This is a genomic window from Bacillus sp. JJ664 (assembly GCF_036962205.1).
Classification (GTDB): Bacteria; Bacillota; Bacilli; order Bacillales; family Bacillaceae_G; genus Gottfriedia.
In genome coordinates, this window is record NZ_JBALMS010000011.1 from 1 (window position 1) to 57,671 (window position 57,671).

Below are 57,671 nucleotides of genomic sequence, written 5' to 3' on the forward strand. Positions count from 1 at the left end.
GCATGCTAAAACCACGACTTCCTGTCGTAACACATGCATGATCCACATCCTGCGGGGTCTCAGTCCTCCGGCATCCTACCACAGGAGATGAGCACTTTCCGTAGTAATCAACTTCTGTCTATGATATTTTTAATTCAAAAATAACAATCTTTTGGAAAAGAGCAAAAAAAAACATCACTATCATAAAGTGATGTTTTTTTATATCAATAAATTTTCTTCTAGAAAATTGTATATATTATCAACTAGTTCCGTCGGAGTCTCCCCCGTTATAACTTCCCCTTCAACCAATGCAAAAAGTGATAAGCTACATTTTCCACAGTATCCCAGGCATCCGTATTCCAATACATCTAGATTCGGATCACGTTCAAGCTGCTCTAATGCTTTTTGGGCACCGTTTGCTAGGTTTTTAATACAAAATTCAACTAATGGTCTCAATTTTTTTCACTCCTTGCTCCTCATAAAGTTACTCTTTTTTTAAAAAAAGGTCAATCATTTTAGATTTATTAGGAACAAGGTTTATTTTACTAAGTAAGACGTTGTTATTTCATCTCAAAATATATATAATATAATTGTCGAAAATTAGAAAAATTATTTTTATTTATTGCTAATAAAACAAAAGGGGAACAACAACTATGAAAAACCTCGTATTACTAGGTGGCGGATATGGAAATGTTCGTGTTTTATCTCGATTATTAACATCAGCCTTACCTGAGGACGTTCATATCACACTAATTGATCGGAATTCTTTTCACTGCTTTAAAACTGAATACTATGCATTAGTTGCTGGTACAGTACCAGAGCAGCATATCCGAATTCCATTTCCAACTCATGAAAAATTAACTGTTGTATATGGGGATATTACAACAATTGATACATCAAACAAACAAGTGATATTAAACAATGGTAAAACAGTATCATATGATGATTTAGTGATTGGTCTAGGTTGTGAAGATAAATATCACAACGTACCAGGTGCACAAGAGCATACTTATAGTATTCAAACTATTGAAAACACAAGAATTGCTTATGAAAATGTAAATAGTCTCCCTCCTAACTCTGTAGTTGGTGTTGTTGGTGCTGGTTTAAGTGGTGTAGAAGTTGCAAGTGAATTAAGAGAAAGCAGAAGCGATTTAAAGATTTTACTATTCGATCGCGGAAGTAGAATTCTATCCATGTTTCCAGAGAAGCTTAGCCATTATGTTCAAAAATGGTTTGACGAGCACGACGTAAAAATTATTAGTAATTCAAATATTACTAAGGTTGAACAGAATACTTTATTCAACCATGATGATGAAATTCATTGTGATGCTGTTATTTGGACTGCTGGAATCCAACCAGTTGAAGTTGTTCGAAATCTAGATGTTGAAAAAGACAATAGTGGAAGAATTGTGATTACAAAATATCACCATATTCCAACAGATGAACATGTTTATGTAGTTGGAGATTGTGCAGCATTACCATATGCACCGTCTGCACAGCTTGCAGAAGCACAAGCAGAGCAAATTGTTACCATCTTACAAAAAAAATGGAATGGTGAACAACTGCCAGATGAAATGCCACAAATTAAATTAAAAGGTATTATGGGTTCTCTTGGTAAGAAACATGGTTTCGGTTTATTTAATGAACGTCCTCTATTAGGACGAGTACCAAGACTGATTAAGTCAGGTATCCTATGGTTATACAAATACCACAATGGTTGATCAACAAAAGACCCTTAGCGATTGCTAAGGGTCTTTTGTTCATTATTTATTGTTCAGTTTTATCTGAACGCATAACTTCTTTTACACTTTCGACCATACCTAAAAGTCTTGTAGCATCTGTCGGAATAACAAGTTTTGATGCAGTTCCATTTGCTACTTTTTCTAATGCTTCCATTGAACGTAATTGTACCATTTCTTTTGTAGGTGAAGCAGCTTTCCAAACATCTAATACTACTTGTTCACCGCGGGCTTTTGCTTCTGCAAGTTTTATGATTGCTTCAGCTTCCCCTTCTGCACGTAGAACTTGTGACTCTTTATCGCCTCGTGCTCTTTCAATTTGGCTTAATCGTTGTCCTTCAGCTTCAAGAATTTGAGATTGCTTTTCCCCTTCAGCTTTTAGGATTTTCGATTCCTTTTCACCTTGAGCGTTTAGTACTTTTTCACGACGAGTACGTTCTGCTTGCATTTGACGCTCCATCGCATTTTGGATATCAATCGGCGGAATAATATTACGAATCTCAACACGATTAACTTTCATTCCCCATTTATCTGTTGCTTGGTCAAGTATTGCACGTAGTTTATTATTAACCGTATCACGGCTTGTTAACGTTTCATCTAAATCTAATTCCCCAATTAAGTTACGTAATGTTGTTGCTGTTAAATTAGAGATTGCTGATAGCGGATTAGCAATTTCATACTCATGTCGAACAACGTCAGTAACTTGATAGAACACAACTGAATCCACTTGAATACTTACATTGTCTTTCGTAATCATTGATTGAGGTGGAAAATCCACAACTGTTTCACGTAATGTTTTTTTACTTGCAACTCTTTCTATAAATGGAACAACAATATGAATTCCACTCTCTAATTTACGATGGAATTTACCTAATCGTTCAACTAGATAAACTTCAGATTGACGTACAATTCTAATACTCGATAATAATAGTAATACGACGAATAAAACAATAATCCCTATAATAATTGGACCATATGGAATTTCAGACATAACCCACTTCTCCCCTGACTAAATATTTGTTACGTATAATGTTGCACCTTCTATTTTTGTTACAACAACCTTTTCACTTAATACTAATGGTTCGGTCGAGCGAATAGTCCACTCATCTCCATAAACTTTTGTAGTGCCTAATGTATCATCTGTCAATTCAATCGATGAAACAATTACTTCCTTACCAAGTAAAGAGTTCACACCATTTTCTATCGTTTTATGTTGATGTATTCTCTTAGCAAAATTCTTCGTACTTAACCAAAGAATAAGCGCACTTATTATAAAAGTAATAAAAGTTAAGATGATCGAGTCAGTTAAATAACTTACGATTGCTGCTAAAATACAAGCGATTCCAATCCATAAAAAAACAAATGTAATTGAAAACATTTCTATAATAACTAATATAACGCCAATTACAAACAAGCTAATTGCGACCATACCACCCCTCCTCACAGTCTATATATATGCCAAATTTTGTAATTTATCTTTCACTTATATTCTAACATGTAAATTAGTCCAATTTACATAGAAATCTTGAACATTATTAAAACTACATTAAAAAACCTCCTTATTTGCATAAAGAGGTAACAAAATTATTGTTCAATTGCTTGATATACGTCTTTCAGTTTTGGATTCCCTTCTCCAACCACTGTTCCATTTACCAACACGACTGGGTAGAAATATTCATCATTTCTAACTCTTTCTGCAAAATCTTCTTTTTCGTTATCATCAACATTAAAAATATCGATATATTGAAAATCAAATGCTATGTCAGGATACTTTCTTTGTAGTGCTGCTTGAAGCCATTCAAATGTTTCGATTGAAGATGGCATTCCTACACAACTTGCACAAATAACTTCAGCCCCAAAAACTTCCACTAAAATTTTATTACTCATTTTCTCCTCCTAGCATACAATAACTGTGTGTCCTAAAAATTAAAACAACACAAAGTACTCTGTAATAGATTTTTTCCTCTTAACTGATTATAATAAAATTAGTGAAAGGAGTCGATAAGTATGGACATGAAAGAACAAGTACAAGAAGTATTAGATAAATTAAGACCATTTCTTCTTCGCGATGGTGGAGACGTTGATTTAGTTGATATTGAGGATGGTATTGTTAAACTACGCCTTTTAGGTGCATGTGGAAGCTGCCCAAGTTCAACGATTACCTTAAAAGCTGGTATTGAACGTGCTCTATTAGAAGAGGTACCTGGCGTAATTGAAGTAGAGCAAGTATTCTAATTCAATTAAAAAAAGAGAAGGGATATTATCCCTTCTCTTTTTTACTTTAACCAATTAATTTCTCTAATTCCTAGTTTAGCTATTGGCAGACCTATCATTTCATAGAAGTTACCTAAAAAAGATTCAAACTCACTTGTCGTTTCTAAATAATGTACTAGCTTACGTTCATGCCTTTTTCGATCCGCATCTGTCTTAGATAAATAATAACCTTCAATCGTTTCAAAATAATGTACTGGGAACAGAAGTCTTGCATACAAAAGTCGCCAAGAAAATGTTGATAGTGGACTTTTCTTTTCATAACTATACAAAAATGATAGTATTTTTTTTCGATAATTTCCGCCACTGTTTTCTAAATACTCATCCCTAACCCACTCTGCCAAATCCCTTGAAGGATGATCATAAATCCATTCTGTAGGTATTTTTGCAAAATGTATTTCTTTCATTTTTCTCTCAGCCATTTTTTGGTGACATATCGTCGCAGAATCAACAATTTGAGGTGTGTCATCTAATTCTGTATCAACAACATACTGAATCGCATTCTCTGTCATTCCAAGATAGTACGGAAATGATTCGATGAAGGTTTGTTCAAAATAATTTTCAGGGTGACTATTCACCTTATTTTGCCAAAATCTTTCTAACTGCTCTAAGCGTTTTTCCCATAAAGACTTCCATTGGCCAATTCTTTTCAATTGCTTTAAATCCTCGCTATACTTTTTACCGCGTAAATGAAAAACTGCTAATTCTTCTCCGAAGTTCGTGCTTGTGCTTCGATCACTTTGACGAAAACTTTTAAATAAAGAATAATTACTGCCAGCAATTTTACTTACATAATACCCCTGAACATTTTGAACAAAAGTTGCAACTGTTTGATCCCCTGTTGTGCTCATAAAATCACTCAATCGTTTCATTTCCTGTAAATCATCTTCTTTTAAATTTCCAATTGGCACAAGAAAATACACTCTATTCCTCTGCCAAAACATGTAATATGACTGAACTGACAGAAGCTCAGCTGGTTGAATTTGATAATGATGAAACAAATCTTGAATGATGTTTTGATTTCTAATAAACATCATCACTCACATCCTTTAAATTACTACTTATTAATGTATATGTCACAAACCCAAAAACCTGTACCCATACTTTTCACTTTAAAACATAAACCGAATGACCCTTCACAAAAATGTGCAAATTGACGTATAAATATAGAAAGGTGGAGGCGACTGATTAGCTCCGACAAGCATAAGACGAAAACCAGTAAAGGTGCTTTTTACCTTTAATGGGGTTTGGCTTATGACCTCGAGGAGCTAGGAGCCGGAACTAGACAAATAGAAAAGTGGAAGGCGTTCGCTCAGCCCCGACAAGCATAAGACAAGGACCGGAAAGGTTGCTCTTTAACCTTTATTGGGCTTTGGCTTATGACCTCGAGGGGCTAACGCCTGGAACTAGACATACTGAAAAGGTGGAGGCGACTGGTTAGCTGCGACAAGCTTAAGACAAAAACCAGATTGTTCATCATAAATCAAGAAAACCTTTACTATCGTTTTTCGTAAAGGATTGGTAAGAACTAACATAGAAAAAAAGCTATAAAGATCCTCAAAAATTGAAAACATATCAAGAGTTAGATTCGGAAGAAACTATTCGAAATTTGTTTATTTAAGTGATTAGAAATATGGCTGGAACCCCTTAAATGTAAATTTTTTATATAAATTGAGTTCATTTTGATGATTAACATTTTTTTATAAAGGGGAATTATGTTCAATCTAGAATCATATATATTTAAACCTCTGTTTAATTAAAAAATTGGCTCTTTATCCTTGCATATTTCTAATCGTTTCAGTAGTTCATTCAATTTTAGTTACATTCCCACTAAATAAATTAATTGATAAGGAAAAGGTGATGAAATGGAATTTTTAAATCACGATCTAGAGAAGACTGCACTATCATTATTAGAAAAAAGAGGTGTAACGCTAGATGATATTGCCGATTTAGTTTATTTTTTACAGAGTAAATATCATGATGATTTATCGATGGAAGAGTGTTTACACAATGTTAAAAGGGTCTTAACAAAGCGTGAAATACAAAATGCCGTCATTACCGGTATTGAGTTAGATATATTAGGTGAGCAAAATAAATTACAGGAGCCTTTATTATCCATTATTAAGAGAGATGAAGGTTTATACGGAATAGACGAAATCATTGCCCTTTCCATTGTAAATGTTTACGGGTCGATTGGTTTTACGAATTATGGTTATATCGATAAAATGAAACCTGGCATTTTAGAAAGATTAAATGATAAATCAACTGGTATGGTTCATACGTTTCTAGATGACATTGTTGGTGCAATTGCCGCTGCAGCATCTAGCAGATTGGCTCATCGTGCAGCTCATAAAAACTCCGATGAACGTAAAGGTGATAAATAAAAAAACATAAAGCACTCGGCTAATAAGCTGAGTGCTTTTCCATTTTGAAACGGTCGTTATCAGAGCTTTTATTAAATATATTGTAACCATTCTTCTAATGAGTGAACTGAATAAGTAGGTTGCTTTTCATAATTAGCTAACATTTCTTTCGTCGTTACACCCGTATGTACAAGTAAAGTATCTATACCAGTATGAATTCCAGCCAAAATATCGGTATCGTAATAATCACCAACCATTAGCGTATCTTCTTTTGGTACTCCTAGTACTTTTAGTGCTTGTTCCATAATAATTGATTCAGGTTTACCGATAAAAATTGGTTTGACCGTCGTAGAAACTGCAATCACAGATGTTAATGATCCATTTCCAGGTAATAGTCCTCTTTCAGTTGGAAGTGCAATATCGCCATTTGTAGAAATAAATGTAGCACCATTTCTAACTGCTAGACACGCTTTCGCTAATTTCTCATAATTGATATCTCGATCTAGACCACTTACAACAAAATCTGGTTGATCATCAGTAATTCTTAGGCCAACTTCCTCCAAAGCAAATGTTAGCCCCTCTTCACCAATCATATAGACTGATGCATTTTCTTTTTGTTCTTTTATATAATTAGCTGTTGCGTTACTTGTTGTAAATACTTGTTCCTTTGTCGTAGGAATATTAAAGCGATTAAGTTTATCTGCAACTTGTTCTGGTTTACGTGTAGAATTATTTGTTACAAATAAATAAGGAATTCCTTTTTCTTTTAATGCTTCAATAAAACGACTAGCTTCTTCAATTTGTTCTTCACCACGATACATGGTACCGTCTAAGTCAATTAAATATCCTTTATACTGCTTCATGTTGACACTCCTTCAATCCTCTTAAAGAACGTTTATTTCTCTTTGTCGCTACTAAAGGCATTTACGACACCAAGCTCTTTATTTAAATAAGTATGTACTGCAATTGGAAATGCTTTGTATGCACTAATATTTTCTACAAAAGTAGACATGATAGTTTCTGTAGTTGATGTTGTATAATCTTGTAATAAATGCTTACGAATCGGTATTAGTTTTTTAATTGCCTCACCTAATTCTTTCGTAATTACTTTTTCATCCATTAATATATCAACAATGTCATCATAACTACCAGGATCCCTCATGATGAATCCGTCAATCATTGCATTACCAATATCTAAAATACTGTCGATAAAAAGTTGCGTCATTCTTTCAAATGCGAGCACCTCAGTTTGATTACTTGGTTTACTATTTGAATCATAATAATTAAGCATTGAGTTGAATACTTCTATTCGATCAATAATACTTTGACGATTAATAAAGTACATATGTACACTTCCTTCTCAATTCTATCTTCTACATTTTATGAACATATATTTATTTTATAGCTAAATTCGAAAAAAATCGACATCAATGAAAGCGTTTCTGCTCGATATTTGATATAGTAGATAGGTAAATGATTGGGACCCGACAGTTAATCTGTTGAACTTTGTAGTTAAAACAGCATCATATTATGTTTACTCAAATTGAAAATCCCATCAAAAATTTAAAAATTTTAAGAAACTATATTGAATGATAATATTGGGGGTAACGAATAATGAGTGAGCGTTTTTTCTTATACGATGATGTAACTCAAGCGAAAACAAGATTTTTAAGCTTTATGGGAGAAGAAGAAAGGCATGACCTTGCTTTAATTTATTCTGATCGTCATTACGGAAAAGTTATTGTATTAGACATACAAAGTAACCGTTTTGCAATTATTGGATCAGATGATTTAAAAGAGGAAGGTTATTTAGAATTTGCTTTTGGAATCACAGAACAAAAAGCCGCAGAGTTATTAGATTTCCTAACTGAAGTAATTTATTAATTTAGATTTTTTTTGTGGATAACCTAAAACGAATTGAAAAAGAGTGGATAACAATTAAAGTTGTCCACTCTTTTTGTGATTAAGTTCTAACTTATACACAAACTAATCTCATTCTTTATACTTATCCACATGATTTTTACTATTTAAAAAAATCTAAAAATAATTATCCACAGTCTCATAAAATAAAAAATTGATGGGTCATCCCCACCAATTAGTTTTTAATCTTTTTTAGGACAAAATATTTACATCCAAAATTGCAGTATTCATAAATATATTCACGCAATGTACTAATTTTAGAATCATATGGTACATTTTTTTGTGAGTCATCAAAAAATCCTCTTAAGCGTAATTGCTCATATCCCCAGTCGCCTACGATATAATCATACTTCGAAAGGATTTCTGCATATCTCGCTTTAAAAGCTTCTTCATTAAAGCCTTCACGATAGTCTTCAACAATTTCATAACAAATATTTTGTATGCAAACCATAATATTTCTCCTTCCTTATACTCCCATAAATATGTAATCATCTTATTTGGCATACTAATTTTACAATCCTAATAAAAGGTGGTTTTACGTATGCGCAAAATTTTAGTTTGTCTTATCACTTTATCATTTTTAGGTGGTTGTTCATTTGGTCCAAGTAAATCCAGACAATTTGAATATGAGGATACTGCTTATAAAGATGAGCAAAGAACAAATACACCTAAAAAGTTAAATACAGCACCAATGGAACTCGGTGATGTTAACAATAATGAAGAATCTTCTTACAAAGATTATGGCTTTTCTAGGCTACAAAAGCAAGAGGTTTCAGGTAGAGATGGCGAATATACTTTAAAAATCGATAAACAGGAAGTTGCAAAATTTATTTCTTATTTAGAGGTTAAACTCCCTTCAGTTGATGATGCTGCTACATTTGTAACTGATCAAGAAGTCTTTATCGCTTATAGCACACATGATGATCAGAACAAAGTTAGACATCAAGTTGAAAAAACAGCCCGCTCTGCTTTGCCTAGTTACTACCATATTTACACTTCAAACAGAGTAGAAAATTTTAATAACATTGAAGAACTTCAAAAATATGGTGATTTAACAGACGCACAATTAGAGGAAAAAATTAAATTCTTAGCAGAAGGATTCGATGTTGATAAACAAAGCTTACATTTCGATAAAATGTCTAATGATCCACATTAATATCAATTTGAAAAAGCACTAGCGCGAGCTAGTGCTTTTCAAATTTAAAGAATATAAAAATGCCTGTCTTAAAAGCATTTAGTGTTAGCTAGTGCTGCTTTTTATTGTGCCTGTTTAGCTGATTGAACTTGCTCATCAGCATGGTAAGAAGAACGAACTAATGGTCCAGATTCACAGTGTGAGAATCCTTTTCCAAGTGCAACCTCTTTAAGCGCTGCAAATTCGTCAGGCGTGTAATATTTCTTAACTGGTAAATGATTTTTCGTTGGTTGTAAATATTGTCCAAGCGTAATAATATTTACACCTGCAGCACGTAAATCATCCATTGCTTCATAAAGTTGCTCATTTGTTTCGCCTAGACCAAGCATGATACTTGATTTAGTTGGAATATCTGGATTAATTTCTTTGGCTCTACGTAAAAATTCAAGTGATCTTTCATAAGTTGCTCTTGCACGTACACGTGGTGTTAAGTCACGAACAGTTTCAATATTATGATTCATAATATCTGGCTTAGCGTCCATTAACATTTTTAGATTTTCAAATTTACCACCCATGTCAGAAGGTAATACTTCAATTGTAGTAAAAGGATTTGCTTTTCTTACTTCTTTAACGGTTTCAGCAAATACCGCTGCTCCACCATCTCTTAAATCATCACGTGCAACTGCAGTAATAACTACGTGTTTTAAATTCATTTGTGTAACTGATTCTGCAACACGTACTGGCTCTTGTAAATCCAGTTCAGTTGGTAGGCCTGTTTTAACTGCGCAGAAACGGCAAGCTCGCGTACAGATTGCTCCTAAAATCATGAATGTAGCAGTTTTTCTTACTGCCCAGCATTCGTGGATATTTGGACAACGAGCTTCTTCACATACTGTGTGAAGATTTTTAGAACGCATCATCTTTTTTAAATCAGTATACGTTTCATTGGTGTTTAATTTTATTTTTAGCCATTCAGGCTTTCTCAAATACTCTTCTTTTTTTGATGCCATTTGAAATTCCTCCAACGTTTATCGTTTACGACATATTTCAATATCAATTCCAATATTACTATATATTACTACATTTTTCACAGAGATGAAAAACTTTCGTCTATATCTCCCTATAATTTCCATCTATGAAAGTCGTTCCTTTAACCAAACTAAAGAAGAAAATCTAATTAAGGGATGATGGTTTTGAAAAAAATAATTGTACTCTTTTGTATGGTGGTTATCTTCATAACACCATCATTTGCAGGTGCTGAGGAAATTGACCAGGCAAAGTTAGACCTGGAACGAATGTCATTATATAAAAAGGGCGAAGCATTAACTTTTATTCCGTGGTACTTTTTCGCAGCAATTGATACATATGAGCGAAACGTCCGAAGTGTAAGAAATGATATTCCTAAACGTGAAAATGGCGTACTTTCAATTTATATTAAGCCTGAAGACTGGAGCGGATTAGTCAATCCAATTAAAGAAGACACTTACCTCCCAACCATTCATTTATTTGGTGGAATAGGAATGGATGGCAATAATGATGGTAAAGCCTCAATCCAAGATGACGAAGATTTATTATTTGCATTCATACATCGTTTGCATTTCTACGGACCTTCAAGGCAGTATATTAGAATGATGTTATGGGATTATTACCAAAGAGCGATTACTGTCGATATAATTGATGAATATGCACGTATATATCAATACTATGGAAAGCTTAATATTACAGGAAATGCTTTCCCACTACCAATCCGTAGTGAACATAGTTATCGAAGTACTTGGGGTGCTCCACGTAGCTTTGGTGGACGAAGAGTACATGAAGGGACAGATATTTTCGCAAACTATGGTACACCTGTAAGAGCAACCTGCTATGGCGTTATTGAAACAAAAGGTTGGAACCGTATTGGTGGGTGGAGAATTGGAATTCGTGACTTAAATAATAACTATCATTACTATGCACATTTAGGTGGATTTAATAAAGAAATACTCAAGGGCCAGGTAGTAGAGCCCGGAACAATTATTGGCTATGTGGGCAGTACTGGTTACGGTCCACCCGGAACATCAGGTAAATTCCCTCCACATTTACATTACGGAATTTACAAGGATAATGGTTACTCGGAATGGTCTTATGATCCTTTTCCAAGGCTTCGATTATGGGAAAGACAAGATCGAATAGCAAGGAAAAGTAGTTGATCAAAATAAAAAGCAGACATTGTAGTGTCTGCTTTTATTTTTTATTAGTCGTATTAGGCGTCGTTTGATTCGGAGCAAAAGGAATATAGCTTGGAACTTCCCCGTCAATAATCTCAGATGCAATCGGCACTTGAACTTTAACCTTTGTCGATTTGGACGTAAATGGAATAATGACATTCATATTTACTTCAACATTCATGATAATTTCTACGACTGAATTATCAAATCCAAATGGCTTTACCTCTTGTGATACATTCGCAACCGCATCACCTACTACTGAGAATCGAACTGGAATTGTAGGTCCAAGTTTACCTAATAATACGGTGTTTGTCATGACCCCAATAGGTACGTCAATATAAAATCCATCATTATCACTTTTCATCTTCTTTAACTCAGATTTAGATAAAGATAAAAATGAAAGATCTCCTTGTTCAACTCTTCGAATATTCTCTTCAACATTACTTGTCGTTGAACCAATTATTTTATTGATTAAATAAGTATTTGTACTAATGACTGTTTTTCCATTTTGATCAACATCACGAATAATAATATCCTGCCCTTCTAGTTCTTTTGAAGCTGATTCATAAGCTTCATTTATGACAAGATTGGCAATTCGTTTTGTTTGTTTTTCTGAATACTTTAAAATTGTAGGAGAAAAAATCTTATCAATTTTCCAAAATCCATAGCATCCAAAAATAAGTAATATCAGGATAATGACGACATACTTATTAGGTAGCTTTTTTCGAAATGATTGTAAAACTGGAACTGAATGAAAAGAATTGGATTTAAAAAAACTCTGGGATTTTCTTTTCGTAATAAATCTATTTCCTGGAACACGTTTGTATTTAAATTTTTTCATCCGGAACCATGCCCCCCTATTAAATGGGTATGCATGTCATGGCATGTTCATTCATCTTCTCTTCCAAACAAAAAAGATGTTCCATCTTTACTGGAACATCTTTTTATTGAAATACTCTTTGTTTTAAAGTTGTATCACATTCTGTAATTAATAAATGCAGGTCATCAAACAAATTCACTTCGTATGGAATACTTACTTCATATCCATTTTCCTCGATAATACGGATAATTGGACGATCAGTTGATGCTGCATTTTGTCTGGCAACAATTCCACGACGACCATCATTTAATTGAACAGTTAGTCCTGTAGGATAAATCGATAATGAATCTCTGAATAATCGGACTAATTTTGCGTCAAATAACTTATGACTACCACTGTATAAAAGCTCTAATCCTTCGTGAGGTAACATCGCTTTTCTATATACTCTGTTAGAAGTAACCGCATCAAAAACATCCGAAATTGCTATAATTTTAGAGTACAAATGCATTACTTCTCCAGATATCCCTTTTGGATAACCGCTTCCATTTATTCGTTCATGATGTTGTAGCGCACAAATCGCCACAACTGAATGAATATTAGGAACCTCTCTAAGAATTTCATATCCAGCAGTCGTATGTTTTTTAATTAATTCATACTCTTCTTCTGTTAAACGTTCTGGCTTATCTAAAATTTGATTCGGTACCACCATTTTGCCTACATCATGTAACAGTGCCCCAAGACCTAATAAATCTAATTGACTTTTATTTAACCCTAATTTCGTTCCAATTGCTAGTGAGTACATTGTTACATTTAATGAGTGCGTAAATACATACTCATCATAAGAAAATACGTCCGTTAATAGTGAAAGCATATCATTGTTATTCTTTAATTCTTTTAACAATGATTCAATTATGCCTTTTAATTCAGGAGCCGACTTTTCTAGTGAAAGCCATCTAAGATGAAGCTCTTCATTTTTAAATTTTACAAAAGCATCTTCAATTTTTTTGGTACTCTCAATTCTAAGCTCGTCTGAAATAGTAGAGTCTAATTCTAAGCCATCAGAAAGAGGATCGTGAATGAAGACATAGGATATACCTAACTTATGCAGACGATTAATCATCATCACTGTTAAAGGAACATTAGCATTAACTAAGATTTTTCCCTGATCATTATAAATTGGCTTACCTAAAAGTGTGCCTGGAACAAGAGTTGAAGTCACGACAATTCTCATAATTTTCTCCCTGATATACTTTTTATTAAATATATGGTTCCTCAGATGAGTATATTCGTGATGTCATTTCTTAATAAGAATCTAGTTGTATTTTAGCACCTGAATAGATTTTTCTACTTTTTCTGACTATATATTACTTTATTATACTATTTATAACGGTTAAATTGTGAAAAAATTAAGCCACTAAACAAAATTTAGTGGCTGATTTTATAACATTTTTAATAATGCTTCCCTTCCAATCATACCTTTTTGAATCCCGAGTCTTTCGGCTTCAACTGTAATTGATTCTAAAGGGGCATTTAATAACTCTTCAATTGTTTTGACTCCGACTGCTCGACCGGCAATAATTTTACGATCAAGAAGCCTTTCATTTAAAAGTGCGACATCTAAAGCCCCACACATGATATACCCTTTATCATTCATAACGACTAATAAAGTAGTTTTTGGAAGAAGGACAGTTACCGCATTAAATGTATGATCCTCAATCTTAATAGGTGTTAATTGAATCAAGTTCACCGCTCCTTTCTCATTCTAAAATATGAGAAGAATTTAATTAATGAACCTGTCTACCATACAAATTTACATACTTTTTACAGCCCAAAGTAACACGTCTCGAATGAATTCAGGCATATAGTATTTTTTATTTTTCGCTGCACTTATTTGAGGAAAAAACTTTCCGAAAGTAAATAAATCTAATGTACCTAACTTATAGTTTCTAGATAAATCTAACATTTCACCATTAATAAATATATCTTCACGGTAAAAATGTCGTTTTACATGCCTATTTACGATTGTGACTCCATCGTATACCATCATCCCAATCACCTTACCCCTAAATCCAAAACCCTTCATTTTTAAATGCACCAGTTCTTTTTCTTCCCCACGGTTGATTACTTCTAGTAATTCAGCACCAGTTAAATAAACTGTACATGGATTGATCGGATGTGGACAAATACGATGAATATGCCCCTTCGTCACTACGCCTCTATTTAGACCATCAAGTAAAATCCCAGCATTAATCAAACTAATATCAGCATCAGTCCACTGCTTTAAAGAATTAGCTAAAATTTTTGGGAGTAAACTTTCTTTAAACCAGTTTGTTGGTAAGTTTTTTGGAAGTAGAGCTGTAGGTTCACTAAGAATTTCTTCGCTCATTCTCATTAAATATGCTAAATAATGGCTTGTTGATTCATCTTGGTAATGTTTCGGTATATTATGTATTTCTATAACCGATGCAGTTTTATTGATTATTTGTTTCGTCTGTTTGTTTACAGTCAACAAAACTTCACCAAGATAATTACCATGTTTGCCGGTACCACATAATAATGTATTTTCTACATATTCTCCGTTCGGTAGCAGATGATGTGTATGAGCGCCAAGTATCACATCGATTCCCTGGAATTGTTTTGCCATCATTTGATCTATTTTTAACCCTAAATGTGAAAGTACGATAACTATATCCGATTGTTCAGTAACAATTGGAAGTATTTGCTCCAAACTTTCTATAGGGTCTTGAATACTCCAGCCAAGACATTCATAAAATACTGGATAAGAAATTGTTAATCCAATGACACCAATTTTCAAGCCATTTTTTTCATAAATTTCATACTGCTTACTGAATGATTTTGAATGTTCCTCTTTAATCGCTAAATTACTTACTAAAACGTCAAAACTCGCATTCTCATATAATTTGAGTAAATCCTCTTTTGCTAAAGTAATCCCTTCATTATTACCGATCGTAACTGCATCAAACTCCGCTTCATTTAATAGATTAACATTCCCTTTTCCTATAGTTGCTTCAGAAATCGGATGAAAACGGTCGACGAAGTCTCCAATATCAAAGGTTAGAGATTCTTCACGATTTACTCTAGCAAGTTCCCTTTTCGACTTTAATAACCCCACAATTGTTGGCCAAGTTTCAAAGTGACTATGAATGTCATTTGTATGGAACAATCGAATTTTTTTTGTTTGATTTGTCTCCATTGTCCCACCCCTTTTCTATATATTTTCAATCATTAATTTAACACCATAGAATAATAATACAAATCGTAAAATGAATGAGACTGTTTCAGATTTTAATTTTTGATTAATGAGTGCACCAAGTTTTCCACCAACCCAGGCACCCGGTATTAACAAAAGTACATAATAAAAATTAACTGCACCGATCAACAAATACGAAATAGAGCTACCAATTGTCGTGAACATTACGACAAACATAGATGTTGCAATTGCTAATTGAGGTGGGAAGCCAAATAAAAAAGCCATCATTGGAACTAACATGACACCTCCACCTATCCCAAACAATCCTGAGATTAAACCAACTATTCCAGAAAGCCCTATCGCTAGTGGAAGATTATAACTATATGTATATGCTTCACCTTGATCATTTGTATATGTTTGAATAATACCTTTATGAATCTCTTTTGGTTTTTTCTTAAATTTTGAAGATACGAATAAAAATAACGAGATACAAACTAATAATATCCCGAAAAACAATTTAAATCGCTCCGTATTTAGCAATGTATTTATATATGAACCAAGTAAACTCCCTGGTACACTTCCTATCATAAATAATAATCCACTTTTAAAATCAATTCTCTTTTGCTTACGATATGCAAAGGTAGATGATAAGGATGAAAATACGATTGTAATAAGCGATGTTCCTACTGCAATTTGAATCGGAACCGTAGAAAAAACAGGTAAAATACGGTCAATATTTAGAAGCATTGGGACAATGATAATTCCTCCACCTAACCCGAATAGCGACCCAAAAGTCCCAGCTGCTAATCCTATACTGATTAGTATAAGGATTTGTAAAATAAATTCCAAACAATCATTCTCCCTTTCTGACAACTCTATGTATGATAATGTTTAAAGTTTAACACAAAAAAACTCGGATTTCTCCGAGTTGAATTTTTTGGAAACCAATTCAGTGCGTAATTTCGAATGTTATTCTTTATGTTAGCAAAAAGTATTTCTACTAAATTAACTACAAGAAAATTGTGGATGTGTATTTCACAAAAACTATCGCTTTTTTATTTTTTTAATACACCTAAATATTCTTTCCATGGTCCCACATCTGCTCTATAACTCTCTGCCATAACCCTTACAATTTGACTTATATGAGTTAAATCATGAACTACCCAAGTAGACAGTAATTCTCTTAACTTAACGATGCCAAATTCAGGATGGACTCCGGTTAACTCAAGATCTAGTTCGGGTTTATTAAGCAATTGTAGTTTTGTAATATTTTTTATTCTAATCGTCTTAAATTCAAGCAATTTATCATCTATGAACCTATCATTTTTTTCATTTAAGTGTGAATACCGGTTAAATGTTGGAAAAGGTTTATTTTCACCCTCATTCAAAATACAATTTAACCTCACCATCCAATTTGTTTTCTCTCCTTCTATGAGGTGATCAATCACTTCCGAAACATTCCATGTATCTTGGCCTTCATTACTATGTAACCATCTATTCGATAACCCTGATAAAAAATACTCTAACGTTTGTGGTGTACGTTCTAATACCTCGATCGCTTCTTTAAGAATAAAATTCATTTAACCGCTCCTTTCTTTCATTAATAAAATCTATGTACTATAAAACTCTATTAGGAATCCACCTGTCTTATTTTATTTCATCTTTTCATTACAGTTTACCTTCTTCGTTTCAAAAATGAATTTATACATCTTATGAACAAACTTAAGTTAAGAAACAAAAAAAGACGAACAAAAAAGTTCGTCTTTTTTACTACATTAAAATAATTAACCAATCAAACCTTCCATCTGCAACTTAATTCATTATAAAGTAGAATTAAATATAATACGCTCTTTAATGTGAGAATATAAAATGGAGAAACATGGAATAAAACAATCCTTGCTATATCAAGGTTAAATCAGCTTTTATTAATTAAAAATGAAATAATAGAACGTTCTAAATGTCTCGTGGTCAGAATGAGGTCAAAAAATAAGTAGTAAAGAGGTATTGGAACGGTAAGGGCAACTCGATAGTAAGTTGACAATGAATATCTAAACCTTCATAACTCAAAGAAACAGCTGCTAAAATTTCAAAAGTACAATGAGATTCATTTCTAGTGAAATGTAATCAAAAAAATTTATATGATCAAAATATGGTCACAAGCTATTTTTAGTCATAAAAAATAAGACCCCCAACCATTGGCGATGGGAGTTTTATAATTTTCAGTCTATTGTATGGAAATTATTTATTGTAAGATTTCCATATTGAATGTATCTGTATCAAGTTTATTATATTCCTTGGAAGAAACAGCAAGCATGATTAGCGGCAGATCTCCTTCGTTTTTAAAAGCATGCACTACATTGGGTCTAACTTTTAAAATCAAATTATCACTTGATGAAATATTGATTTCTTCCAATATTCCTGTATCCAGATTCTTCAGTGCAATCTTTGCCTTCCCACTAACAATCACAAAATACTCTAAAGTTTTTTTATGATAGTGGTTCCCTCTAACACTTCCCTTTTCAGAATACAGCAGGTACACCTCTTCAATTTGTATATTTTCCTCTAACTGACTTTTCATTACAATTTTTTTTAGACTTCCTCGCTTATCTACAAAAGGTCGAATGGAAATTAATTCAAATCCTTTCTCCAAAATAACAACTCCTTCCCACCCCTTTTACCGTCTTCCTTTATCTACCTGTTCCTATAAATTTTTCTTTATTTCTTGTATACCAATCAATCGTTCTTTTTATGCCATCCTGGAGGCTTATTTTAGGTTCCCATTTTAAAAGGTTTTTAATTTTAGTGGTATCAGGCTGTTGTCTCCAAACTTCATTTTCCCTATAAGGAAGTGCACCATAATTTGGTTTTTTATTTGGGGTCATTTCATTGTAAATCATGTCAACATAGTGCTTTAGATTATAAATAGCACCACTGCCTATATTGAACATATCGTTTTTAATAGTTTCATTTTTGGCAGCCAAAATAAAACCTTCAATAATATTTTCTATATAACAATAATCCCGGTATTGTTCACACGGAGTTAAATTAACATCTTTGCCATCTAAATTAGATAAAATAATATAAGGAAAGAATTTATGACTTCCCTCTTTCTCTCCAAATACACCAAATGGCCTCAAAGTTACAATATCTATGTCGTTTTCCGCAGCGATTTGATGAGAAATAATGGAAGATGAGGCTTTAGTACTTCCGTATATACTATCGGGCTCTAAATGAGAGTTCTCTTTGATAATATCCTTTTTATCACCGTACTCCATACAAGTACCTACATTAATAAATTTCTTGCAGCCTACACCTTTTAAAGAATTTAACATATTCATAGTCCCTATGATATTGGTGTTAACTGCAGTTAAATAATCCTTTTGTCTAGAATCTACCCCATACGCACCAACATGAAAAATATATTCTGGCTTAATCTGTTTTACGCAATTGTCAATTGAAACGGAATCTCTTAAATCGATCAGATGGATGTCAATATCCTTTTTTAATTCCTCAATTCTCCATAAATCGGATGATTCCCTAACTATAATAGATACATCGGCCTGTTCATTTACCATTTTTTGCACGACATGAGATCCAATGAATCCATTTGCTCCAGTAATTAATACCTTCTGATTATAAAAATAATTAGTCTCTGTCATAAATTCCTCCATAACTATTTATCTGGATTAGGATTTCTAGTGGGACTCTCCATGACTTTTACACCTGAAAATTGATGCGGCCATTGGTCTAAATACCTTTGGTCTAACCATAGCTTTTCTTCTACTTTGTTAAAACACCAATTAATACAATCCTTCTTCCATTTGTACAGGCATTCTAGTGCGACTTCCTCTCTGTTAAATCCTATTAGTCCAGCATCATACACACCATAGTTCTTTTCTTCTTCTGTAATAACGGGCCTCGTGAAAATTAAAAGATTGTTCCCTCGCTTCAATTCATCAAATAAGCTATTAAAATCTGTATAAAGGTTGTTATCAACGTCGGTATAAACAAGAGAATTTACTTGATAATTATTTTTAAATATATATGAAATAAAGGAAGGTTTTAATGTCCGGTAATATTCCTCAGGATTTCGAGTATCTTTGATGCTTAATAACTCGTTGCCTTCAAGATTTGTTAAATTAAAAAGAATGACATGATCTAAACTCAATTTGTAAAAAAAGGTATAGGTGCTCTCATCTAGACAGCAAATCCATAGTTGAAAATTGGGTGTTTTCATCTTAAGGGAATTAATAAGTGCTAAACCTTGTTCTAGTGATTCTTTCCCTATAATTGTACAAAGGTTATATTTTTCTTGATCTGATGACAAATTTATTTCAAGGTTAAAATAATTTCTTATATGATAATCTTTTATACTCTTTTCTTGAACGAAGTTACTGTCCACTTCTTTTATTTTATTCATCATTGCTATTGAGGCATTTATATAGGGAATATAAATATGCTTAGTGACGTCATCTCTGCAATTCATTACATAATTACAAATATCAAAGACATTACCATCATAGTATTTAAACCCATAAAAATGGAAAAATATTATTTTTTCATTATTTATAAATAGATCTTCGTCTGTTTTAATAACTGGACTTTCTTTTAACCTGTAATTGATGATATAAGGAGTAAGATTGACACCTACATTCTCAATAATACCAATATTCTGAAATCTTTCAGGCCAATCATTTGCATATACCTGGTCGCTCCAACGTCCTTTTTCCCATCTGTCAAAACACCATTCTATCAGCTTCTCTCTAAACCAGTGAAGGCATATCATCGAATATTCATCTCTTTTAAAACCCATAAAACCGGTATTATAGATGCCGTTCGTTTCGCCTAATATACTATGTTCCTCAAGCCATTTTTCAGCTGTTAGCGTAACAGAGTATTCTCCCCATTCGGTAAAAATAGGTTCCGGATTCGAAAAAAAGAAGGTATCTCCGTCCAGCCATACAATATGATCGATTTCTTCGAATTGGTTTAATAGATATATACATACCGACGCTTTACAGGTCCAAATATATTCCTTGTCATTTCGAGAGCTTTTTACCGAAAGTAATTCTTTGTCTTCCTTTTCAATCTCTTCCAAACTTATTATGGTTGCATGAGTTAGGTTCATTTTCTCAAATAATTTTTTTGCTTCTTCATGAAGGCATATCATAAAAAAATGAAAATCTTTATCATGTTGTTCAATTGAGTTGTATAATAATAAACCTTTATAGGCGTAATCCTTACTAAAGGTTGAGCAGTAATAATGTTTCAACTGTTCAAACTCCTTTCAAGTTTAAAGTTTAGTCTGCAGCGCTTAGGTATTCCTTTATTCGTTAACTATTGGTAAATATAACGATAATCGAAAACATTCTTTTTCTTTATCGACTCTTCATTTTTAATAAATTCATCCCAAGCTGTTAAAATGACAACATGATTAACCATTGAAAGCAGTGATGATAAGTTAGGAGAATATTGAATAGGAAATCCATATACCTCTTTAAACTCTTCGTTTGCCATAGGATCATAGGCGATGATATTTTTGTACCCTTTTTGAAGCAAACCTTGAATAATAGCTTTTGCGGGTGTATCCCGAATGTCATTTGAATTTGGCTTAAATGCTAACCCGAGGATTCCTATATTTTCATTCTTTTCAACTATTCCTTCTACATCACTGACAACAAATTCTTTAATGGCCTCATTTACTTTTAGGGTACTTGTTAATAGTTCTGGTGTGTAAGAATTCTTTATGGCCTGACTAACTAAAGCCATCGTATCTTTAGGAAGGCAGTAGCCGCCAAATCCACAACCGGGGAATACATAAGATGTCATATTAGCTGGTGCGCCACTCCATCTTCTATCAAGATGTAAGACCTGAAATGCTTTTTTTATATCAATATTTCCGATGGACCTGGCGATTAGTGACTGTTCATTTGCGAAACTGATAAGAGTTGCCAGCATCGTGTTAGATAAATACTTAATAAATTCAGCAGTATTTAAAGAAACCCGGTAAATCGGAGCATTAAAAGTTTGGTATATCGTTTCGACTATCCGTCCGCTTTTATTATCATCCTGGCCAATAACAATACGATCTGGATTCATAAAATCGTCCCAAGCATATCCTTCTCTTAAAAATTCAGGATTATTGGTTAGGCCAATTTCAACTCCAACCTTAAAACCTAAATTTTCCAGATACGGTTTAATCCTTTCACTTGTTGTTGATGGAGGAATAGTCGATTTGATCACTAATACTTTAAACTCCGGCTTTTTTATATAGCCTGCAACATTTTTAATTGCTTCCAAGATATATCCCAAATCCGCACTACCATCCGTTTTGCTCGGGGTTCCTACACAAAGAAAGATAACTTCACTGTTGATTACAGCTTCCTGTAAATCATCTGTAATCGTAAAACCTTTATTTAAGTGCTTATTTAATTTTTCATTAAGATTAGGTTCATAAAAGGGAATCTTACCATTTCTTAATTGGTCCTTCTTCTTTTGATCAATATCAATACCGTAAACATGAAACCCTTTCTCGCTAAATCCTAAAGCCGTAGTCAATCCAACAAATCCAAGGCCAATTACAGTAATCAATGAATTTCACCTTCTTCCTTCAAAAAGCTTAGAAAGCGATTGACACCTTCAACTATTGATATTGCTGGGGAATAGTTTAAAAGTTTTCTTGCCTTTGAAATATCAGGACATCTTCTTAATGGGTTATGTGTTAGATAACTTTTTTCTTCCGATTCTTTAAATTCTATTGACTCATTAAAACCAAAATTTTTTGAGCCTGCATCCTTATAAATCTGAGCTAATTCTTTGATTGAAATTTCAGGTGTATCTATTCCTATATTAAAGTAGTCAAATGGTTCATATAGTAGCGCTTTTAAATAACCAGTGATGGCATCTGTAACATAACAAAATGTTCGAGTTGGATTTCCGTCGGAGTGCATAATTAGTTTTTTATTTTCAATAATGGCTTTTGCAAAATCAGCAGGCACCCTTTTATCATTAAGTCTCATTCCGGGTCCATAATTATTAAATGGTCTGACAATTGAAATGGGCATACCAAATTTTTCGGAGTATAAGTAACATAGCGTCTCTCCGAATCGTTTTGCCTCATCATAGCATGCGCGCGGTCCTATCATAGCCACATTACCTCTATACTCCTCGGAAGTCGGAATGTAATCCGGAAATGGATCACCGTAAACTTCACTGCTGGAGAAAAACAAGAACCCTTTAATGTGTTTATCCTTATAAAAATCTAACAAAGCTCTTAGTCCTATTACATTAGCATCTAAAGTTTCAAGAGGATACTTTCTATAAAAGGTTGGCGAGGCAATCGAAGCCATGTGGATAATAAAATCAACATCGTTAATTTTATTAGTATCAAATAATGAAAACTCAGTAATATCAAACATGTATAATTCAATCTTTGGATTTAATTTCTTTAAATCTTTAATCCATTTGGGTTTTCCTAGTTTAAAATTGTCAATTCCAATAATCTTTTTAATACCAAGCTGCGCTGAATAATCAGATAAAAATGACATGAAATAATAACCTAAGAATCCGGCGCAACCCGTAATGAGGATTGTTGAATCCTTAAGTTTTTCTATTTCTGTCTGATCAAGATTAGTAAATATATATTGAAGATCTGACTGATAGATATTGTGTTTTTCATTTAAATCCAAGTTATCTACCTCCACATTCATTCTTTTAAATAAAACAATTGCACCAATTACAGAGGCATAAACTAAAAACAGTTGTTCTTAATTATTTTTATCCCATATTTTCCAAGGAGCTTTACTGGACTCCCACATTTCTTGTAGATATTTCTTATCCCGCAAAGTATCCATTGGATACCAAAAACTATTATGTTTATATGCCATTAGTTGACCATCTTTAGCAAGGTTTTCTAACGGCTCCTTTTCAAATATGGTTTGTTCACCGTTGTTCAGGTAATTAAATACTTCTGGCTGCAATACAAAAAAGCCAGCATTTATCCAACCACCATCTCCTGGTATTTTCTCCTGAAACTTCTCTACTTTCTGATCATTGGACAAGGATAAAACTCCAAACCTGCCCTGAGGCTGTGTAGTTGTTAATGTAGCCAGCTTCCCATGTAAGCGATGGAATTCTACTAATTCCTTAATATTTACATCACTTACTCCGTCACCATACGTCAACATAAAAGTTTCATTACCAACATATTCCTGCACTTTCTTAATTCGGCCACCAGTCATTGTATTTAAGCCCGTGTCAACCAAGGTAACCCTCCAAGGTTCAACCGAATGCTGGTGAATAATAAATTCATTTCCCTTCTGAAAATCAAGTGTTAAATCAGAATTATATAGGTAATAATTTAAAAAATACTCCTTGATTACATGGCTCTTATACCCTAAACAGATAATAAAGTCGTTATAACCATAACTAGAGTAAAGCTTCATGATATGCCATAAGATGGGCTTGTCGCCAATCTCAATCATAGGTTTCGGCTTTAAATGGGTTTCTTCACTTATTCTTGTGCCAAACCCCCCAGCTAAAATCAAGACCTTCACATTTTTCTCTCCTTTCCTGACATTCTGCATCTTTGGATAAACAGCGAATAGTTGCCGTGTCAATTTCTTAATAACATATTCTTAATTTAGAAAATTGTTTAGACTTATCCAACATTCAAAATACATTTTAGAAAGGAAAGTTAAAATGAGGCTTACTTGAAACGGAAAAAGTATTTTAAGACGGACAGGAGAGAGCTAGGGAAAACTGACATCCAAATGTTAGTGTAGTCAAAGTTATAGACAAAATTGATCGAACCTGCTTATTAAATCATGAATAATTTCACCGGGCTCTTTATTTGTTGTGTCATAGAGATAGTTTTTGTTTGGTAAAAAGTTTTCAAGTTTGTCTAATAAATATAAAGATCCTTCTATTAAATAATCATCTCCTCTTTGATTTAATCGTCTACTAATCATTTCATCATCTGCCCGTAATACGACATAATGAATTTTCACATTTAAATCCGATAAATGCTTATCTAGCCACTCTAACTCACTGTAAACAACATAATCGATAATTACAGTCATGTTATTTTCAAGGAAGTTCCTTGTTAATGAGAGAATATTTTCCCATATAATCGCTCTTACTTCTTCCCTCGGAGGTTGTATTTTTCCTCTGAACATTAATTTGATTAAGTCACCTTCTATTACTGCAGCTTTTTCTATCTCCTGGGCAAGTGCATTTGAAACTGTCGATTTACCAACTCCATATGGACCTGAAATAATATAAATGGAGCTATTGTTTCTATTTTGCATATTAAGTTTCCCCTCCAGAACTTAGTTAATAGGGAATTAAGGATTTCTATAAAGACTATGCGTATCCATATCATCTTGTGCAATTTCGACAAAAGCAATTTTCGTATAAAAAAAGACCCCCAACCAATTTGGTTGAGAGCCCTTGAAAAATCGATGAGAAATTATTGAGTGAATGAAAGAAGTTTAAGCTGAAGCAAAATGAATTGATAATAGGAAACGAGAGTATCACCGAAATGAAGATGGCATTGTTTTTCAGAACAGTCATGGGCATTATCTAACACCTTCAAAAAGTTTGAAATTCCATTCGTGATTACTGCAAAAAAAGCTGGAGTAGGATCCAAAAAGGTACACATGTTTTTGACATACTCATGCTGTTCTTGCTACTTGAATCAGGAGTAAGTATTAAATACGTGTCAAACTGCCTAGGTGTCATCAAACAATCAAAACAACAGCTGATATTTAACTCGATATTACCGAAAAAAAGAAGACGAACTTAAGCAGTCCGCCTTCTTATCTTTAAAGAATATTAGCCAATTGACCCTTCCATCTCGAACTTAATCAGACGGTTCATTTCAACAGCGTATTCCATTGGTAATTCTTTTGTAAATGGCTCAATGAAGCCCATAACGATCATTTCTGTAGCTTCTTGCTCAGAAATACCACGGCTCATTAAGTAGAATAATTGCTCTTCAGACACTTTAGAAACTTTCGCTTCATGCTCAAGTGAAATATTGTCGTTTAAGATTTCATTGTATGGAATCGTATCAGAAGTTGATGCATTATCCATAATTAATGTATCACATTCAATGTTTGAACGAGATCCAGCAGCTTTACGACCAAAGTGAACAATACCGCGATATGTTACTTTACCACCGTGCTTCGAAATTGACTTCGAAACAATTGTAGAAGAAGTATTTGGTGCTAAGTGAATCATTTTTGCACCAGCATCTTGGTGTTGACCTTTACCAGCAATTGCGATAGAAAGTGTAAGACCACGAGCACCTTCACCTTTTAAAATAACTGCAGGATATTTCATCGTAAGTTTAGAACCTATGTTACCATCAATCCATTCCATTGTTGCATTCGCTTCACAAACAGCACGCTTCGTAACTAGGTTGAATACATTATTCGCCCAGTTTTGAATTGTAGTGTAACGGCAGTATGCATCTTTTTTAATGATGATTTCAACTACTGCAGAGTGAAGTGAGTTTGTTGTATAAACAGGAGCCGTACAACCTTCAACGTAGTGTACGCTTGCACCTTCGTCAGCGATGATTAATGTACGCTCAAACTGACCCATATTTTCAGAGTTAATACGGAAGTACGCTTGAAGAGGCGTATCTACTTTTACACCTTTTGGTACGTAAATAAATGAACCACCAGACCAAACTGCTGAATTTAATGCAGAAAATTTATTATCCGTAGGTGGGATTACTTTACCAAAGTGCTCTTTGAAGATTTCTTCATGCTCACGTAAAGCAGTATCTGTATCTGTAAATAAGATTCCAAGATCAGTTAAATCTTGTTTCATACTGTGGTAAACTACCTCAGATTCATACTGAGCAGAAACACCTGCAAGATACTTTTGTTCTGCTTCAGGGATACCTAGTTTATCAAATGTATTTTTGATTTCTTCAGGTACTTCATCCCAAGATTTTTCTGTTTTCTCTGATGGCTTTACATAATAAGTAATTTCATCAAAGCGTAAATCAGACATGTCTCCACCCCACTGAGGCATTGGCATATCATAGAAATGTTGTAAAGATTTTAAACGAAAATCTAACATCCATTGTGGTTCATTTTTCATACGTGAAATTTCTTCAACGATTTCCTTTGTTAAACCACGTTCTGAACGGAAGATTGATACGTCACGGTCATGAAACCCATATTTATAATCACTAATATCTGGTAAATTCGTAGACATCATTCATACTCCCTTCTAATAGAAGAGAGGATTAAAGTTCAGAAGATTATTCTTCTGATTTTAACCCCTTCTCCATCGCTTTCCATGCAAGTGTTGCACATTTAATTCGTGCAGGAAACTTCGAAACACCTTGCAATGCTTCAATATCATCTAATTCAACTGAATCATCATATTCTTTTCCAAGCATCATGTCAGAAAATATATGAGAAAGATTTAATGCTTCCTCAATTTTCTTACCTTTTATTGCGTGTGTCATCATTGAAGCAGATGCCATTGAAATGGAACAGCCTTCACCGTCAAAACGAGCATCAGATACGATTCCATCTTCAACTTTTAAACGCAATTCAATTCGATCACCACAAGTTGGGTTATTCATGTTAACAGTTAAGTCACCATCAGAAATAGCCCCAACACCCTTATTACGAGGGTTTTTATAATGGTCCATAATCACTCGACGATACAATGCATCCAGATCAATATTACGATTAATAGACATCACTAAAGTACTCCTTCGTTTTTACTAGTCCTCTTACAAAAGCATCTACATCTTCTTTTGTATTATACAAATAAAAACTTGCTCGAGCAGTAGCAGATACTTTTAACCATCTCATTAATGGCTGTGCACAATGATGACCTGCACGTATTGCTATGCCTTCAACATCTAAAACAGTCGCTAGATCATGTGGATGAACATCATCAATATTAAATGTTACAAGACCCGCACGTTGTTTTGGACCATAGATTGTGATACCTTCTACAGAAGATAACTGTTCTAGTGCATAATCTACAATCTCATGCTCATGTTTTTCGATATTGTCCATACCGATGTCATTTAAGAAATCAATTGCTGCACCTAATCCAACTGCACCAGCAATGATTGGTGTACCACCTTCAAACTTCCAAGGTAGTTCTTTCCAAGTTGAATCTTGTAAGTCAACGAAATCAATCATTTCCCCACCAAATTCAATTGGCTCCATGTTTTCAAGAAGATGTTTTTTACCATAAAGTGCACCAATACCTGTAGGAGCACACATTTTATGACCAGATAATGCATAGAAATCACAATCTAAGTCTTGTACATCCACTTTCATATGCGGCGTACTTTGTGCACCATCGACAAGCATAATAGCTCCATTTTGATGTGCAATTGCTGCAATTTCTTTTACGGGATTAATTGAACCAAGTACATTTGAAACATACATAATGGCAACAATTTTCGTATTAGAGTTAATTGTAGCTTTTGCTTGCTCGATACTAATCGAGCCATCTTCTTCTAAAGGTATATATTTAAGCGTTGCGCCAGTTGCTTTTGCCACCTGCTGCCATGGAATGATATTACTATGATGCTCCATATAAGAGATCACTATTTCATCTCCAGCTTTCAGGTTCGCTCTGCCATAACTAGCAGCGACTGTATTGATTGCCGTTGTTGTTCCTCTAGTGAAAATAATTTCTTCCATTGAAGAAGCATTTATGAATTTACGAACTTTTTCACGAGCTCCTTCATATGCATCTGTCGCTTTTGTTCCTAGCGTATGCACGCCTCTATGAACATTGGAATTAATTTCTCGATAATAATTAGAAACTGCCTCAATCACCTGTACAGGTTTTTGTGAAGTTGCTGCACTATCTAGATACACTAAAGGATGTCCATTCACTTCTTGATTTAGAATAGGAAAGGCTTCACGGATTGATTTAACATCCATTACTTAACCTTCCTCTCAATTACATCAACAAGCATTTTTTTAACTTCATCAACCGGCAATTCCGAAACTACAGGTGCTAAGAATCCGTGAATAACTAAGCGCTCTGCTTCTTTTTTCGAAATACCACGACTCATTAGGTAGTAAAGTTGAGTAGGATCTACTTTACCAACTGAAGCTGCGTGACCTGCCATAACATCATTTTCATCAATTAATAGAATTGGGTTTGCATCTCCACGAGCTTTTTCACTAAGCATTAACACACGAGAAGTTTGTTGTGCATTAGATTTAGAAGCACCGTGCTCAATTTTTCCGATTCCATTAAAGATAGAAGTTGCTGCATCTTTAGATACACCATGCTTTAAGATCCAACCTTCTGAACCTTTACCAAAATGGATAATGCTCGTCGTAAAGTTTTGCGTTTGCTCACCACGACCAACAGTTACCATTTTCATATCTCCAAATGATCCGTCGCCAATTAGGTTGGTAACATTTTCAAATACTGAGTTTCCATCGTTCATTAGGCCAAGTGCCCACTCAATTTTACTATCACGACCAGCGTGGCCACGACGTACTACATAAGCAGTTACACCTTTTGCTAATGTATCAACTGCACCGTAACGTACTTTAGCATTATCTAAAGTAATTACCTCAGTTACTACATTTACAACTGCGCCATTTAAGTCTTGTGAAGTTGAAATATAGTTTTCTACATAAGTCACTTCACTGTTAGCATCAGCTACAACTAACACGTGATTGTATGCAGGTACTGTTTCTCCATCCACTACGAAAATTGATTGAATTGGTTTTTCAAGAACAACATTTTTCGGAATGTATAAGAATGCACCACCATTTACTAATGCAGCATGTAGTGCAATTAATTTGTTTTCGTCTACTTTTACAGCCTCTGTCATGAAATACTTTTTAACAAGGTCTTCATGTTCTTTAATAGCTGTGTGTAAGTCGATAAATAGAACACCTTTTTCTTTTGCTTCTGTTGAAAGCGCATGATATACAGGTGAACCATTGTATTGTACGTATACTGATTGATCAGCATCTTCGTTCATTAAAGATGTAACTGATTCTGGTAATTGATCCTTCGTTGGAACATTGCCAGTCGTTACATCAAATTCTTTACCAAAGAAATCCCATTTAGAGATATTCGTTTTATCTGGTTTTGGTAGAGAAAGTGTTTCAGCCATAGCAAGTGCGTTTAAACGGAACTCTGTGAAGTAAGCTGGTTCATTACGCAATGCAGAAAGCTGCTTTACTGTTTCTTGACTAAATGGAATTGTAGTACCAGTTGTCATGAGAATCCCCTCCTATCCGATTAAGCTTCTTGCCCAACTGTCTCGTCTTCGATACCTAACTCTTGTTTAATCCAGTCATATCCTTCAGCTTCTAAACGAGCTGCTAATTCAGGACCACCTGATTTTACAATACGACCTTGCATCATTACGTGAACGAAATCAGGCGTAATATAGTTTAATAAGCGTTGGTAGTGAGTGATGATTAAGCAACCGAACTCTTCTCCACGCATTTCGTTAACACCTTTAGATACTACTTTTAATGCATCAATATCTAACCCTGAATCAATTTCATCAAGGATAGCAATTTTAGGTTGAATCATCATCATTTGAAGAATCTCATTACGTTTTTTCTCTCCGCCTGAGAAACCTTCATTTAAATAACGTTGTGCCATTTCTGGATCCATTTCAAGGAATTCCATGTTTTTATCTAAAGAACGGATAAATTTCATTAATGAAATTTCATCGCCTTCTTCACGACGAGCGTTTACTGCTGAACGTAAGAAATCGGCATTTGTAACGCCACTGATTTCACTTGGATATTGCATAGCAAGGAAAAGACCTGCTTGAGCTCGCTCATCAACTTCCATTTCTAATACATCGTTGCCATCAAGCTCGATGCTTCCACCAGTCACTTCATATTTTGGATGACCCATAATAGCTGAAGATAAAGTAGATTTACCTGTACCATTTGGTCCCATGATTGCGTGGATTTCTCCACCTTTTACTTCAAGGTTTACACCTTTTAAAATTTGCTTACCTTCAATAGCAACTTGAAGGTCTTGTATTTTTAATGTAGAAGCTCCCATTGTTTACCCTCCATAATCTTAACAAATAAAATTTCTATAAAATAGAAAATGGCTATTTTAGTTCATTCTCATTTTATTCTCATTCTAATCTTAAAGCAATTAAAAAGTATTTTCAAGCAGAGTACTATTTTATTAAAAAAGTTTTATGCTCACACTAAATTTTTGCAAAAATAGAAATTAAGAAAAGTACTATATATAGGAAATAATAATTTCTACATTTACAATCAAGCGCGGTAAAATATGTCAAAACTAACTAAACTCTCAACCGAACAACATATATGCAATCAATCAACTTCAAAGCTTTTTCTTAAATAAAAGAGACGAAGTAGCTGGTGAGTTAAGCGACTTTTGCTAATTGACTTTATCACTACAAAGCTTGGTCTCATGTATTTTAATAAAGGATTGAAGAATCTCATTGATTAATCCTTGAACATGTAGAACACCTTTTTGCATTATTGTTAAATGAAGATCTTGAATCATAATGTTTTCTTAAAACAATTTTTTAATCGTATACACTTTAGACTATTCAATACTAATATAGTTGTTCAAGTTAAATTGGGTGATACGTACTTAAAAATTACTCATATATTTAATAAGATTCACACTCTTTCATTATTAACAAAAAACCAATTTTTCATAAAATAATTTTATATGTTATTAAATGCAAAAGAACCTTTTTAGGAAGGTTCTTTTGCATTCATATTATCTAATTTTACTACTGGAATATTTTATAAGGTACAACGATTTCCGGCATACCCGCCGCATATGCAGCTACTTCATATTCACTAAAAATTAATTTAATGCCTTCCTGATCAAATACCCATAATCTATTTTTATCATCTAGAGATATTTCATTTGGTGACTTAATTAAAACATATCCACTATATTTATTTTGTAATTGTTGATAAGTATAATCTTGTATAACTTTTTCCTTTCCTTTTATTAGGCTTGATAACTGAATGAGATCACCTGTTTTTAAATCAAAATTAAAGATTGTCCCCGTAGTCATCCCGTGTGCTCCGCCAGTATAAACATATTCATAATAGACTACACTTAATTTTCCAGTATCATTATAAGGAACTTTATAGGTAAATATGTACTCATACGGTCTCCAAGGCCCTTGACTTGAAGTCCATTTTTTCTTCGCTGCTTTTTCGTCTGCAAGTAATTTTAATCTATGTTGATTAGCTACTTTTGCACCTTTTTGTAAAGTTATATTTATTTTCTGTTCGGCCTTTTTGCTACTCAATCCTTTTACTTGTGGATATTTAATTGGTGTATTTCTCAATTTCACTTCATATACTTGCGCTTTTTGTACAGTAGCAGGCGACAATTGTACTAGTTTACTGTTTTTTTTGACCGCTGCTTGTGAATAAGTCGGTATCAATATAGAGCTTGTCATGATACAAGTAATTAAAAATCCAATAACTTTTTTCATTTTGCTCCTCCTTAAACCAAATAGTACCTATAGTATGAGAAATTAAGGATAGATTTATTACTTACACGAATATCAGATTCCAATCTCTATCAAACTCATAAAAAAATTTGTGTTCGCCTTTCCTTCTAAGTGCATTCCTTTATAATAATTACAAGCAAATCATTTATAATAAATACATCTATAAATAGAAGATTTTATTCAGAAAGTGGGATATAAAATGGCGAATATATTTGTAGCAGGCAAAATACCTGAAAAAGCAGAAGAAATTTTAAAAGGTAACGACATAACCATTTTTAATGGTGAAGGACTAATCTCTGAGGACGAGCTTTGTGAAAGTGTAAAAAATGCAGATGCAATTTTAAGTTTACTTTCTACCCCAATTACAAAAAATGTAATCGATGCCGCTAAAAATGTGAAGATTATTGCTAATTATGGAGCTGGTTTTAACAATATTGATATAGACTATGCTACAAGCAAAGGAATTCACGTAACAAATACTCCATTTGTTTCTACTGATGCTACAGCAGAGTTAACGCTAGCTATCTTATTAGCAGTTTCAAGAAGAGTAGTAGAAGGCGATGAGTTATGCCGTACGACAGGTTTTGATGGATGGGCACCATTATTCTTTAGGGGCACTGAAGTTTCAGGGAAAACAATCGGTATCTTTGGCTTCGGTAACATCGGACAAGCAGTTGCAAAGCGAGCAAATGCTTTTAATATGAAGGTATTATATACTCAACCTAGAAGGTTAAGCCTAGAAATTGAACATCAATTTAATGCAACATATGTGTCATTTGATGACTTATTAAAAGAATCTGATTTCGTATCACTTCACTCTCCATATAAGCCTGAACTACACCATCTATTTGGAGAAGAAGAATTTGCAAAAATGAAGAAAACTGCCTTCTTTATAAATGCAGCAAGAGGTACACTCGTAAATGAAGCAGAGTTAGTAAATGCTTTAAAAAATGGTATGATTGCAGGCGCTGCGTTGGATGTTTTTGAATTTGAACCAATCATTACGGAAGAATTAAAAACATTATCAAATGTCGTTCTAACACCTCATATTGGAAATGCAACTTATGAAACGCGTGAAGCGATGTCTGAAGTAGCAGCTAACAATATTATAGAAGTAATAAATGGAAGAAATCCTATTTCTGCTGTAAATGAAGTATTTGTTAAAAACTGATCGGTACAATACTGAGTTAGTATTAATAGAAGATATTTGCCAAAACAAAAAAACTCTTAGTTAAATCGCTAAGAGTTTTTCTGTTGATTACTTATTCACTTACAGGTACTACAGCACCTTCATACTTTTCAATGATGAAATCTTGAATTTCTTTAGAGTGTAATACTTTTACTAATGCTTTGATCTCTTTTTTGTCTTTGTCACCTTCGCGAACTGCAATGATGTTTACATATGGCGATTCTTTACCTTCTAAAGCAATAGCATCCTTCATAGGATTTAAACCAGCATCAATTGCATAGTTTGTATTGATTAAAACAGCATCGCCTTCTTTGTTTTGGTAAACTTTTGGAAGTAAACCTGCTTCAACGTCGGCTTTGAATTTTAAGTCTTTAGGGTTTTCAGCAATATCTTTAATTGTAGCAGTTGTTGGGTCTACGCCTTCAGCAATTTTAATTAAACCTTCTTGTTGTAATAGGCTTAACATACGACCGTGATCAGCAACTGAACTACTCATGATAATTGTTGCACCTTTTGGTAGATCATCTAAGCTCTTATATTTTTGAGAGTAAACACCGATTGGCTCAATATGAATTCCACCAGCATTTTCAAATTTATATCCATTTTCTTTCATTTGTGATTCTAAGTAAGGAATGTGTTGGAAATAGTTTGCATCTAATTCTTTTGATTCTAAAGCTTTATTCGGTAAAACATAATCTTGGAACTTTACGATTTTTAAATCAATACCTTCTTTTTTCAGTAAAGGTTTTGCTTCTTCTAAAATTACCGCGTGAGGTACGTTTGAAGCACCTACTACTAATTCTTTATTTCCTTTTCCATCAGCTTTGTATTCCCCATTACCACATGCAGCTAACGATAAAGCTAATACGCCTGCTCCAAATAAACCTGTAATCTTTTTGAAATTCATGTTCTTTTTCCTCCCTAATTTGAATTAAGCTCTTTTATCTATTTTTGTTGTTATTAAATCTCCAATAAATTGAAGTATAAATACAATGATTAAGATGATGACTGTTGCCACTAACGTTACTTCATTATTTGACCTTTGGTAGCCTTCCATAAATGCTAAGTTACCAAGTCCTCCGCCACCTACAACACCTGCCATTGCTGTATAACCAACTATTGCAATTGTTGTAACAGTTAAGCCTGAGATAATAGCAGGTAACGCTTCTGGAATAAGAACTTTTAAAATAATTGTTAAAGTGCTTGCTCCCATTGCTCTTGCTGCTTCAATTACACCTTTATCAATTTCACGTAATCCGATTTCAACCATTCTTGCATAAAATGGTGCAGCTCCGATAATTAGAGCAGGTAATGCAGCTTTCGCACCAAGCATTGAACCAAGAATAAACATTGTAAACGGAATTAATAAAATGATTAAAATAATGAACGGTATTGATCTGAATATATTTACAAATCCAGCTAAAATCATGTTAACCAATTTATTTTCTAGCAGCTGGTCTTTACTTGTTAAGAATAATAGCAAACCAATAATTAACCCTAAAATAAAAGTAGCTAAAGCTGCTATTACTGTCATAAATAATGTTTCTTGTGTTGCTAAGATCATTGTTTCCCAATCAACATTCGGAAAAAGTTGTGTCATATTACGCTACCTCCACTTCAACTTGCTTTGATTCTAAGTAAGAAATTGCCTCTTTGATGTTATTTAAATCTCCTACAAGTTGAATAGTTAGTGTTCCGTATGACCCTTCAGCGGTTTGAACAATTTTTCCTTGCAAAATATTGATTTCAATATCAAAGTGCTTTACTACTTCAGATATATGGGGTTGATTAGCTTGTCCATTTTTAAATGTAAGCCTATAAGTTGTATCATTCCCATTGGTTTCTATAATTACTTGTTGATTAAATTCCTCATCAGTTCCTCTAATTTGCTTTACAAATTTTTTTGTAATTTCTTGTTGTGGATGAGTGAATACATCAACTACATGTCCTTCTTCAACTACTTTTCCATTTTCCATTACAGCTACTCGCTGACAAACTTTTTGAATAACATGCATTTCATGTGTAATCATAACGATCGTAATACCTAGTTGTTTATTAATACTTGTTAGTAGTGAAAGTATTGAGTCAGTTGTTTCCGGATCTAATGCAGAAGTAGCTTCATCACATAATAAAACATCTGGATTATTTGCTAATGCTCTTGCAATACCAACGCGCTGTTTTTGACCACCACTTAGTTCTGAAGGATAAGCATTTTCTCTTCCCTCAAGCCCAACAAGCTTGATTAATTCCTTCGCACGCTCAACACGTTCCTTTTTTGAAACATTTGCAATTTCAAGCGGGAAAAGTATATTGTCTAAAACTGTTCTAGACCATAATAAGTTAAAGTGTTGGAATATCATCCCGATTTTTTGTCTTGATTTTCGAAGTTCTGCTGATGAACACTTTGTTATTGATTTCCCATTAACGATTACGTCACCATCTGTTGGAATTTCAAGTCCGTTTAGCATTCGTAATAACGTACTTTTCCCAGCACCGCTATATCCGATCATGCCAAAGATTTCACCTGCTTCAATTGTTAATGAAACATCCTTTACCGCGGTTACAGTGCCTTTCTTACTCCTATATATCTTACTTACATTATTTATTTGAATCATTCATGATTTCTCCTCTCAAACATTCTAACAACCCTCTTTTCAATTTTTTGTAAGAGCATACTTTTTTAGTCTTAAAAAACAAAAAAACCTTTCTACTCGCATGAGTAGAAAGGTTTAACATAAAAAGTAAGCCTTTCTCTCATCTCTCAAAGCAATTGCTTTGCAGGAATTAGCACCATTTCAATGACAAGCATTGACGGTTGCTGGGTTTCACAGGGCTCAGTCCCTCCACCTCTCTCGATAAGAGTTAACGTATCAAATATTCGGTTGTTTAATGTAATTTTCATTCTACAAACTTAGACATAAGTTGTCAACAATTTTCTAAAAGTTTTTTCTCATTCTCCACACTCGTATATTGAAAAATTGTTTCAATGAGTAATAATAATCGATAATTCCCCTCGTAAGAAGCGTCATTTAACTTTAATAATAGACCTAAGCGTTCCCTTCCTAAATTTAACGATTTCCAACCATCTTTCGTTAAATTAATTCTTAATTGTGGAATAGCTCGATCTAATATTTCAATAAATGGAGCTTTCTTGCTAAATTTGATATATGATTTCTCATTAAGACAATTTAATTCGATAATTCGATCTTCAATCGGTAAAATTATTTGTAAATATTCCTTATTAATAAATAAATTTCTAGCTTGTCCAACCCACTCCTTAATTTCCATATCGTTTACACCTCTCCCGAATTCTTTAAAACTATTTTCTCATAGATAGATGTAATGTTCTTTACTTTTCGCTCGACAATTACCATGGATAAACACATGTCATTCTACAACTTTCACCTTATTTCCCAAGAAATATGTCAGAAGTTGGGTAATAAAATATAGTCATTGTTGAAACATTTTTTCGTACTTGAGAATGCGTTAGTTGATTACAACTCCAGGTTGCTCGCTTTCCGAGGGGCGAGAGCTGAGCCTCCTCGGCTAGTCCTCCGGGGTCTCAGCTTTCCCGCGTTCCCTACAGGAGAGTCGAGCACCTTCCGTTGTAATCAACTTCTGTCTTTTTAATACTCAACAAGCAAAATTCTTTAAAAAAAGCTTTAAAAAAATAAAAAATGACAACTAATCACTTGTAAATTAGTCGTCATTTTTTATTATCAAGAGGACTTCTCGATCTCTTAATATTCATCGTTTAATATATAGATTATGTTTTTTTAATAAGTCATGTAAGTACGGAACAGATTGGAAAGCGTATATTTTTTGTTTGATTTCTCCTTTGTCGAAGATGAGTAGACAAGGTACACTTTCAATTTTCCAAGCTTGAGCTTCTTGTGTTAGATCATTAATATTTTGCTTTGATAATGGTAAGTTAGGCAGTATTTCATTTACGATTTCTAACATTTTAGATGCTACTTGGCAAGTACCACACATAGCGGTATATATATATAAAATTGTTGTTTCTTTTGATTCTATACGTTGCATTAATTCATTCTTTGTCCACTGGTACATATCATTAATCCTCTTAAATTGTTCTTAAATAGTCTGTAAAAACGGAAATATCCGCTCCTAATAATACACTTGCTAAATGTTGACTTGGGGCTGTTGCAACTTCACGATAGCTTCTGTCTATATACAAATGCTCCGCTTGTGGAAATTCTCTTTTTAACAATCTTCTCAGTTTTTCTCCAGCCTCATCAGCATCAACTAGCACATAGATTTCTCTAAAATCTAACATTTCGGCTAGTTCATCTAATTTAGTTGTTCCTACAGTTCCATTTGTACAAATGATATCTACAGGTTCTTTAATGATAGATTGTATTTTTCTTTTATCAGTAGTACCTTCGACAATGATTACTTTTCTTTGATCTTCAATATTCACTGGGCATCACCTATTGTAAAGGACTCTAAAGCTTATTTCATTTATATAGTATATTCTATTTTCGTTTGTTGTTTCCTTTTTTTCATGAAAGGAAATTAAACTAACCCAAAACCAAGACATAAATAACATAAAAAAAGTATTTTGTATTTATCAGTATACACATAAATTAAGAAAAGCGCCCATAATTGGACGCTTTTAATAGATAATTAATCTTGATTGATCATTTCTTCGTATTTTTCAGCAGACATTAACTCTTCATATTCAGAAGTGTTAGAAGCTTCAACAACTACCATCCAAGCTTTTTCGTATGGAGATTCATTAACGAATTCTGGATTATCATCTAGGCTTGAGTTTACTTCAACAACTTTCCCACTAATAGGAGCATAAAGTTCAGAAACTGTTTTTACAGACTCAACGCTACCAAATGGCTCGTTTACTGTAATATCATCGCCTACTTCTGGTAACTCAACAAATACGATATCTCCAAGTTCTGATTGTGCAAAATGAGAAATACCGATATAGTACTTATTACCTTCAACTCTTACCCACTCATGTTCTTCTGAATAACGTAATTCTTTTGGAATTGACATTGTGAATCCTCCTCGATTAATTACCATAATTTATGTTATTTTATAACCAAACTTTTTCAAATACTTCTTCGTTAAAACCAACTGTTGCTTGATCTCCATTAAATAGAAGTGGTCTTTTGATCAGTTTGCCATCAGAACTTAGAAGTTCTAGAAGCTCTTCTTCAGTTTTAGTTGGAATAACATCCTTCAAGCCAAGTTCACGGTATTTTACACCACTTGTATTAAATAATTTATTAATAGAAATTCCACTTACTTTTAAAACATCAGCAAGTAATTCCTTTGAAGGCGGATTTAATGTAATATCAACTGCTTCCACAGTTACATTATGTTCTTTAAGCCAAGAAGCAGCTTTTCGACAAGTTCCACACTTTGGATATGTATAAAAAATGATACTCATATTAGCAACTCCTCCCATTTTCTATTTTATCACAGTCAATAAGTGAGTTAAAATAGTTCGGTTAGAAAATTCTGTTATAAATCGTCATTTATAAATATTATAACAACATTCGACAATATTAACTAGTTAAACGTTCGGTTATTTTTTAATTTATTACAATATTTTTTTCATATTCGAACTATCATTCGTATTTTCAAGACAAAATTATACAAGCAAAAATGTTTTAATCTGATTTGAATTTTAGAATAACCTATATTAGTATGTCATATCTGAAGTTAGATTATCCTATTTTTACCATATCATTAAATATTTTAAGGGCAGAAAGTAGTAGTTCCTTTCATAAAAAAACTGCCATTCTCATAAGAAAGGCAGTTTTTCTAAAATCTTATACTGTATAACGCTCAGCAGCTAATACACCAACTGCGATTTCACGCTTTTTAGCAATTACGTTAATCGGCGTGTGACGAGTAAATTTACGAAGTGCAGATGTCATCATTCGTAATGAATCACCTGACTCAACAGCTACTAAAGTTTCTTTTGCATGAGCCTCAATTTCATTGAACGCTTCTTGACAGAACACTTGAGTATAAAGTAGTTTTTGGTTTGATTTTTCTACACCTACTTTGTTGATTGCTTTTTCTGTACGAAGAATTGCAGATTCCATTGCATAAATATTGCTCGCGATATCAGCAATGTTAACTAAGATTTCTTGCTCTCTTTCTAATGCTTTACCGAATTTTTGAGCAGCTAATCCTGCAATCATGATACCGATTTTCTTCGCATTACGTAGTAAATGCTTTTCTTGCTCTAGTGGAGCATCTCCTACTTCTGAAGGCATAAACATCATAAGCTCTTCTTGAATTGCTTGAGCTTGTTGAAGTAAAGGTAATTCACCTTTCATTGCTTTACGTAAGAAAGTGCCTGGTACGATTAATCGGTTAATTTCATTTGTACCTTCAAAGATACGGTTAATACGAGAATCACGGTAGATACGCTCAATTTCATATTCTGCCATGAAACCATAACCACCGTGAATTTGAACACCTTCGTCAGCTACATAATCTAATACTTCTGAACCGAAGAATTTATTTAATGAACACTCAATTGCATATTCAGAAACAGCTGCTGCTACTGCTTTTGGATCTTTTGCTTGTTCCTCAGTTAATTGACTAAAGCGGTCTTCAAACAATCCTACAGTACGGTATACTGAACTTTCATTTGCATAAATTTTTGTAGCCATATTCGCTAATTTTTCTTGAATTAAACTAAATTTAGCGATTGGTGTTTTAAACTGTTGACGTTGGTTTGCATAAGTTGCAGATAATTCTAAAGCACGTTTAGAAGATCCAACAGTTCCTACAGCTAATTTGTAACGACCAATATTTAAAATGTTGAATGCAATAACATGGCCTTTTCCTACTTCACCTAAAAGATTTTCCACTGGTACTGCAACATCTTCTAAAATTAATGTACGAGTAGAAGATGATTTGATACCCATTTTCTTTTCTTCTGGGCTAGTTGAAACGCCTGGATAGTTTCTCTCAACGATAAATGTAGAGAAATGCTCACCATCGATCTTTGCATATACAACGAATACATCTGCAAATGCAGAGTTAGTGATCCATTGTTTTTCTCCATTTAAGATATAATGTGTACCTTCTGCATTTAATTTTGCTGTTGTTTTCGCTCCTAATGCATCTGAACCTGAACCTGGCTCTGTTAACGCGTATGCAGCTAATTTTTCACCAGTAGCTAAGTCTGGTAAATAGCGTTTCTTTTGATCTTCATTACCAAATAAAACGATTGGGAGTGATCCAATTCCAACATGAGCTCCATGTGTAATTGCAAATCCACCAGCTAAAGAAAACTTCTCTGAAATTAATGAAGAACTAATTTTATCTAATGCAATGCCACCATATTCTTCTGGAATATCAGCAGCAAGTAAGCCAAGCTCACCAGCTTGTTTTAGCAAACGAACAGAACGCTCGAATTCATGCTTCTCTAAATACTCTAATTCTGGTAATACTTCATTTACAACGAACTCTTCAGTTGTCTTCGCAATTAATTTATGCTCGTCAGTATAATCCTCTGGAGTAAAAATTTTATCAAACGTAATTTCTTCTGTTAAAAAGCTTCCGCCTTTAATGACACTACCGATTGTTTTTTCCATCATTACTTCCTCCTGTTTCGTTTTCATTTATTTTGTATTCCGTTTTTTTTATTAAATTAATTCAAATACCCCAGCAGCTCCCATTCCGCCACCGATACACATTGTTACTACACCGAATTGCTCTCCACGACGCTTCATCTCATGTAATAAAGATAGTGTTAATTTTGCACCAGTACAGCCAAGTGGATGACCTAATGCAATTGCACCACCGTTTACGTTTACCTTGTTTTCATCCAAACCTAAATGACGCATGACTTGAATTGACTGTGAAGCAAATGCTTCGTTTAACTCAAATAATCCGATATCTGATAAACTTAATCCTGCTAGTTTAAGAGCTTTTGGAATTGCTTCAACTGGACCAATCCCCATCACTTCCGGTGCTACACCAGCAACTGCAAATGAACGGAATTTTAACAGTGGACTTAATCCTTCCGCTTCAGCTTTTTCACGATCCATTACTAGTACGGCGGCTGCGCCATCACTTGTTTGTGAAGAGTTCCCAGCAGTCACTGATCCTCTTACATTAAATGCTGGACGTAATTTTGCTAAAATTTCAGAAGTTGTACCTTCACGTACTCCCTCATCTTGAGAAAAAGTAAATTTTTTCTCCTCTAGTTTGTTATTTGAATTAATTGAACGTAACGCTACATCAACTGGTACAATTTCATCTACAAAGCGACCTTCACGAATTGCAACAGCTGCTTTTTGATGGCTTCGAACCGCAAATGCATCTTGGTCTTCACGAGATATTCCATAGCGATTAGCTACTTGTTCAGCAGTGTGCCCCATACCCATATAATATTCAGGCGCATTTTCTACTAGTCTACTATTTGGACGAATGACATGTCCTGACATTGGTACTAAACTCATAGACTCAGCACCACCAGCAATCGCTGCTTCTGAGTGACCTAACATAATTCGCTCAGCTGCATACGCTATACTTTGTAAACCCGAAGAACAATAACGGTTGATTGTGATAGCCGGAACTGTATTTGGTAATCCAGCAAGTGCTCCAATATTTCTTGCCATATTTAAGCCTTGTTCTGCTTCAGGCATTGCACATCCAAAAATTAAATCATCAATTGGACCATCATAATTACCAGCACGTTTTAATGTTTCTTTTACTACTAATGCTCCTAAATCATCTGGTCGAACTGTTGCAAGTGAACCTTTTTTCGATTTGCCTACAGGTGTTCTTGCACCTGCTACAATGACAGCTTCTCTCATGTTCTTCCCTCCATCTCCGATTAGTTACGTAACGGTTTTCCTTTTACAAGCATGTGCTGCATACGAGCTTGAGACTTCATTTCAGTGATTAAGCTTAAGAACGCTTCACGCTCAATGTCTAATAGATATTGCTCATCAACTTTTGTACCGAATGGAACTTTACCACCAGCAATTACATAAGCTAATTTCTTAGCAATCGTTAAATCATGCTCACTAATATATCCAGACTGATACATAGCTTGAGCACCTAATAATAATGTTGCATAGCCTGTTTCACCAACAACAGGTACTTTCTCACGTACTGGCGCACTATAGCCAGCTTCATATAATTCAAGAACTCGTTGTTTTGCTTCATAGATTAAATGATCCGCATTAAACACTTTACGATCATTGTGATGTAAGAATCCGTTTTCAAATGCTTCTTGAGCAGATGTAGATACTTTAGCCATCGCAACTGTTTCAAATACTCGGTTTGCTAAAGTTTGTAAGTCAAACTGTACACCTTCTGGGAATTGCTTTAATTGTTTCATATAAAGCTCTTTACTACCGCCACCGCCAGGAATTAATCCTACGCCAACTTCAACTAATCCCATATAAGTCTCTGAAGATGCAACAATACTAGCAGCCGGTAAACAAATCTCTGAACCTCCACCAAGTGTCATTCCATATGGTGCTACTACTACTGGTTTATCAGAGTATTTGATTTTCATCATTGCATTTTGGAAACCTTTAACAACCATTTCAATTTCAAAGTAGTTATCATCTTGAGCTTCCATTAAAATCATTGCTAAGTTAGCACCAACACAGAAGTTCTTAGCTTGATTTCCAATTACTAACCCTTTGTAATTTTTAGATACTTCCTCAACTGCGAAGTTAATCATTTGTGTAATATCCATACCGATTGCATTGCTCTTTGTATGGAACTCTAAACAAGCAACACCATCACCAAGGTCAATTAAACTTGCACCAGAATTTTTCTTAATGATACGACCTTGTTCTTTTAAAGCACTAAGTTTAATTTCTTTCTCATTTCGATCTAATTGAACATATTCTCCATTGTGATAGAAACTAACAGCACCATTATCTTGTTTGTAGAAGCTATCATTACCGTTATCTAACAGATCCTTAACCCAACCAGGGACAGAAATGCCTTCGCTTTCCATGCGGACAACTGATTTAGATACACCAATCGCATCCCAAATCTCAAAAGGACCTAAATCCCATCCAAATCCCCATTTCATGGCTTGGTCTATTCCAACAATATTATCTGAGATCTCACCAGTTAATTGAGCAGAGTACGCTAATACTGGACTAATAATACTCCATAGGAAGTTTCCAGCTCTGTCATCAGCGTATACAAGCGCTTTCAACTTATTTGATAAACCTTTTACTTGTTTAACAGTTTCAGTAGAAACAGTCGTTAATTTTTTTCTTGCACCATATTCCAAAGTAGCTGGATCAAGTTCTAAAATTTCCTTACCTTGTTTTAAGAAAAATCCTTGACCGCTCTTACTTCCTAACCATTTACGATCTGCCATTTCCTTCATAAATTCAGGAACTTTGAATACTTCCTTTTCTTCGCCTTCTACTAAGTCATAAACATTATTTGCAACGTGGATAAATGTATCTAATCCAACTACATCTAAAGTACGGAAAGTAGCACTAGATGGACGACCGATCATCGGACCAGTAATTGAATCTACTTCACCAACACTATAACCACCTTTAAGCATCTCACGAACTGTTACAAGTAATCCGTAAGTTCCGATTCTGTTACCGATAAAGTTAGGTGTATCTTTCGCAAGTACAACCCCTTTACCTAAAACATCTTCACCAAATTTTTTCATAAATGACAGTACTTCATGAGATGTATGTTGTGTAGGAATTACTTCTAATAATTTTAAGTATCTTGGTGGATTAAAAAAGTGTGTGCCTAAGAAATGTTTTTTAAAGTCTTCAGAACAATCTTCAGACATCGCTTCAATTGAAATTCCTGATGTGTTAGAGCTTATGATTGATCCCGGTTTACGAACAGCATCAACTTTTGCTAACACTTGTTTTTTTATCGCTAAATTTTCAACTACTACCTCAATGACCCAGTCAACTTCGCTTAAACGACTCATGTCATCTTCAAAATTTCCAGCTTCAATTAAAGCTAAATTTTTCTTTGAGGCTAGAGGAGCTGGTTTTTGTTTTAATAATTTCTGAATAGCCGATTGACTAAAACGATTACGAAATTCTTTAGATTCATTAGTAAGACCTTTTGCAGTATCTTCCTCAGATAATTCTCTTGGGACAATATCAAGAAGTAATGTTGGAATACCTATATTCGCTAAGTGTGCAGCAATACCTGAACCCATCACACCCGAGCCGAGTACAGCGGCTTTTTTAATTCTTTGGATCATATGCATTTCTCCTCCTTGTTTCTTGAATGAATACTCATTCACTTTCAAGATAGAATTTCCCCATCGCAAATGAGCTCTACTTTCACTATATGCTATATTCTAATTTTTCGCAATAAACAAAAAGTTCAAATTAATAATTTTTTATTTTAGCCAACACTATTTTTACTAATAAGATTACTGTATTAGGTTAGTCTAATGAATGGAGGTGATTACTATGCGACGGAAGAGAAATCCATCTAAAGGTGGGGTCAGTGCAGCAAGTGTACAAGGAAATGCAGGCCATGGAGATCAAAAGCAGGAAAAAGGTAAACAAAGTAACAACCAGCAGTACGGACGAGAAAATATGGGTCAATAAGATACGGTTTTTTACTAAGTTTGTTTCATAGACTAGGACGATGAAACAATTAAAATAATGTTGTTTTGTTTTTGAATTTATATTAAGGTCGATTCACAAATAATCCTGTATAAAAAGAAAAAAGAGACTGTTGAATAAGGATCTCGGACAATCCTCTTTTCAGCAGTCTCTTTCAATTCATTATTTACTGAACATACCCTTTAATACGAAAGCTACGTTAGCTGGACGTTCAGCTAAACGACGCATGAAGTAACCGTACCAGTCAGTACCATAAGGCACGTAAACACGCATATTATAGCCTTCTTTAACAAGCTCTAATTGGCGTTCAACACGGATACCATATAACATTTGGAATTCGAACTGATCGTTAGGAATATTATGTTCTTTTACTAATTGCTTAGTATATTCAATCATCGCTTCATCATGAGAAGCAATTGCAGTAAAGTTACCGTTTAATAAGTGCATTTTAATGATTTTTTTGAAATTCTCATCAACGTCTTTTTTTTCTGGGAATGCAACCTCTGCTGGTTCTTTATAAGCACCCTTAACTAGACGTAGGTTAGGATTTAAACTATTTAAATCAGTGATATCGTTTTCAGTTCTGTATAAATAAGCTTGAATTACAGTACCGATATTTTCGTATTCTGATTTTAATTGTTTAAAAATACGAATCGTTTTTTCACAACGAGTAAAGTCTTCCATATCAATTGTTACAAACACATTGTGTTTTGTAGCAACTTCAAGAATTCGACGCATGTTTCCTAATACAAGCTCGTCCGAAATATCAAGACCCATTGAAGTCATCTTTAATGAAAGTTGTGAATTTAACTTATTTTTACCGATTGCTTCAATTGCTTCGATACAATGATCAGTCATTTCGTTTGCTTCTTCAACCGTATCAACGAATTCACCTAAATAATCAATTGTAACCTTTAAATCTTTTTTATTTAAATCTTTGATTACTCTAGTTGCTAAATCGATTGTTTCACCAGCAACGAAACGAGCTGCACCAAAACGAAGACCGTATTTTTTAGCCATCTTCGTTAAAAACTTATTTTTTGACATGAATAAAAAAGTATTTTTCATCAGTTGTTCCATCTCTTAACCCCCAATTTCTAAATAGTACTTCTCTCTCTATCTAATACTAATGTATCATTTAATGAATATCGTTAAAACATTTTTTTAGCAAATTGTCGAATTTTGTACAAACTATAAAACGCTTACTAAATATTATATTATCATAATTTTAGTCATCAGTCATCCATACGCCGCTCTAAATCTTATTACCTATTTTTTCTTATTTGCCATTTCTTCTCGATGTTGTTCATTTAACGTTTTGATTTCTTTAATTAAGTGAATCATTTCATCCTTCGCATCTGGATATGTTTCATTCCAATGCTTCGTCAATGGCGGCATAGATTTAGATATATATGTGTACATAATCCACTTCTCAACTTTTTCTTGTTTTTCCTCTGACCACTCTCCAAGCATTAATTCTGTATATTTTTTTATTAGCGCTTCAAATTTCTGTTCAAATTCCTTTTGCATAAAATCACCTCTCCTACATACTGCACAACTTTTTTAAAATGTTTATTCTGATACACGAAATTATATTATACATTCACAAATAATAAAAATAGATGATGCAAGTAGATCATTCATTTTTAATTACGATGACGAGCATTTCTTTTTTCACAAATTGTTCATACTTTCACAATCTTTTTATTAATATATGTCCTTATACTAGATGGTGTATTCGTCTATTAAAGCAATGTATTGGAGTGATCATCTTGGAACGAGAAAGTATACAATATTGTATAGAATTGGCTCTGAAAAAAAAGAATGTATTGGATGATAATATAAATAAATATTTAACTCGTGCAGCTTTGGCTTCTATTTACATCAGTTTTATTTTAATAGTGTGCTTAAAATTAGCAGAAGTTTTCCGCCTACAAGAATCTCAATTCACTTCTGTAGCTTATCCTTTTGTTTTCGCCACTGCACTCGTCATGATTATTTATGGTGGTGGAGAACTATTCACTAGTAATACGATGTATTTTACAATCTCTACATTAGCTAAAAAAACAAGTAAACTTGATTTAATCAAGAACTGGATTGCTTGCTACTCAGGTAATATTTTAGGTTGTTGTGTCTTCGCCATTTTGTATTACCTTACTGGATTACCAAAGGAACTTCCCTCAAATCATTTCTTAACAAATGTTGTAGATCACAAAATACACGCTTCTTTTATTCAATTGTTTTTTAAAGGTATTTTATGTAACTGGCTAGTCTGTCTTGCATGTTTTTTACCAACCAGATTAAAAGATGATACTGCAAAAATACTCATGATTTTCTTATTAGTATTTGCTTTCTTTTTTTCCGGTTATGAACATAGTGTTGCAAATATTGCCGTCTTTACTTTAGCATCAATTATGCCTCATGATATAGCTTTTACTTTTAGTAATGTTTTACACAATTTAATTCCTGTTACATTAGGTAATATTGTTGGTGGTTCTGTCGGTGTAGGCGTTAGTTATTATTATTTAAACAGTCGTAAACATATTAGTCCTAAAAAATTAAAACAAATTTCATGATTTTTTGACTAAACCTGTCTTAAAACTAACTAGACAGGTTTTTTCGTGCAAATCTATATTTAATATGGTAATAATGTGATTATATATGAAAAATTTACCTTTTTTGGTGGTGACAAATTTGAAATACAATAAATTCGTTTATTTTATCATGATCAGTTCATTTTTGTGTTTTTTACTTCTAACATATGGATTTATAAAAGGTGCATACACTGTTTTAAATCCTCAGAAAAGCAAGCTAATCGTTAGCCAAGAGAATAGCAAAGAACAAAGTATTAATAAGAAAGATTCGATAATGATTGTTTCATTAGGCGATTCGATTACTCGTGGAGTTGGTGATGATGAAGGACAAGGTTATGTAAGAAGAGTGAAAGAAACACTTGAAAAAGACTACAAGCAATCCTCAACAATCTCTAATTTGGCAGTAAGTGGGGCAAAAACATCAGATTTAGTTGCTCAACTTAATAATAAAAGCGTACAAGAAGCAATTCGTACTGCTGACACAATTATGTTATCAATTGGCGGTAATGACTTATTTCCTGGAGCAGATCAACTAAACCAGCAATTCTTAAAATCATATCGACCTGACGAAAAAACATTTCAAAAAAATCTTCAAACGATCTTTCAACAAATACGGAAACAAAATCAGTCTGCTCCTATTTATGCTTTAGGTTATTACAACCCTTTCCATAATGTAGAAGGCCTAGATGCCTCTTCAAGCTTTGTTTCAAAATGGAATGAAATATTAGAACAGACAGTACTTCATCTTGATAATGCATATGTAATTCCTACTTTCGATTTATTTTATAACGAAGAAGAAAAATATTTATACACTGATCACTTCCATCCAAACAAAGCCGGATACATTGAGATGGCCAATCGCTTATCTAAAAAAATAGGAAGCCAGCTTCGAGGTGATAAAGATGAATAAAGTATTAAAAGTAGAAAATGTTTCAAAAATCATAAAAGGCAAAGTACTAGTAGACCAAATTTCATTCGAAGTAAACGAAGGAGAGGTCTTTGGATTTTTAGGTCCAAACGGAGCTGGTAAAACAACCACAATTCGAATGTTAGTTGGGTTAATTTCTCCAACAAAAGGAAAGATTGAGGTTGCTGGCTATCAAATCAAAACTCACTTCAAACAGGCAATGGAGGAAATTGGTTGTATTGTTGAAAATCCTGAGCTTTACGGATACTTAACTGGATGGGAAAATCTAGTACAGTTCGCTAGGATGTTACATATTACAGACGAACTTAAAATAAACGAAGTAGTAAAACTAGTAAAATTAGATGAAAGAATTCATGAAAAGGTAAGAAATTATTCCCTTGGTATGAAGCAAAGACTTGGAATCGCTCAAGCTTTACTGGGAGATCCAAAGCTACTTATTCTAGACGAACCAACAAATGGTTTAGACCCGGCTGGCATACGTGAATTAAGAGAATTTATACATATGCTTGTAAAACAACATCATATCAGTGTGTTTATTTCAAGCCATCTACTAAGTGAAATTGAAATGATATGTGACCGAGTAGGCATTATCAATAAAGGAAAAATGGTCAGAGTATCTACAGTAAAGGAACTTGTAGAAGAAGCTGCAGAGCGAGTTGAATGGAAAGTTTCACCTCTAAGTAGCGCACAAGAATTACTGACAAAGGATCCCTCAATTCAAGACATTGTTCAAAAAGATGATGTGATACAATGTCGCATGTCACCTGAAAAAATCCATGATTATATTCAGCTTTTTATGAATGAATCAATGCAAGTAAACGGCGTTCGTACAATGTCCGTTACATTAGAAGATTTATTTATGGAAATGACGGGAGGCGAAGCACTTGGCTGAATTAATAAGACTCGTCTTTAATGAAATTGAAAAAATGGTACGTAAAAAAAGAATACTAGTCATTTTTCTGATTCTATCTGTCTTAATTCCGATTTTTGTCTATGCTCAGCTACAGCAAACGCAAGAAACTGTTAAGCGATTGGGGACTGATGATTGGAAGGTTGCTCTCCAACAAAAAATAGTTGATCAACAAAATCGCTTGAATTCATCAGGTATTCCCGAAGAATGGAAAAGCTGGTTAAAAGTGCAAATTGATCAAGAACAATACTACTTAGATAATAATATTAATCCTACAACACCTGGTGCTCCGACATTCATTCGTGAGCTAATTGAACAAAGTATCGGTTGGTTACTACTACCTTTACTCGTAATGGTCATTACAATTGATATTGTCTCGGGTGAAAGAAGTGATGGGACAATCAAACTGTTACTCACTAGGCCCGTTAAGCGATGGAAGGTTTTATTAAGTAAATGTCTTTCAATTTATTTATTAATTTCATTTCTAATCGTTCTATACGGTTTGATGGCTTTTCTCGTTTCTGGATTAGTATTTAGCTTTAAGGGATGGACTGTTCCTGTATTGACTGGATTTATTATTAAAAATAACAATTTAATAACTGATTCAGTTCAACTCATACCTCAATGGAAATATGTCATTATGGCATTTGGACTAGCATGGTTTGTCTGTATCATTATTGGAACATTATCGTTTATGGTTTCTGTACTTGTACGAACGACACCAGCGGCGATGGGGATTATGCTAGCAGCTTTAATTACAGGAAGTGTTTTGAGTGGACTTGCAACATCATGGTCTGGTGCTAAATACTTCTTTAGTGTAAACCTTGGTCTAACTGATTATTTACAAGGGCAATTACCTTCAATAGAAGGACTTAATATGCAATTCTCTCTTATCAATCTATCAGTTTGGGGATTAGCTGCTTTAATCATTGCATTCATCACGTTTATTAAACAAGATATGTTAGGGTAAGAAAGCAAGCGTTTGTCAGACAGTCTGAGGTGACACGATTAGGTGTCACCTTTTCTAATCCTCATCCTAATCGTCACCTAAATTTACTCTTAGGTTCCACATGAATATGTGTATATTGAATACTATGTTGCTCATGTAGAATCATTTCGATTTGATCAGTAATGCCATGACTTTTCTTTACATCGATTCCACCATCGACTTCTATGACAACATCAGCAATTGTTGTATTCCCATACATCCTTGCTCTTAAATCGACTACTTTATATACACCTGGTACTTTTTCCACCGTTTCAGTAAACAGCACCATTTCATCTGGATCAAAACCATCGGTTAATGAATGGGAAGCTTCATAAAAAATCTCCCAAGCCGTTTTGCATATGATTCCACCGACGATGATTGCCACAATTGGATCGATAATTGGATAGCCAAAAGATGCTCCTAATACACCTATTGTCGTCCCAAAGCTAACTAGTGCATCAGATAAATTATCTTTCGCAGACGCTTCAAGTCCTTTACTTTTGGTTTTTTTAGCGATTTTATTATTATAAAAATAAATTCCAATCATAAAAATTCCAGAAGCAAAAGCAACAATTGCCGCCATACTATTCGGCGTTTCGAATTCTCCCTTTATTAAAAGTCTTGTATTTTCAATCATGACTTGTAAACCTACCGACATCATGATGAAGGAAGCTATTAAAGTAGCAATTTGCTCCGCTCTTGAATGACCATATGGATGATCCAAATCCCTCGGCTTTCTAGCAATTTTTATCCCAATAAACACTGCTAATGATGCACCGATATCCGTCACATTGTTAAGACCATCTGCAAGTAACGCACTAGAATTTGTTCTAAAACTAACAATAACTTTAATAGCAGCTAGAATTAAATAAGCTAGAATACTTAAAAAAGCTGCCGTATCTAGTTGTTTTTGAAGACTTTTATCCATCTAAACACTCCGCTCTACTTTGAAACTTGCATCTCAATTTTTCTCATTCATTTATCATTCCCATAAATGCGTGTTTCCATCGTTTACTAAGTAGAAAAAATAAAACCAGACCTATGTACTATACACATAGAATCTGGTTTGTTTCGTTCATAAAGATAATTGAAGTTAATTTATTATAGTGGTTTTGGGTTATAGCTAGATCCAGTTAAATCCGTTAAATCACAAACTGCTTGCCATAACTCAGGATAAAATTCAAATCGAACTGCACGCTCTAATGCTTCAGCAGGTACACCTTTTAAGCTCTTCGTATTCATTCCAATCATTCTTCTAACAAGCTGGATATGCAGTCTTCGGAAACTTTGGAAGCTTTCATCAAAGGCAGTCAGTTCTTGCATCAGCTGGAATAATTCAAAATGAGTCGCCGAACTTTGATGTAATTGAACTGGTGTAAGTAAGTTTTCATTAAGTAAATCTACAAAAGGCTGCCAAAGCGTTGGTCCCAATTTTAAGATTTCATTAAATCCAGGTGAATCCTGACCGCTACCTCTTCCTAATGCTAGACGAATGATATGGTAATCACTTGGACTTACAGCCTTCACCATATCAAAAACTGCTGGTAAATGTTTTAGGTGATTATTAATTCGACCAAGATGATGGATCGCTCTAGTTACTTCCTTTGCACGCATATGTTGATCTACAGCATGAATTGATTGAATGATTAATTTAAAATGCAACTCAGCAATTTGATGGATCGTTTGAAATGTTAATTCATCAGGACAAAATAATTCAGTGTCTGGCTTTTGTAAACTTAATAACTCTTCAGTTCGGATGTATTTCTCATAATCAGTTAGTTTCTTTTGCTCTTGTGTCATTTTCATATCCCCCTAAACGTATTTACGTAAAACTGCACGAACTGGACTTCCGTCTGCATCGGTTAATGGTAAAGGTAAAGCGATAAGCTCATATTCACCTTCACTAACACTTCGTAAGTCAATAGACTCTAATATATGTACTCCATTTTCATGTAGCGCATGATGTGCAACTAATTCCTTACTATCAAGTGGATCTACTGATGGTACATCTATCCCCAATAATTTAATTCCATTTTCTTTTAAAAATTCTGCTACGTCTTTTTCGATATGAGGTATTCTTTCCGGGAAAGCGTTATCATTTTTCCATGAATTTGTTTTAATTAATAAACGTTTTACCCCATTTAAAGAAAATGTCTCTAAATCTACTTTTTTAATACTTTCAACATCTAGTAATTCAATAACTCTCGCTTCACCTACATAAAGATTTGGATTTAGGTCGATAACCTTTTTACCATTTCCATCAAAATGAAACGGCGCGTCGATATGTGTTCCTGTATGTGTACTTAATGTTAATTTACCAACATTCACTGAACCACTTTCCTCTTTAGTCCAGCTCAGTTCAAATGAGAAATTAGTATCACCTGGCCATACAGGCATTCCGTTTTGTAATCTTCTTGAGATATCAATTAAAGACATTTCATACAACTCCTAAGCAATAATTTCTCGTTCATTTTGGAATTGTTCATATTGCTTTTCCACCATGATTTTCTTTAATATTTGTACACTATTCCAAATATCAACATATGAAGTATAGAATGCAATTGGAGCTAGTCTAATTACGTTTGGTGCACGAAAATCTGGAACAATTCCGTTCAATTTTAATGCTTTACAAATTCTTGCCGCGTCCTCGTGCTCAAGACAAACATGACCACCACGAGAATCATCATCGAGTGGATTTCCAATCGTAAAGTCAAACTCACTTAATTCCTCGTTAATTAAGTTCATTAAATAAGCTGTACTTTGTAATGATTTTACTCGAACTCTTTCAATTGTCACTTCATTAAATAGTTCAAGTGAGCCCGCTAAAGGCGCCATACTTAAAATATGTGGCGTTCCAATTTGATAAGCGCCAACTGTTTGAGAAGGTGAAAACTCATGCTTCATATCAAACTGCTTTTCCTTATCTGAACCAAACCAACCAGTCAATCCAGGCATTTTCCCTAAATGTTTTTCATGTACAAATAAACTTCCAACCCCGCCTGGGCCACTGTTTAAATATTTATAATTACACCAATATGCAAAATCTACATCCCAATCATGAAACTGATGTGGGATTGCGCCGACTGAATGACAGCCATCAAAACCAATCAATATTCCACGGTCATGAGCTGCTTTTGTTAAGCGCTCTATATCAAGCAATTGACCACTTCGATATAAAACAGTTGGCAAAATGATTAACGCCACTTCTTCAGTCATCTCATTGATAATATCTTCTTCATTAATTGTTCTTCCATCACGGCTCTTCACTTGAAGTAAATGTGTTTCCGGATCGAAACCTTTTAACTTTAATTGACTTTGAATCGCATAAATATCAGATGGAAAATTTAATTCATCAGCTAATATCTTCGTTTTATTCCCAATTGGTTGATAAAAAGTTGCAATCAATTGATGTAGATTTGTAGTCGTAGAACCTGTTACGATTACTTCATCTTCTTTAGCGCCAACTAAAGGTCCACTTAAAGCACCTAGTTTTTCTGCAAAATAATACCAAGGGTGCTCCCCTTGCATCCAGCCATCAATGGCTAAATTTTTCCAAGAAGCTAGTAAATCTAGTAAACTTTGCTCTGCTCTTCTTGAAAGAAGACCAAGAGAATTTCCATCTAAGTAAATTGTATTAGGTTGTAGATAAAATTCATTACGATAGTTAGCTAAAGAATCTTTTTGATCTAGAATCTCAGCAAATTCTTTTGTTGCTTGAAACATCCTCTTTACCTCCTAACAATTAAATGCCTTATATATTAAAGGTATTGTAGTTTGATAACTGATGTCAATATTTTCTGAATATAATTTCTAATAAAAAAATAATGTCTAGAACTCTCTGTGTATTCACAACAGTTCTAGACATCTTCATACAAAATAATATTTGTTACCAGATCATCTTACACATGTAAATCGCGCTTATTATAAAATAAGAAGGTGACAAAAGTTAATGCGATGATCAAAACGAATGAAATTGTGACAAATACTATATCAAATCCTCCACCATACATGATATTTTTCGCTTCAAAATATTTAAATGGTGACAGGTATTTCAAAATGTCTATTTTTTCATTCAAGTCAATTGCAATCGATAAAATAAATGTTAATAAGAGAATTCCAGTAGAGTATGAGGCTGCCTTTTTAGTATTTTTACTTACTGCCGCAATCGCAGTACCAATGACTAAAAATAATAATTGTAAAATAAACATTCCAACCATTACGATGGCAATATCCCCATTCACTTGTTCACCATTACTATATTTCCCAACAAACAGAATGCTTGAAATCCAAGAAACAACATTAAAGATTAATACATTCATTAGAGCACTTAACAATTTATACAATATTACACTTGTTCTAGAGGTTGGTTTTACAAAAATAAATTCTGCAGTTTTATCTCGTTCCTCTTTTGCAATGATACTAGCTCCTAGCATGGCCGCGTGAATGGTTGCCATTAAAAATAAATAGAGTACTAGTATTCCAAAATAACCACTCGCTTTTGATAAATCAAAAGCACCCGAGCCTACAATCGCTTGAAATGATTTTGGCATTTCAGCAAACAATTCATTTATTTCACCATTAGCTGCTGTAGCTTTATATTTTGCCATTCCACTCGCTAATAAGAAAATAATTCCAATACTCCAAAAGATAATAGATTTTCGATAAGCCTTCATTTCTCTAAGAAATATATTCATGTCTACCCTTCCTTTTAAGATCATTTATACCGCGTGTACATCTTTTTTCGTATAAATGAGATAACTGACAATGATTGAAACAACTATGATTACGACCGTAACAATTAAATATGCTAATTCAAACTTTGAATGAGCGATAATATACTTTGTATCAAAATATTTAAATGGTGATAAATAACGTTTTGCCTGATTGCTATCACTAGAAACAACCATGCCGATTACAAAAAAAGCGAATACTGTGCCTAGCGAAACTGAAAGTACTGCTTTAATTTTAGAAAAGATAACTGATATTAAAATACCCAATGTCAAAAAAATGAATTGAAGAAAGAATAAAGTGATTGATACTAAAAATAATAGTTTACTACTAAAAGCTGCTTCCGAAACTTGCCCCGCCATTAAATAAACTGTTGCGAAGTAAAATACATTCGTAATAACTAACGAAGTAATCCCCGCTAATAGTTTTGACGTTAATACCTTCGTTCGGGTAACTGGCTTTGTTAGAAGAAAATCTGCTGTCTTTTCACGAATTTCCTTTGAAACAATTGATGTTCCTAATACCATTGCTTGAATTGATCCACAAAGGGAGATATATAAAAAGATATAAGAATAGAATCCTAGAATCGTTCCAAAACTTTCAAGCTCAAGTCCAAGTGCTTTTCTTACTCCTTCTGGATATCCCTCCAACACTTTTGAAAATTCCAAGTAATCATTAGAAATTGAAGGAAACATTAATAAAAAGAAGATGACAGTCCCCATTAAAGAACAGGTCCAAATAATCGTGGATTTCCGATAAGCTTTTAATTCATGTAAAAATATATTCATAGCTTAATCGTTCTCCTTTTCATAATAATGCATAAATATTTCCTCTAGATCTGGCTCCTCTATCCATAGATTGCTAATATCTATTTCAGCTATTTTTTTCAACACTGAATTTATATTTCCTTTGAATAAAAAGCTCACTTCATTACCTTTCACTTCAAGATTATTTACACCTAACATTTGAAAGAAATTCTGATCGACTATATCAGCAGTTTCAATTTTGAAACGCTTATAATTGTTTTCTTTTAATGTACTAATCTTTTCAACCGTTACGACTTTACCTTCTTTTATAATAGCAACTCGATTACATAATCGCTGAACCTCACTTAAAATATGAGATGAAAATAATATCGTCGCACCTTTTTTATTTTCTTCTTCTAGTAGTTCAAAAAATCTTTGTTGCATAAGTGGATCTAATCCGCTTGTTGGTTCATCTAAAATAATTAGTTTAGGCTCATGTAAGAGTCCCTGAACGATTCCCACTTTTTTCTTATTCCCTAAAGATAAATCATCAATTTTCTTTGTTAAGTCTAAATCCATTATCTCCGCAAGTTCTTTTATCCTTTTTGTGCAGTCTTTTTTATAAAAGCTAGCTGAATATTTTAATAGGTCAATCACCTTCATATTGTCATAATAAAAAACTTCCGATGGTAAATAACCAATTTCTTTTTTAATTTCTGGGGCAAACTCAATACAATCCTTCCCAAAGATTTTAGCACTACCACTCGTTGGGTATATTAGGGATAGTAATGTTCGAATCGTCGTTGACTTTCCAGCACCATTTGGTCCAATGAAGCCAAAAATTTCTCCCTCTTCTATGGAAAAACTAATATCTGTAATCCCTCTTGAATTCCCGTAAACTTTGGTTAGATTGTTAATTTCAATCGCATGCATTGTTGCGCCTCCCGCATTGTTTTGTAATATTCTACACTTAATATTACAAAATCAGTATATACCTCTTTTTCTAAAATGAGAATACTTTTTGAAATAATTTTTATAGAATATTTCAAAACATGATACAATAGTAATAGCTATAATTGGAGGTAAACATTTTGGACGGCTATCAAAAAAGAACACAACTAAAAATGGAAAATATTGAACTAAGTACAATAAAATTATTATCTCTACCAATCAATGATATAAAGATTATGGATATTGCAAAATTGGCAAACGTATCACAAGTAACGATTTATAACTATTATGGAAGTAAGGAAGCATTATTAAAAGCGGCATTTCTAAGATTGATGGACCAGCAATATGAGGAATATAAAAAGCTTCTTTCAAGTGATAAAGCATTTGAAGAAAAGATAAAAGAGATGCTATTAAGAAAGAAAGATGGAATAGATATAGTCAATCTCGAAACATTTACGTCCCTAATTCAAAAGGATGAGGAGCTTCATGCCATTGTATTAGACTTTTCGATGAACAAATCTTTTAAGTTATTACTTGCACTAATCGACGAAGGGCGTACATTAGGTGTCATTCGAAATGAATTCAGTCCGAAAACCCTGCAAATTTATATTCAAGTACTTAGTCAGGCCTTTATGAACATGGATGCGACAACATCTCAATACATTCAGCAAAAAGAAGTAATCGATGAAATTATGAACTTATTCCTATACGGAATGTTAAAACAGGAATCTTAATAAACAGAGGAATAAATGAAGTGGAATGATTGTAGAAGGCAGAGGATTTTTCAGTAAATAGTAACGTAGTGGTGTACGAAAAATATGAACAGTACATTTTCTTTAATAGTATATCTTTTTATAAATTGGAAAAAAGGGTCTCTTAGAA

At 33.7% G+C, this 57,671-nt stretch carries 61 protein-coding genes and 1 riboswitch; of the genes, 13 read left to right on the top strand and 48 right to left on the bottom strand.

Annotated features, from left to right (window positions below):
* Positions 1 to 198: 198 nt before the first annotated feature.
* Positions 199 to 435 carry a YuzB family protein gene (locus V7056_RS01755; protein WP_088000521.1) on the bottom strand — a complete coding sequence of 79 codons (237 nt, stop codon included), beginning with the start codon at positions 433 to 435 and terminating at the stop codon, positions 199 to 201.
* A gap of 197 nt (positions 436 to 632) precedes the next feature.
* Between V7056_RS01755 and V7056_RS01760 the strand changes: the two genes are divergently transcribed.
* Entirely contained in the window at positions 633 to 1,700 is a 1,068-nt protein-coding gene (locus tag V7056_RS01760) for an NAD(P)/FAD-dependent oxidoreductase (protein ID WP_499698725.1), read from the top strand.
* Between the two features lie 46 nt (positions 1,701 to 1,746).
* On the opposite strand, the gene V7056_RS01765 is transcribed toward V7056_RS01760, so the two are convergent.
* The 3 genes from V7056_RS01765 to V7056_RS01775 form a co-directional block, all read right to left on the bottom strand.
* Positions 1,747 to 2,709, bottom strand: coding sequence for an SPFH domain-containing protein (locus tag V7056_RS01765; protein ID WP_499698727.1), 963 nt, complete (start codon positions 2,707 to 2,709; stop codon positions 1,747 to 1,749).
* An 18-nt stretch (positions 2,710 to 2,727) separates the two neighbouring features.
* On the bottom strand, positions 2,728 to 3,147 hold the full coding sequence (locus V7056_RS01770) for an NfeD family protein (protein ID WP_499698729.1): 420 nt from the start codon (positions 3,145 to 3,147) through the stop codon (positions 2,728 to 2,730).
* A 155-nt stretch (positions 3,148 to 3,302) separates the two neighbouring features.
* The gene (locus tag V7056_RS01775) at positions 3,303 to 3,605 is read right to left on the bottom strand and encodes a YuzD family protein (RefSeq protein WP_499698731.1); all 303 of its coding nucleotides are present in this window, start codon (positions 3,603 to 3,605) and stop codon (positions 3,303 to 3,305) included.
* 120 nt (positions 3,606 to 3,725) lie between these two features.
* On the opposite strand from V7056_RS01775, the gene V7056_RS01780 reads away from it, so the two are divergent.
* Positions 3,726 to 3,953 (top strand): NifU family protein, encoded by a 228-nt coding sequence (locus V7056_RS01780; RefSeq protein ID WP_025671774.1) that lies wholly within the window; start codon positions 3,726 to 3,728, stop codon positions 3,951 to 3,953.
* A gap of 41 nt (positions 3,954 to 3,994) precedes the next feature.
* On the opposite strand, the gene yutH is transcribed toward V7056_RS01780, so the two are convergent.
* Positions 3,995 to 5,023: a spore coat putative kinase YutH gene (gene yutH, locus V7056_RS01785; RefSeq protein ID WP_499698733.1), complete on the bottom strand. Its 1,029-nt coding sequence runs from the start codon at positions 5,021 to 5,023 to the stop codon at positions 3,995 to 3,997.
* An 831-nt stretch (positions 5,024 to 5,854) separates the two neighbouring features.
* Between yutH and V7056_RS01790 the strand changes: the two genes are divergently transcribed.
* The gene (locus V7056_RS01790; RefSeq protein WP_499698735.1) at positions 5,855 to 6,373 is read left to right on the top strand and encodes a phosphatidylglycerophosphatase A family protein; all 519 of its coding nucleotides are present in this window, start codon (positions 5,855 to 5,857) and stop codon (positions 6,371 to 6,373) included.
* Positions 6,374 to 6,444: 71 nt separating this feature from the next.
* Here the strand turns inward: V7056_RS01790 and nucF are convergent, their stop codons facing one another.
* Both nucF and V7056_RS01800 read right to left on the bottom strand, forming a co-directional pair.
* Positions 6,445 to 7,215: a 5' nucleotidase NucF gene (gene nucF, locus V7056_RS01795; protein ID WP_499698737.1), complete on the bottom strand. Its 771-nt coding sequence runs from the start codon at positions 7,213 to 7,215 to the stop codon at positions 6,445 to 6,447.
* 32 nt (positions 7,216 to 7,247) lie between these two features.
* Positions 7,248 to 7,697 (bottom strand): DUF86 domain-containing protein, encoded by a 450-nt coding sequence (locus V7056_RS01800; protein WP_499698739.1) that lies wholly within the window; start codon positions 7,695 to 7,697, stop codon positions 7,248 to 7,250.
* Between the two features lie 269 nt (positions 7,698 to 7,966).
* On the opposite strand from V7056_RS01800, the gene V7056_RS01805 reads away from it, so the two are divergent.
* On the top strand, positions 7,967 to 8,236 hold the full coding sequence (locus V7056_RS01805; protein WP_499698741.1) for a DUF3055 domain-containing protein: 270 nt from the start codon (positions 7,967 to 7,969) through the stop codon (positions 8,234 to 8,236).
* A 211-nt stretch (positions 8,237 to 8,447) separates the two neighbouring features.
* Here V7056_RS01805 and V7056_RS01810 read toward each other — a convergent pair whose 3' ends face one another.
* On the bottom strand, positions 8,448 to 8,723 hold the full coding sequence (locus V7056_RS01810) for a YutD family protein (RefSeq protein ID WP_499698743.1): 276 nt from the start codon (positions 8,721 to 8,723) through the stop codon (positions 8,448 to 8,450).
* 90 nt (positions 8,724 to 8,813) lie between these two features.
* On the opposite strand from V7056_RS01810, the gene V7056_RS01815 reads away from it, so the two are divergent.
* Positions 8,814 to 9,428 (top strand): YhcN/YlaJ family sporulation lipoprotein, encoded by a 615-nt coding sequence (locus tag V7056_RS01815; protein WP_499698745.1) that lies wholly within the window; start codon positions 8,814 to 8,816, stop codon positions 9,426 to 9,428.
* A gap of 101 nt (positions 9,429 to 9,529) precedes the next feature.
* Here the strand turns inward: V7056_RS01815 and lipA are convergent, their stop codons facing one another.
* The gene (lipA, locus tag V7056_RS01820; RefSeq protein WP_499698747.1) at positions 9,530 to 10,417 is read right to left on the bottom strand and encodes a lipoyl synthase; all 888 of its coding nucleotides are present in this window, start codon (positions 10,415 to 10,417) and stop codon (positions 9,530 to 9,532) included.
* 177 nt (positions 10,418 to 10,594) lie between these two features.
* On the opposite strand from lipA, the gene V7056_RS01825 reads away from it, so the two are divergent.
* A complete protein-coding gene (locus tag V7056_RS01825; protein WP_499698749.1) occupies positions 10,595 to 11,596 on the top strand; it encodes a M23 family metallopeptidase in 1,002 nt (333 codons plus the stop codon).
* 34 nt (positions 11,597 to 11,630) lie between these two features.
* On the opposite strand, the gene yunB is transcribed toward V7056_RS01825, so the two are convergent.
* From yunB to V7056_RS01920, 19 genes are all read right to left on the bottom strand, one after another.
* On the bottom strand, positions 11,631 to 12,455 hold the full coding sequence (gene yunB, locus V7056_RS01830; RefSeq protein ID WP_499698751.1) for a sporulation protein YunB: 825 nt from the start codon (positions 12,453 to 12,455) through the stop codon (positions 11,631 to 11,633).
* A 103-nt stretch (positions 12,456 to 12,558) separates the two neighbouring features.
* The gene (locus V7056_RS01835) at positions 12,559 to 13,665 is read right to left on the bottom strand and encodes an HD-GYP domain-containing protein (protein WP_499698753.1); all 1,107 of its coding nucleotides are present in this window, start codon (positions 13,663 to 13,665) and stop codon (positions 12,559 to 12,561) included.
* Between the two features lie 207 nt (positions 13,666 to 13,872).
* Positions 13,873 to 14,175 carry a YunC family protein gene (locus V7056_RS01840; RefSeq protein WP_088000554.1) on the bottom strand — a complete coding sequence of 101 codons (303 nt, stop codon included), beginning with the start codon at positions 14,173 to 14,175 and terminating at the stop codon, positions 13,873 to 13,875.
* Between the two features lie 69 nt (positions 14,176 to 14,244).
* Entirely contained in the window at positions 14,245 to 15,648 is a 1,404-nt protein-coding gene (locus V7056_RS01845) for a bifunctional metallophosphatase/5'-nucleotidase (RefSeq protein ID WP_499698756.1), read from the bottom strand.
* 15 nt (positions 15,649 to 15,663) lie between these two features.
* Positions 15,664 to 16,494, bottom strand: coding sequence for a sulfite exporter TauE/SafE family protein (locus V7056_RS01850; RefSeq protein WP_499698758.1), 831 nt, complete (start codon positions 16,492 to 16,494; stop codon positions 15,664 to 15,666).
* 206 nt (positions 16,495 to 16,700) lie between these two features.
* The gene (locus V7056_RS01855) at positions 16,701 to 17,225 is read right to left on the bottom strand and encodes a DinB family protein (protein WP_499698760.1); all 525 of its coding nucleotides are present in this window, start codon (positions 17,223 to 17,225) and stop codon (positions 16,701 to 16,703) included.
* Between the two features lie 662 nt (positions 17,226 to 17,887).
* A complete protein-coding gene (locus V7056_RS01860) occupies positions 17,888 to 18,295 on the bottom strand; it encodes a polysaccharide biosynthesis C-terminal domain-containing protein (protein WP_499698762.1) in 408 nt (135 codons plus the stop codon).
* 37 nt (positions 18,296 to 18,332) lie between these two features.
* On the bottom strand, positions 18,333 to 19,304 hold the full coding sequence (locus V7056_RS01865; RefSeq protein WP_499698764.1) for an NAD-dependent epimerase/dehydratase family protein: 972 nt from the start codon (positions 19,302 to 19,304) through the stop codon (positions 18,333 to 18,335).
* A 14-nt stretch (positions 19,305 to 19,318) separates the two neighbouring features.
* The gene (locus tag V7056_RS01870) at positions 19,319 to 20,917 is read right to left on the bottom strand and encodes a glycosyltransferase (protein ID WP_499698766.1); all 1,599 of its coding nucleotides are present in this window, start codon (positions 20,915 to 20,917) and stop codon (positions 19,319 to 19,321) included.
* A 65-nt stretch (positions 20,918 to 20,982) separates the two neighbouring features.
* Positions 20,983 to 22,236: a UDP-glucose dehydrogenase family protein gene (locus V7056_RS01875; RefSeq protein WP_499698768.1), complete on the bottom strand. Its 1,254-nt coding sequence runs from the start codon at positions 22,234 to 22,236 to the stop codon at positions 20,983 to 20,985.
* A complete protein-coding gene (locus V7056_RS01880; RefSeq protein ID WP_499698770.1) occupies positions 22,233 to 23,333 on the bottom strand; it encodes an NAD-dependent epimerase/dehydratase family protein in 1,101 nt (366 codons plus the stop codon). The genes V7056_RS01875 and V7056_RS01880 overlap by 4 nt, the downstream gene beginning before the upstream one ends.
* 78 nt (positions 23,334 to 23,411) lie before the next feature.
* Entirely contained in the window at positions 23,412 to 24,200 is a 789-nt protein-coding gene (gene rfbF, locus V7056_RS01885) for a glucose-1-phosphate cytidylyltransferase (protein ID WP_499698772.1), read from the bottom strand.
* A gap of 234 nt (positions 24,201 to 24,434) precedes the next feature.
* Positions 24,435 to 24,953, bottom strand: coding sequence for a P-loop nucleotide/nucleoside kinase family protein (locus V7056_RS01890; RefSeq protein WP_499698774.1), 519 nt, complete (start codon positions 24,951 to 24,953; stop codon positions 24,435 to 24,437).
* Between the two features lie 526 nt (positions 24,954 to 25,479).
* Positions 25,480 to 26,877 carry a Fe-S cluster assembly protein SufB gene (gene sufB, locus V7056_RS01895; RefSeq protein ID WP_499698776.1) on the bottom strand — a complete coding sequence of 466 codons (1,398 nt, stop codon included), beginning with the start codon at positions 26,875 to 26,877 and terminating at the stop codon, positions 25,480 to 25,482.
* A 46-nt stretch (positions 26,878 to 26,923) separates the two neighbouring features.
* A complete protein-coding gene (sufU, locus tag V7056_RS01900) occupies positions 26,924 to 27,373 on the bottom strand; it encodes a Fe-S cluster assembly sulfur transfer protein SufU (protein WP_088000581.1) in 450 nt (149 codons plus the stop codon).
* On the bottom strand, positions 27,363 to 28,583 hold the full coding sequence (locus V7056_RS01905) for a cysteine desulfurase (protein ID WP_499698778.1): 1,221 nt from the start codon (positions 28,581 to 28,583) through the stop codon (positions 27,363 to 27,365). The genes sufU and V7056_RS01905 overlap by 11 nt, the downstream gene beginning before the upstream one ends.
* The gene (gene sufD, locus V7056_RS01910; protein ID WP_499698780.1) at positions 28,583 to 29,890 is read right to left on the bottom strand and encodes a Fe-S cluster assembly protein SufD; all 1,308 of its coding nucleotides are present in this window, start codon (positions 29,888 to 29,890) and stop codon (positions 28,583 to 28,585) included. Before sufD ends, V7056_RS01905 begins: the two co-directional genes overlap by 1 nt.
* Before the next feature lie 20 nt (positions 29,891 to 29,910).
* On the bottom strand, positions 29,911 to 30,696 hold the full coding sequence (gene sufC / locus V7056_RS01915; RefSeq protein ID WP_192603238.1) for a Fe-S cluster assembly ATPase SufC: 786 nt from the start codon (positions 30,694 to 30,696) through the stop codon (positions 29,911 to 29,913).
* Positions 30,697 to 31,411: 715 nt separating this feature from the next.
* Positions 31,412 to 32,134 carry a DUF3298 and DUF4163 domain-containing protein gene (locus V7056_RS01920; RefSeq protein WP_499698782.1) on the bottom strand — a complete coding sequence of 241 codons (723 nt, stop codon included), beginning with the start codon at positions 32,132 to 32,134 and terminating at the stop codon, positions 31,412 to 31,414.
* A gap of 217 nt (positions 32,135 to 32,351) precedes the next feature.
* On the opposite strand from V7056_RS01920, the gene V7056_RS01925 reads away from it, so the two are divergent.
* Positions 32,352 to 33,323 carry a 2-hydroxyacid dehydrogenase family protein gene (locus V7056_RS01925; protein ID WP_499698784.1) on the top strand — a complete coding sequence of 324 codons (972 nt, stop codon included), beginning with the start codon at positions 32,352 to 32,354 and terminating at the stop codon, positions 33,321 to 33,323.
* 91 nt (positions 33,324 to 33,414) lie between these two features.
* Here the strand turns inward: V7056_RS01925 and V7056_RS01930 are convergent, their stop codons facing one another.
* The 11 genes from V7056_RS01930 to V7056_RS01980 form a co-directional block, all read right to left on the bottom strand.
* Positions 33,415 to 34,248 (bottom strand): MetQ/NlpA family ABC transporter substrate-binding protein, encoded by an 834-nt coding sequence (locus tag V7056_RS01930; RefSeq protein ID WP_499698786.1) that lies wholly within the window; start codon positions 34,246 to 34,248, stop codon positions 33,415 to 33,417.
* A gap of 24 nt (positions 34,249 to 34,272) precedes the next feature.
* A complete protein-coding gene (locus tag V7056_RS01935) occupies positions 34,273 to 34,941 on the bottom strand; it encodes a methionine ABC transporter permease (RefSeq protein WP_499698788.1) in 669 nt (222 codons plus the stop codon).
* 1 nt (position 34,942) lies between these two features.
* The gene (locus tag V7056_RS01940) at positions 34,943 to 35,956 is read right to left on the bottom strand and encodes a methionine ABC transporter ATP-binding protein (protein WP_499698790.1); all 1,014 of its coding nucleotides are present in this window, start codon (positions 35,954 to 35,956) and stop codon (positions 34,943 to 34,945) included.
* Positions 35,957 to 36,092: 136 nt separating this feature from the next.
* Positions 36,093 to 36,203, bottom strand: a riboswitch (SAM riboswitch).
* Positions 36,204 to 36,266: 63 nt separating this feature from the next.
* Positions 36,267 to 36,629: a hypothetical protein gene (locus V7056_RS01945; protein WP_499698792.1), complete on the bottom strand. Its 363-nt coding sequence runs from the start codon at positions 36,627 to 36,629 to the stop codon at positions 36,267 to 36,269.
* 459 nt (positions 36,630 to 37,088) lie between these two features.
* Positions 37,089 to 37,412, bottom strand: coding sequence for a thioredoxin family protein (locus V7056_RS01950; RefSeq protein ID WP_499698794.1), 324 nt, complete (start codon positions 37,410 to 37,412; stop codon positions 37,089 to 37,091).
* Positions 37,413 to 37,425: 13 nt separating this feature from the next.
* Positions 37,426 to 37,776, bottom strand: a complete 351-nt coding sequence (locus tag V7056_RS01955; RefSeq protein ID WP_088001682.1) for a ribonuclease M5 — start codon at positions 37,774 to 37,776, stop codon at positions 37,426 to 37,428.
* Positions 37,777 to 37,988: 212 nt separating this feature from the next.
* Positions 37,989 to 38,372, bottom strand: coding sequence for a glycine cleavage system protein GcvH (gcvH, locus tag V7056_RS01960; protein ID WP_499698796.1), 384 nt, complete (start codon positions 38,370 to 38,372; stop codon positions 37,989 to 37,991).
* 40 nt (positions 38,373 to 38,412) lie between these two features.
* On the bottom strand, positions 38,413 to 38,769 hold the full coding sequence (locus V7056_RS01965; protein WP_088000609.1) for an arsenate reductase family protein: 357 nt from the start codon (positions 38,767 to 38,769) through the stop codon (positions 38,413 to 38,415).
* Positions 38,770 to 39,154: 385 nt separating this feature from the next.
* The gene (locus tag V7056_RS01970; RefSeq protein WP_499698798.1) at positions 39,155 to 40,939 is read right to left on the bottom strand and encodes an acyl-CoA dehydrogenase FadE; all 1,785 of its coding nucleotides are present in this window, start codon (positions 40,937 to 40,939) and stop codon (positions 39,155 to 39,157) included.
* A 51-nt stretch (positions 40,940 to 40,990) separates the two neighbouring features.
* The gene (locus V7056_RS01975) at positions 40,991 to 42,166 is read right to left on the bottom strand and encodes an acetyl-CoA C-acetyltransferase (RefSeq protein WP_499698800.1); all 1,176 of its coding nucleotides are present in this window, start codon (positions 42,164 to 42,166) and stop codon (positions 40,991 to 40,993) included.
* Between the two features lie 20 nt (positions 42,167 to 42,186).
* On the bottom strand, positions 42,187 to 44,568 hold the full coding sequence (locus V7056_RS01980) for a 3-hydroxyacyl-CoA dehydrogenase/enoyl-CoA hydratase family protein (protein WP_499698833.1): 2,382 nt from the start codon (positions 44,566 to 44,568) through the stop codon (positions 42,187 to 42,189).
* 217 nt (positions 44,569 to 44,785) lie between these two features.
* On the opposite strand from V7056_RS01980, the gene V7056_RS01985 reads away from it, so the two are divergent.
* Positions 44,786 to 44,926 carry a YuzL family protein gene (locus tag V7056_RS01985; RefSeq protein ID WP_088000615.1) on the top strand — a complete coding sequence of 47 codons (141 nt, stop codon included), beginning with the start codon at positions 44,786 to 44,788 and terminating at the stop codon, positions 44,924 to 44,926.
* A gap of 180 nt (positions 44,927 to 45,106) precedes the next feature.
* Here V7056_RS01985 and V7056_RS01990 read toward each other — a convergent pair whose 3' ends face one another.
* Together V7056_RS01990 and V7056_RS01995 are read right to left on the bottom strand one after the other, a co-directional pair.
* Positions 45,107 to 46,024 (bottom strand): proline dehydrogenase family protein, encoded by a 918-nt coding sequence (locus V7056_RS01990; RefSeq protein WP_499698802.1) that lies wholly within the window; start codon positions 46,022 to 46,024, stop codon positions 45,107 to 45,109.
* Between the two features lie 189 nt (positions 46,025 to 46,213).
* Positions 46,214 to 46,474, bottom strand: a complete 261-nt coding sequence (locus V7056_RS01995) for a DUF2573 family protein (RefSeq protein WP_088000619.1) — start codon at positions 46,472 to 46,474, stop codon at positions 46,214 to 46,216.
* Between the two features lie 242 nt (positions 46,475 to 46,716).
* Between V7056_RS01995 and V7056_RS02000 the strand changes: the two genes are divergently transcribed.
* The 4 genes from V7056_RS02000 to V7056_RS02015 all read left to right on the top strand — a co-directional run bounded on the left by V7056_RS02000 (position 46,717) and on the right by V7056_RS02015 (position 50,346).
* Positions 46,717 to 47,520, top strand: a complete 804-nt coding sequence (locus tag V7056_RS02000; RefSeq protein ID WP_499698804.1) for a formate/nitrite transporter family protein — start codon at positions 46,717 to 46,719, stop codon at positions 47,518 to 47,520.
* A gap of 118 nt (positions 47,521 to 47,638) precedes the next feature.
* Positions 47,639 to 48,448 (top strand): GDSL-type esterase/lipase family protein, encoded by an 810-nt coding sequence (locus V7056_RS02005; protein ID WP_499698805.1) that lies wholly within the window; start codon positions 47,639 to 47,641, stop codon positions 48,446 to 48,448.
* The gene (locus V7056_RS02010; RefSeq protein WP_499698807.1) at positions 48,441 to 49,358 is read left to right on the top strand and encodes an ABC transporter ATP-binding protein; all 918 of its coding nucleotides are present in this window, start codon (positions 48,441 to 48,443) and stop codon (positions 49,356 to 49,358) included. The genes V7056_RS02005 and V7056_RS02010 overlap by 8 nt, the downstream gene beginning before the upstream one ends.
* A complete protein-coding gene (locus V7056_RS02015; protein WP_499698808.1) occupies positions 49,351 to 50,346 on the top strand; it encodes a DUF2705 family protein in 996 nt (331 codons plus the stop codon). Before V7056_RS02010 ends, V7056_RS02015 begins: the two co-directional genes overlap by 8 nt.
* A 73-nt stretch (positions 50,347 to 50,419) precedes the next feature.
* Here V7056_RS02015 and V7056_RS02020 read toward each other — a convergent pair whose 3' ends face one another.
* The 7 genes from V7056_RS02020 to V7056_RS02050 form a co-directional block, all read right to left on the bottom strand.
* Positions 50,420 to 51,292 carry a cation diffusion facilitator family transporter gene (locus V7056_RS02020; RefSeq protein WP_499698810.1) on the bottom strand — a complete coding sequence of 291 codons (873 nt, stop codon included), beginning with the start codon at positions 51,290 to 51,292 and terminating at the stop codon, positions 50,420 to 50,422.
* A 173-nt stretch (positions 51,293 to 51,465) separates the two neighbouring features.
* Positions 51,466 to 52,164 carry a tryptophan 2,3-dioxygenase family protein gene (locus V7056_RS02025; RefSeq protein WP_499698812.1) on the bottom strand — a complete coding sequence of 233 codons (699 nt, stop codon included), beginning with the start codon at positions 52,162 to 52,164 and terminating at the stop codon, positions 51,466 to 51,468.
* A 12-nt stretch (positions 52,165 to 52,176) separates the two neighbouring features.
* Positions 52,177 to 52,800, bottom strand: coding sequence for an arylformamidase (gene kynB, locus V7056_RS02030; protein WP_499698814.1), 624 nt, complete (start codon positions 52,798 to 52,800; stop codon positions 52,177 to 52,179).
* A 12-nt stretch (positions 52,801 to 52,812) separates the two neighbouring features.
* A complete protein-coding gene (gene kynU, locus V7056_RS02035) occupies positions 52,813 to 54,087 on the bottom strand; it encodes a kynureninase (protein WP_499698816.1) in 1,275 nt (424 codons plus the stop codon).
* 176 nt (positions 54,088 to 54,263) lie between these two features.
* Positions 54,264 to 55,058, bottom strand: coding sequence for a DUF2705 family protein (locus V7056_RS02040; RefSeq protein ID WP_499698818.1), 795 nt, complete (start codon positions 55,056 to 55,058; stop codon positions 54,264 to 54,266).
* Between the two features lie 24 nt (positions 55,059 to 55,082).
* A complete protein-coding gene (locus V7056_RS02045) occupies positions 55,083 to 55,880 on the bottom strand; it encodes a DUF2705 family protein (RefSeq protein ID WP_499698820.1) in 798 nt (265 codons plus the stop codon).
* Between the two features lie 3 nt (positions 55,881 to 55,883).
* Positions 55,884 to 56,771, bottom strand: coding sequence for an ABC transporter ATP-binding protein (locus V7056_RS02050; RefSeq protein WP_499698822.1), 888 nt, complete (start codon positions 56,769 to 56,771; stop codon positions 55,884 to 55,886).
* Between the two features lie 158 nt (positions 56,772 to 56,929).
* Between V7056_RS02050 and V7056_RS02055 the strand changes: the two genes are divergently transcribed.
* A complete protein-coding gene (locus V7056_RS02055; protein ID WP_499698823.1) occupies positions 56,930 to 57,523 on the top strand; it encodes a TetR/AcrR family transcriptional regulator in 594 nt (197 codons plus the stop codon).
* The last annotated feature ends 148 nt before the right edge of the window (positions 57,524 to 57,671 follow it).

What these genes read in the sequence shown, in the direction of transcription:
- V7056_RS01935 (WP_499698788.1), bottom strand. Translation starts at nt 34,941, where the DNA reads ATGACACAACTTTTTCCGAATGTTGATTGGGAAACAATGATCTTAGCA.
- sufD (WP_499698780.1), bottom strand. Translation starts at nt 29,890, where the DNA reads ATGACAACTGGTACTACAATTCCATTTAGTCAAGAAACAGTAAAGCAG.
- V7056_RS01770 (WP_499698729.1), bottom strand. Translation starts at nt 3,147, where the DNA reads ATGGTCGCAATTAGCTTGTTTGTAATTGGCGTTATATTAGTTATTATA.
- yunB (WP_499698751.1), bottom strand. Translation starts at nt 12,455, where the DNA reads ATGAAAAAATTTAAATACAAACGTGTTCCAGGAAATAGATTTATTACG.
- V7056_RS01970 (WP_499698798.1), bottom strand. Translation starts at nt 40,939, where the DNA reads ATGGAAAAAACAATCGGTAGTGTCATTAAAGGCGGAAGCTTTTTAACA.
- kynB (WP_499698814.1), bottom strand. Translation starts at nt 52,800, where the DNA reads ATGTCTTTAATTGATATCTCAAGAAGATTACAAAACGGAATGCCTGTA.
- V7056_RS01990 (WP_499698802.1), bottom strand. Translation starts at nt 46,024, where the DNA reads ATGGAACAACTGATGAAAAATACTTTTTTATTCATGTCAAAAAATAAG.
- V7056_RS01825 (WP_499698749.1), top strand. Translation starts at nt 10,595, where the DNA reads ATGGTTTTGAAAAAAATAATTGTACTCTTTTGTATGGTGGTTATCTTC.
- V7056_RS02010 (WP_499698807.1), top strand. Translation starts at nt 48,441, where the DNA reads ATGAATAAAGTATTAAAAGTAGAAAATGTTTCAAAAATCATAAAAGGC.
- yutH (WP_499698733.1), bottom strand. Translation starts at nt 5,023, where the DNA reads ATGTTTATTAGAAATCAAAACATCATTCAAGATTTGTTTCATCATTAT.
- V7056_RS02020 (WP_499698810.1), bottom strand. Translation starts at nt 51,292, where the DNA reads ATGGATAAAAGTCTTCAAAAACAACTAGATACGGCAGCTTTTTTAAGT.
- sufC (WP_192603238.1), bottom strand. Translation starts at nt 30,696, where the DNA reads ATGGGAGCTTCTACATTAAAAATACAAGACCTTCAAGTTGCTATTGAA.
- nucF (WP_499698737.1), bottom strand. Translation starts at nt 7,215, where the DNA reads ATGAAGCAGTATAAAGGATATTTAATTGACTTAGACGGTACCATGTAT.
- kynU (WP_499698816.1), bottom strand. Translation starts at nt 54,087, where the DNA reads ATGTTTCAAGCAACAAAAGAATTTGCTGAGATTCTAGATCAAAAAGAT.
- V7056_RS01845 (WP_499698756.1), bottom strand. Translation starts at nt 15,648, where the DNA reads ATGGAGACAAATCAAACAAAAAAAATTCGATTGTTCCATACAAATGAC.
- V7056_RS01920 (WP_499698782.1), bottom strand. Translation starts at nt 32,134, where the DNA reads ATGAAAAAAGTTATTGGATTTTTAATTACTTGTATCATGACAAGCTCT.
- sufB (WP_499698776.1), bottom strand. Translation starts at nt 26,877, where the DNA reads ATGTCTACGAATTTACCAGATATTAGTGATTATAAATATGGGTTTCAT.
- V7056_RS01940 (WP_499698790.1), bottom strand. Translation starts at nt 35,956, where the DNA reads ATGATTCAAATAAATAATGTAAGTAAGATATATAGGAGTAAGAAAGGC.
- V7056_RS01925 (WP_499698784.1), top strand. Translation starts at nt 32,352, where the DNA reads ATGGCGAATATATTTGTAGCAGGCAAAATACCTGAAAAAGCAGAAGAA.
- V7056_RS01865 (WP_499698764.1), bottom strand. Translation starts at nt 19,304, where the DNA reads ATGACAGAGACTAATTATTTTTATAATCAGAAGGTATTAATTACTGGA.
- V7056_RS01780 (WP_025671774.1), top strand. Translation starts at nt 3,726, where the DNA reads ATGGACATGAAAGAACAAGTACAAGAAGTATTAGATAAATTAAGACCA.
- gcvH (WP_499698796.1), bottom strand. Translation starts at nt 38,372, where the DNA reads ATGTCAATTCCAAAAGAATTACGTTATTCAGAAGAACATGAGTGGGTA.
- lipA (WP_499698747.1), bottom strand. Translation starts at nt 10,417, where the DNA reads ATGGCATCAAAAAAAGAAGAGTATTTGAGAAAGCCTGAATGGCTAAAA.
- V7056_RS01965 (WP_088000609.1), bottom strand. Translation starts at nt 38,769, where the DNA reads ATGAGTATCATTTTTTATACATATCCAAAGTGTGGAACTTGTCGAAAA.
- sufU (WP_088000581.1), bottom strand. Translation starts at nt 27,373, where the DNA reads ATGTCTATTAATCGTAATATTGATCTGGATGCATTGTATCGTCGAGTG.
- V7056_RS01855 (WP_499698760.1), bottom strand. Translation starts at nt 17,225, where the DNA reads ATGAATTTTATTCTTAAAGAAGCGATCGAGGTATTAGAACGTACACCA.
- V7056_RS01765 (WP_499698727.1), bottom strand. Translation starts at nt 2,709, where the DNA reads ATGTCTGAAATTCCATATGGTCCAATTATTATAGGGATTATTGTTTTA.
- V7056_RS01995 (WP_088000619.1), bottom strand. Translation starts at nt 46,474, where the DNA reads ATGCAAAAGGAATTTGAACAGAAATTTGAAGCGCTAATAAAAAAATAT.
- V7056_RS01930 (WP_499698786.1), bottom strand. Translation starts at nt 34,248, where the DNA reads ATGAATTTCAAAAAGATTACAGGTTTATTTGGAGCAGGCGTATTAGCT.
- V7056_RS01775 (WP_499698731.1), bottom strand. Translation starts at nt 3,605, where the DNA reads ATGAGTAATAAAATTTTAGTGGAAGTTTTTGGGGCTGAAGTTATTTGT.
- V7056_RS01890 (WP_499698774.1), bottom strand. Translation starts at nt 24,953, where the DNA reads ATGCAAAATAGAAACAATAGCTCCATTTATATTATTTCAGGTCCATAT.
- V7056_RS01815 (WP_499698745.1), top strand. Translation starts at nt 8,814, where the DNA reads ATGCGCAAAATTTTAGTTTGTCTTATCACTTTATCATTTTTAGGTGGT.
- V7056_RS02050 (WP_499698822.1), bottom strand. Translation starts at nt 56,771, where the DNA reads ATGCATGCGATTGAAATTAACAATCTAACCAAAGTTTACGGGAATTCA.
- V7056_RS01810 (WP_499698743.1), bottom strand. Translation starts at nt 8,723, where the DNA reads ATGGTTTGCATACAAAATATTTGTTATGAAATTGTTGAAGACTATCGT.
- V7056_RS01790 (WP_499698735.1), top strand. Translation starts at nt 5,855, where the DNA reads ATGGAATTTTTAAATCACGATCTAGAGAAGACTGCACTATCATTATTA.
- V7056_RS02040 (WP_499698818.1), bottom strand. Translation starts at nt 55,058, where the DNA reads ATGAATATATTTCTTAGAGAAATGAAGGCTTATCGAAAATCTATTATC.
- V7056_RS01800 (WP_499698739.1), bottom strand. Translation starts at nt 7,697, where the DNA reads ATGTACTTTATTAATCGTCAAAGTATTATTGATCGAATAGAAGTATTC.
- V7056_RS01905 (WP_499698778.1), bottom strand. Translation starts at nt 28,583, where the DNA reads ATGGATGTTAAATCAATCCGTGAAGCCTTTCCTATTCTAAATCAAGAA.
- V7056_RS02025 (WP_499698812.1), bottom strand. Translation starts at nt 52,164, where the DNA reads ATGACACAAGAGCAAAAGAAACTAACTGATTATGAGAAATACATCCGA.
- V7056_RS01835 (WP_499698753.1), bottom strand. Translation starts at nt 13,665, where the DNA reads ATGAGAATTGTCGTGACTTCAACTCTTGTTCCAGGCACACTTTTAGGT.
- V7056_RS02045 (WP_499698820.1), bottom strand. Translation starts at nt 55,880, where the DNA reads ATGAATATATTTTTACATGAATTAAAAGCTTATCGGAAATCCACGATT.
- V7056_RS01945 (WP_499698792.1), bottom strand. Translation starts at nt 36,629, where the DNA reads ATGGAAATTAAGGAGTGGGTTGGACAAGCTAGAAATTTATTTATTAAT.
- V7056_RS01805 (WP_499698741.1), top strand. Translation starts at nt 7,967, where the DNA reads ATGAGTGAGCGTTTTTTCTTATACGATGATGTAACTCAAGCGAAAACA.
- V7056_RS01950 (WP_499698794.1), bottom strand. Translation starts at nt 37,412, where the DNA reads ATGTACCAGTGGACAAAGAATGAATTAATGCAACGTATAGAATCAAAA.
- V7056_RS01975 (WP_499698800.1), bottom strand. Translation starts at nt 42,166, where the DNA reads ATGAGAGAAGCTGTCATTGTAGCAGGTGCAAGAACACCTGTAGGCAAA.
- V7056_RS01985 (WP_088000615.1), top strand. Translation starts at nt 44,786, where the DNA reads ATGCGACGGAAGAGAAATCCATCTAAAGGTGGGGTCAGTGCAGCAAGT.
- V7056_RS01760 (WP_499698725.1), top strand. Translation starts at nt 633, where the DNA reads ATGAAAAACCTCGTATTACTAGGTGGCGGATATGGAAATGTTCGTGTT.